Below are 57,671 nucleotides of genomic sequence, written 5' to 3'. Positions count from 1 at the left end.
GATAATGCTCCTGAAGAAAAAGAAAGAGGTATTACAATTAATACATCTCACGTTGAGTATGAAACTGCTAATCGTCATTACGCTCACGTTGACTGTCCAGGTCACGCGGATTACGTAAAAAACATGGTTACAGGTGCTGCTCAAATGGATGGTGCTATTCTTGTTGTAGCTGCTACTGATGGACCAATGCCACAAACACGTGAGCATATCCTTTTAGGACGTCAGGTAGGTATTCCTAGAATGGTTGTATTCATGAATAAAGTGGATATGGTTGATGATGAGGAATTACTTGAATTAGTTGAGATGGAAATCAGAGACTTGTTATCTTTCTACGAATATGATGGAGATAATGGTCCTGTTGTTCAAGGTTCAGCTTTAGGTGGATTGAATAATGATCCAGTTTGGGTACCAAAAATTCTTGAATTGATGGAAGCTGTTGATGCTTGGATCGAAGAGCCGGTAAGAGACGTTGCAAAACCTTTCTTGATGCCTGTTGAAGATGTGTTTTCAATCACTGGTCGTGGAACTGTTGCTACAGGTCGTATCGAAACAGGTGTTGCTAATACTGGGGATCCGGTTGAGATCATTGGTATGGGAGCTGAAAAATTAACTTCTACTATTACAGGAGTTGAGATGTTCCGTAAAATCCTTGATAGAGGAGAAGCTGGAGATAACGTGGGTATTCTTTTAAGAGGTATTCAAAAAGAAGACATCAAAAGAGGAATGGTTATTTGTAAGCCAGGTTCAGTTAAACCACATGCTACTTTCAAAGCTGAGGTTTATATCTTGAAAAAAGAAGAAGGTGGTCGTCACACACCATTCCATAATAACTACCGTCCACAGTTTTACGTACGTACAACTGACGTAACAGGTATCATTACTTTGCCAGCAGGTGTAGAGATGGTTATGCCTGGGGATAACTTAACTATTGATGTTGTATTGCTTAGTGCAATTGCATTAAATGTTGGTTTACGTTTTGCTATCCGTGAAGGTGGTAGAACAGTAGGTGCAGGTCAGGTAACTGAGATTGTAGCATAATCCTATAAATAAAATTATGAAGCCAGTAACTTCTTAGGTTGTTACTGGCTTTTATTAACAGACGGGCGTAGTTCAAGGGTAGAATAGCGGTCTCCAAAACCGTTGATGGGGGTTCGAATCCCTCCGCCCGTGCAAATAAACTAAATCATAATGACAAAAGTTGTTAATTACATATCAGAAGCATTTGAAGAATTAAAGTCAAATGTAACTTGGCCGGCTTGGGCTGAGGTGCAACGTCTAACGATTGTTGTTGCTGTTTTTTCAGTATTATTCGCTTTGGCAACTTGGGGAGTAGATGAAATTTTCGCAAAAGCTTTGGCTGGATTTTTTAACTGGATAAAAGCATAATTTTTTTGTTATGGCAGATAATAATATTAAAAAGTGGTATGTAGTTAGAGCAGTAAGCGGACAAGAAAATAAAGTGAAAGCGTATATCGAAACCGAAATCGCAAGATTAGGGATGGGTGACTATGTTTCGCAAGTTCTAGTTCCTACTGAAAAAGTAGTTACTGTAAAAGAAGGAAAGAAGATAATCAAAGATAAAGTTTATTTTCCTGGTTATGTTATGATTGAGGCGAATCTAATAGGTGAAATACCTCATATTATCAAGTCTATAACAAGTGTTATTGGTTTTTTAGGTGAAATTAAAGGTGGTGAGCCTGTGCCGTTAAGACTATCTGAAGTTAACAGAATGTTAGGTAAGGTAGATGAGTTGGCTGTGAATACAGATACTCGTGCTATTCCTTTTAATATTGGAGAAACTATTAAGGTTGTTGATGGTCCTTTCAATGGTTTCAACGGAACGGTTGAGAAAATCAATGAAGAAAAGCGTAAGCTAGAAGTGATGGTTAAGATTTTCGGAAGAAAAACACCATTGGAATTGAGTTTTATGCAAGTTGAAAAAGTATAATTTTTTGTTACATCTATAATATCCATTACAATCGCTTCCAATGATTGTAGTGTTAAATTTTTTAAAAAATGGCTAAAGAAATTAGTAAGGTAGTTAAACTACAAGTTAAGGGAGGTGCTGCGAACCCGTCGCCACCGGTTGGACCTGCTTTAGGAGCTGCTGGGGTAAACATCATGGAATTCTGTAAGCAATTTAATGCTAGAACTCAAGATAAACCCGGCAAAATATGCCCAGTACAAATTACTGTGTATAAAGACAAATCATTTGATTTTGTTGTAAAAACTCCTCCTGCTGCTGTCCAGTTATTGGAAGCTGCAAAGCTAAAGTCCGGATCAGGTGAACCAAATCGTAAAAAAGTAGCTAGCGTTACTTGGGATGTTATCAAAGCAATTGCTGAAGATAAAATGGTAGATTTAAATGCATTCACAATCGAATCTGCTATGAGCATGATCGCTGGAACAGCTAGATCTATGGGTATAACTGTATCAGGAGATTCTCCTTTTTAATTAAGAGAAAGACATGGCAAAATTGACAAAAAAGCAAAAAGAGGCTGCTTCAAAAATTGAAAAGAACAAACTATATTCTCTTAAAGATGCTGCGGCATTAATAAAAGTAGTTGCTTCTGCAAAATTTGATGAGTCTGTTGATATCGCAGTTCGTTTGGGCGTAGATCCAAGAAAAGCGAATCAAATGGTTAGAGGTGTGGTAACATTACCTCATGGAACTGGTAAAGATGTTAAAGTATTAGCATTAGTTACTCCAGATAAAGAAGCGGAAGCTTTAGCAGCTGGTGCGGACTATGTAGGTCTTGACGATTATTTACAAAAAATTAAGGACGGTTGGACAGATGTTGATGTAATCATCACTATGCCTTCTGTTATGGGTAAATTAGGTCCATTAGGTCGTATTTTAGGACCTAGAGGTTTAATGCCAAACCCTAAAACAGGTACGGTAACTATGGATGTTGCTAAAGCTGTTCAAGAGGTTAAAGCTGGTAAAATTGACTTTAAAGTTGATAAAACTGGTATTGTGCATGCAGGAATTGGTAAAATTTCTTTTGGTAGCGAACAAATCGTTGACAATGCACACGAAATTATTCAAACATTAATCAAACTTAAGCCAACTGCTGCTAAAGGAACTTACATCAAAAGTATTTACCTAACTAGCACTATGAGTCCTGCAATTGCTTTGGACCCTAAAGCAGTATAATTGGTAGTTAAAAATTTTTAGTATGACTAGAGAAGAAAAATCAATCGCGATTGAAGTTTTAACTGCACAGTTAGCTGGTACAAACATTGTTTATGTATCTGATATTTCTGGAATGAATGCAGAAACAACTTCAAACTTGAGAAGAGCTTGCTTTAAAGCAGGTATAAAATTAGAAGTGGTTAAAAATACTTTGCTTGCAAAAGCAATGGAAGCTTCAGCTAATGATTATGGAGATTTACCTTCAGTTTTGACTGGTAATAGTGCTATATTCATTTCTGAGATAGCAAACGCTCCTGGTAAAATTATCAAAGATTTCAGAAAAAAATCAGCTAAACCTGTATTAAAAGGAGCTTTTATTAACTCTGAAATTTATATTGGAGATGATCAATTAGATGCATTAGCAACTATTAAATCTAAAGAAGAGCTTATCGGCGAACTTATTGGATTATTGCAATCACCAGCACAAAGAGTTATTTCTGCTCTTCAAAACCAATTCGCAAAAAGCGAAGAGGCTACAGAAGAAGTGGAAGCATAATAAAAATAGAGTCTTACTCTAATTTTATTTAAAAAACGCGCACAATAAATAAATTATATTTTTACAAATCATTTTAAAACGATAGAAAAAATGGCAGATTTGAAACAATTCGCAGAACAATTAGTTAACCTAACAGTAAAAGAAGTTAACGAATTAGCAACAATATTAAAAGATGAGTACGGAATCGAACCAGCTGCTGCAGCTGTAGTAGTTTCAGGTGGTGGTGAAGCTGCTGCTGAAGATGTTCAAACAGAATTTACAGTTGTATTAAAAGCAGCAGGTGCTTCTAAATTAGCAGTTGTAAAATTAGTTAAAGAACTTACAGGTTTAGGTTTGAAAGAAGCTAAAGATGTAGTTGATAGCGCACCAAGTAATGTAAAAGAAGGTGTTTCTAAAGAAGAAGCTGAAGGGCTTAAAAAATCTTTAGAAGAAGCTGGAGCTGAGGTTGAACTTAAATAGTTAAACTCGGTTTAAAGAATTAGGTTTAGGTCTTGGGTTTAGTCGCCCAATGACCTAAACCATTTTTTCGTATAACAAAAGTCTAGTTGTATAATTACATAATAGCCTTTTTGAACAAATTCATTTTACCCATTACGAGGAAAAAAAATTAACAGATAATAAGAAAGTAGTTATCTTAAATTGGTTTTTAAAGATGTAATGGTTGTAAAAGGAAAGTATAAATAAATCAATATTTGTACAAAAAAAATTACTTTTTTAATCAAAATTTTGTCCATTGATGATAACAAATCAGACTGAAAGATTGAATTTTGCCTCAACAAAAAATATTCCTGATTATCCAGATTTTCTAGATGTTCAGGTTAAATCGTTTAAAGATTTTTTTCAATTAGAAACTAAATCTGACGAAAGAGGCGACGAAGGGCTTTACAATACCTTCATGGAAAATTTCCCAATTACTGATACAAGAAATAACTTTGTATTGGAATTCCTTGATTATTTTGTAGATCCACCACGTTACACAATTCAAGAATGTATAGAAAGAGGTCTTACTTATAGTGTGCCCTTAAAAGCAAGGTTAAAACTATATTGTACTGATCCAGAACATGAAGATTTTGAAACAATTGTTCAGGATGTATATCTTGGTACAATTCCTTATATGACACCAAGTGGTACCTTTGTTATTAATGGTGCTGAGCGTGTAGTTGTATCTCAATTACACAGATCGCCGGGTGTTTTCTTTGGTCAATCATTCCATGCAAATGGTACAAAATTGTATTCTGCCAGAGTAATTCCTTTTAAAGGTTCTTGGATAGAATTTTCTACAGATATTAATAGCGTAATGTATGCTTATATCGATAGAAAGAAAAAATTACCAGTTACCACTCTTTTTAGAGCAATTGGTTTTGAAAGAGATAAAGATATTCTAGAAATTTTTGACCTTGCTGAAGAAATTAAGGTTTCTAAAACTGGTCTTAAAAAATATGTTGGTAGAAAATTAGCTGCCCGTGTATTGAATACATGGCATGAGGATTTCGTAGATGAAGATACTGGTGAAGTAGTTTCTATCGAACGTAACGAAATAATCCTTGATAGAGATACAATTATCGACAAAGATAATGTGGAAGAAATCATTGATTCTAACGTTAAATCTATTTTGTTGCATAAAGAAGATGCTAATCAAGGTGATTATGCCATCATTCACAATACGCTTCAAAAAGATCCAACAAATTCTGAAAAAGAAGCTGTTGAACATATCTACAGACAATTGCGTAACGCAGAACCGCCTGATGAAGAAACTGCTCGTGGTATTATAGATAAATTATTCTTCTCTGATCAACGTTACAACTTAGGTGAGGTAGGTCGTTATAGAATGAATAAAAAACTTGGTTTAGATATCCCAATGGAAAAGCAAGTGCTTACCAAAGAAGATATCATTACCATTGTAAAATATTTGATCGAATTGATCAACTCTAAAGCAGAGATTGATGATATTGATCACTTATCAAACCGTCGTGTTAGAACAGTTGGTGAACAATTGTCTCAACAATTCGGTGTTGGTTTAGCTCGTATGGCTAGAACTATTAGAGAGCGTATGAACGTTAGAGATAACGAGGTGTTTACACCAATAGATTTGATTAATGCTAAAACATTATCATCTGTTATCAACTCTTTCTTTGGAACAAACCAGTTGTCTCAGTTTATGGATCAAACGAATCCACTTGCCGAGATTACACACAAAAGAAGATTATCTGCACTAGGACCAGGTGGACTTTCGAGAGAAAGAGCAGGTTTTGAGGTACGTGACGTTCACTATACGCATTACGGACGTTTATGTCCTATTGAAACTCCTGAGGGACCAAACATTGGTTTGATATCTTCTCTTGGTGTTTATGCTAAAGTAAACGGAATGGGTTTCATCGAAACACCGTACCGTAAAGTAACTAACGGAACTGTAGATTTAGAGTCTACTCCAGTTTACTTAAGCGCAGAAGAAGAAGAAGGAATGATGATTGCTCAGGCAAATATTCAAATGGATGCTACTGGAAAAATTACTGCCGAAGACGTAATTGCACGTCAAGAAGGTGATTTCCCGGTAATTGAACCAACAAGAGTAGATTATACCGATGTTGCGCCAAACCAAATTGCTTCTATTTCAGCTTCTTTGATTCCTTTCTTAGAACATGATGATGCGAATAGAGCCTTGATGGGATCTAACATGATGCGTCAGGCCGTACCATTAATTCGTCCTGAAGCCCCAATTGTTGGAACTGGTTTAGAGCGTCAAGTAGCTTCTGATTCTAGAGTTTTAATTAACGCTGAAGGAGATGGAGTTATTGAATATGTAGATGCTAATATTATCACTATCAAATACGATCGTTCTGAGGAAGAAAGAATGGTAAGTTTTGAGCCTGATGAAAAAACATACAATCTAATTAAATTTAGAAAAACCAATCAAGGAACAAGTATCAACTTGAAACCTATCGTAAGAAAAGGGGACAGAGTGATTCTTGGTCAAGTATTATCGGAAGGATATGCAACTCAAAATGGCGAATTAGCTTTAGGTCGTAACCTAAAAGTTGCATTTATGCCATGGAAAGGATATAACTTCGAGGATGCGATTGTAATTTCTGAAAAAGTAGTTCGTGACGATATTTTTACCTCTATTCATGTAGATGATTATTCATTAGAAGTTAGAGATACTAAATTAGGTAACGAAGAATTAACGAACGATATTCCAAATGTTTCTGAAGAAGCTACTAAAGATTTAGATGAAAATGGAATGATCAGAATTGGAGCCGAGGTTAAACCTGGCGACATTCTTATCGGAAAAATTACTCCAAAAGGAGAATCAGATCCTACTCCGGAAGAGAAATTGCTTCGTGCAATCTTTGGGGATAAAGCAGGTGATGTAAAAGATGCTTCATTAAAAGCGTCTCCTTCTTTACATGGTGTTGTTTTAGACAAAAAATTGTTTGCAAGAGCAGTAAAAGATAAACGTAAACGTACTCAGGATAAAGATGCTTTGGGCGCTTTAGAAATGGAATTCGAAACTAAATTTGTTGAATTAAAAGACAAATTAGTAGAGAAACTTTTCTTAATCGTTAACGGAAAAACATCTCAAGGTGTAATGAATGATTTGGGTGAAGAAGTTTTACCAAAAGGTAAAAAATATACTCAAAAAATGCTTTATGCTGTTGAAGATTTTGCTCACTTAAGTAAAGGTCAATGGGTTGCTGATGATGCAACTAATAAAATGGTTAATGATTTAATTCATAACTATAAAATTAAATTGAACGATTTACAAGGTGCATTACGTAGAGAGAAATTCACTATTACTGTTGGAGATGAATTGCCAGCAGGAATCTTGAAATTAGCGAAAGTATATATTGCCAAAAAACGTAAACTTAAAGTTGGGGATAAAATGGCTGGACGTCACGGTAACAAAGGTATTGTTGCTCGTATCGTTCGTCACGAAGACATGCCTTTCCTTGAAGACGGAACGCCAGTTGATATCGTGTTGAACCCACTTGGTGTACCTTCACGTATGAACATTGGTCAAATTTATGAAACTGTTCTTGGTTGGGCTGGTATGAACTTGGGTAGAAAATTTGCTACACCAATTTTTGACGGAGCAACTCTTGATCAAATCAATGAATTGACTGATGAAGCTGGAATACCACGTTTTGGACATACACATTTATATGATGGTGGTACAGGAGAACGTTTCCATCAAGCGGCAACAGTAGGAGTTATCTACATGTTGAAACTTGGACACATGGTTGACGATAAAATGCACGCACGTTCTATAGGTCCATACTCGTTGATTACACAACAACCACTTGGAGGTAAAGCTCAATTTGGAGGTCAACGTTTTGGAGAGATGGAGGTTTGGGCACTTGAAGCTTATGGAGCATCAAGTACACTTAGAGAAATCTTGACTGTGAAGTCTGATGATGTTATCGGTAGAGCAAAAACTTACGAAGCAATCGTAAAAGGTGAATCTATGCCAGAACCAGGATTACCGGAATCATTCAATGTATTAATGCATGAATTGAAAGGTCTTGGACTAGACATTCGTTTAGAAGAATAATATAATATTTGTCTCAGGTAGAGGCGTTGCATTGCAGCGTCTCTACTTTGGCATTTATAAAAGTTTTTAGGATTTAGACCCGTAACCCGTTCCGATTTTTTATAAAATTTCAAAAAATTTTATAACTAGCACTTCAAAAATTGTTTGAAGTTTAGAGAAGTAATCCGAGGTAATATGTAGAGAAGTAGTACCGCTACGTCTCCATAAAATCAATTTTTTAATTGCAAATAAATCAATAGTAAAAACTATGATGAATAATAGAAATAATAACAATAAAGATAAAAACCCTGTAAAAAGGTTTAATAAAATCTCAATAGGACTTGCTTCTCCTGAATCTATCTTGAAAGAATCAAGAGGTGAAGTATTGAAGCCGGAAACTATTAACTACAGAACGCACAAACCTGAACGTGATGGTCTTTTCTGTGAACGTATTTTCGGACCAGTTAAAGATTTTGAATGTGCTTGTGGTAAGTATAAAAGAATACGTTACAAAGGAATCATCTGTGATCGTTGTGGGGTAGAAGTTACGGAGAAAAAAGTACGTAGAGACAGAGTAGGTCACATCAATCTTGTTGTGCCAATTGCTCATATCTGGTATTTCCGTTCTCTTCCAAACAAAATTGGTTATATACTTGGTCTTCCGTCTAAGAAATTAGATATGATTATCTACTACGAAAGATACGTAGTTATCCAAGCAGGTATTGCTAAAAATGCAGATGGTGAATCTTTACAAAGATTAGACTTTTTGACAGAAGAGGAATATTTAAATATTTTAGATACACTTCCTGCTGACAATCAGTATCTTGATGATTTTGATCCTAATAAATTTGTTGCCAAAATGGGAGCAGAGTGTATTATGGATTTATTAGCAAGAATTGATCTTGATGCATTGTCTTATCAATTAAGACACAATGCTAACAATGAAACGTCTAAACAACGTAAAACGGAAGCGTTAAAAAGATTACAAGTAGTTGAATCTTTCCGTGAGTCTAACTTGAACCGTGAGAATCGTCCGGAATGGATGATTATGAAAGTGGTACCAGTTATACCACCAGAATTACGTCCACTTGTGCCACTTGATGGAGGTCGTTTTGCAACTTCAGATTTAAATGACTTATACCGTCGTGTAATCATCCGTAATAACCGTTTGAAAAGATTAATGGAGATTAAAGCTCCAGAAGTTATCTTAAGAAACGAAAAACGTATGTTGCAGGAATCTGTAGATTCACTTTTCGATAATACTCGTAAAGCTTCTGCAGTAAAAACGGAATCAAACAGACCATTAAAATCATTATCTGATTCCCTTAAAGGTAAACAAGGACGTTTCCGTCAAAATTTACTTGGAAAACGTGTGGATTATTCTGCTCGTTCGGTAATTGTTGTTGGACCAGAATTGAAATTATCTGAATGCGGTATCCCAAAAGATATGGCAGCAGAATTATACAAACCTTTCGTTATCCGTAAATTGATAGAAAGAGGAATTGTTAAAACGGTTAAATCAGCTAAAAAAATAATAGATAAGAAAGAGCCTGTAGTTTGGGATATCCTTGAAAATGTAATCAAAGGTCACCCAATATTACTGAATCGTGCTCCTACTTTGCACAGATTAGGTATTCAAGCATTCCAACCAAAATTAATTGAAGGAAAAGCAATCCAATTGCACCCTTTAGTTTGTACTGCATTTAATGCGGATTTTGATGGGGATCAAATGGCAGTTCACTTGCCTTTAGGACCAGAAGCTATTTTGGAAGCTCAATTATTAATGTTGGGTTCTCACAATATTCTGAATCCTGCAAATGGAGCGCCAATTACGGTACCTTCTCAGGATATGGTTTTGGGTCTATACTATATGACCAAAGAACGTTTATCTACTCCTGAGCTTAAAATTTTAGGAGAAGGAATCACTTTTTATTCTGCGGAAGAAGTAAATATTGCTTTGAATGAAGGAAGATTAGAATTGAATGCTCGTGTGAAAATTAGAGCTAAAGATTTTAATGATGCTGGAGAATTAGTGTATCAAATTATCCAAACAACTGCGGGTCGTGTATTATTTAATGAAGTAGTACCGGAAGCAGCTGGATATATCAATGATGTATTGACTAAGAAAAACCTTAGAGACATTATTGGGCACGTTTTAAGTTCTACTGATGTACCTACAACTGCGGCTTTCTTGGATAACATGAAAGACATGGGTTACAAATTTGCCTTCAAAGGTGGATTGTCATTCTCTCTTGGGGATATTAGAATTCCAGATCAAAAACCTAAATTAATTGCAGATGCCAGAGAACAAGTTCAAGGTATTTCTGCTAATTATAACATGGGTCTTATCACTAATAACGAACGTTACAACCAAGTTATTGATGTATGGACTTCAGCGAATGCTCAACTTACAGAGTTAGCAATGAAAAACATTAGAGAAGACCAACAAGGTTTCAACTCTGTGTATATGATGCTTGATTCTGGAGCGAGGGGTTCCAAAGAACAAATTCGTCAGTTAACCGGTATGCGTGGTTTGATGGCTAAGCCTAAAAAATCTACTGCTGGTGGTGGTGAAATTATTGAAAACCCGATTCTTTCTAACTTTAAAGAAGGTCTTTCTATCCTTGAGTACTTTATCTCTACCCACGGTGCGCGTAAAGGTCTTGCGGATACGGCTTTGAAAACGGCCGATGCAGGATATTTAACAAGAAGATTGCACGATGTATCTCAAGATGTTATTGTTAATATCGAAGATTGTGGTACATTAAGAGGTGTTGAAGTATCTGCATTGAAAAAGAATGAGGAAATAGTTGAATCCCTAGGAGAAAGAATTTTAGGACGTGTTGCATTGCAAGATTTGATCAATCCTTTAACTAGTGAGATTTTAGTTAAATCCGGTGAGCAAATTACAGAAGTTATAATGAAAGCAATTGACGCTTCTCCTATCGAGAAAGTGGAAGTTCGTTCACCATTAACTTGTGAAGCGTTGAAAGGTATTTGTGCAAAATGTTACGGTAGAAATTTAGCTACAGGTAAAATGACACAAAGAGGTGAAGCGGTTGGTGTGATTGCAGCACAATCTATTGGAGAACCTGGTACGCAGTTGACATTACGTACATTCCACGTTGGTGGGGTTGCGGGTGGTATATCTGAAGAGTCTAGTATTGTTACCAAATTTAATGGTAAACTGGAAATCGAAGATTTAAAAACGGTTAAAGGAGAAGATAGTGAAGGTAATGCAGTTGATATTGTAGTTTCTCGTTCAACTGAATTAAAATTAATCGATGAGAGAACAGGTATTTTATTAAGTACTAATAACATTCCTTACGGTTCTAGTATCTTCGTTAAAGACGGTCAATCTGTTGTTAAAGGAGATGTGATTTGTAAATGGGATCCATATAATGGAGTTATCGTTTCTGAGTTTACCGGTAAAATTGCTTACGAAGATTTAGAGCAAGGTCAATCATTCATGGTTGAAATTGATGAGCAAACTGGTTTCCAAGAAAAAGTAATTTCTGAATCTAGAGCTAAAAAATTAATTCCAACTTTATTGGTTTACGGTAAAGACAATGAATTAATTCGTTCTTATAACTTACCAGTTGGAGCCCACTTGATGGTTGAAAACGGAGAGAAAATTAAAGCAGGTAAAGTATTGGTGAAAATTCCACGTCGTTCTTCTAAATCAGGAGATATTACAGGAGGTTTACCAAGAATTACAGAGTTGTTAGAGGCTCGTAATCCTTCAAACCCAGCTGTTGTTTCTGAAATCGATGGTGTTGTTTCTTTTGGAAAAATCAAAAGAGGTAATCGTGAGATTGTTATCGAATCTAAATTTGGTGACGTTAGAAAATACTTGGTTAAATTATCAAGCCAAATTCTAGTTCAAGAAAATGACTTCGTAAGAGCAGGGGTGCCTTTATCAGATGGTGCAATCACTCCAGACGATATTTTAAGAATCCAAGGGCCAGCAGCTGTTCAACAGTATTTGGTAAATGAAATTCAAGAAGTATACCGTTTACAAGGGGTAAAAATCAACGATAAACACTTTGAAGTAGTAATACGTCAAATGATGCGTAAAGTAAGAGTACAAGATCCAGGAGATACTTTATTCTTAGAAGATCAATTGATTCATACTAAAGATTTTATCGTTCAAAATGATAAATTATATGGTATGAAAGTAGTTGAAGATGCTGGAGATTCCAGTGCTTTAAAAGAAGGACAAATTATTACGCCTCGTGAGTTGCGTGATGAAAACTCTCTTTTGAAACGTACAGATAAAAATCTTGTTGTAGCTCGTGATGTTGTTACTGCAACAGCAACACCAGTTTTACAAGGTATTACTAGAGCATCACTTCAAACGAAATCATTTATTTCTGCGGCATCTTTCCAAGAAACTACTAAAGTATTGAATGAAGCTGCCGTTGCAGGTAAAATCGATTACTTAGAAGGATTGAAAGAAAATGTAATTGTAGGACATAGAATCCCTGCCGGAACTGGTATGAGAGAATATGACAATACGATTGTAGGTTCAAAAGAAGATTACAATGATATGATGGCTAATAAAGAGGAGTACATTTACTAATAAAAAGGATATGAGCAATTCAAATCAACAACAAGAACAAATCAACATAGAGTTGGATGAAAAAACTGCCGAAGGAATTTATTCCAATTTGGCAATAATCAATCATTCTTCATCTGAGTTTGTTTTAGATTTTGTAAGTATCATGCCTGGTATTCCTAAAGCTAAGGTAAAATCAAGAATTGTCTTGACACCGCAACATGCCAAAAGATTGTTGAAAGCGATTGGAGAAAATATTCACCGATTTGAAGTCGCTCACGGCGAAATAAAAGATAGTGAACAACCTTCAATACCACTTAATTTTGGTCCTGCAGGACAAGCATAATTCTAAGTTATAGGTAAAAGGCTCCAGAAATGGAGCCTTTTTTTTTCATTTTTTTTTATTGTAATTCAATCTTTTTCTTTGTTTTTATTTAAAAAGTTAAAAATAAAAATGGTTGATTACCTCATGTTAATACAGTAAAATAAACAGAGTTTTTATTGGAATTTTGTCGCTTTGACGAGTATTAAGGCGATTCATCGAAAATATTTTTTATTAGAAATTTAATGGTATAGTTTCGTATCAGAATAAGAGAAACATCTTATTAATTTAAAAAAAAATATACAAATGAATCATTTTTCAAAACATATTAATAATAAAATAAACAACAAATTTTTTATGTTGCTAGTAATTATTTTATTGTCTAATGTTTCTGTTTTTGGTCAATCTACTGAAAATACTGTAGCCACTAATAATGCTACTGAAGTTTTGAATGCAGTAAAACAAGTGAATGTTTCAACAAATACTTCTTCTAATACTATGAATTTTGTACTTTGGTTTATGGGTTCAAAACAAGATCCTAATAGCTCTATTTCAAAAGAAGGAATAAATACAAAAAAACAAATTATGACTTCTGGATTGGCTCCGAATAGATTGTTAATCAAAGCCTTTTTAAAGAAAGCAGTAAGTTTAGAAAGTACAATTGCCTAAATTTAAATTGATTTTATAAAATATAAAAAAAACGCTAATTTTTAATTAGCGTTTTTTTTTATGTGATCCATCCAGAAATAACGACACACAATTTAATTTGTCTAGCCTGAATTATTGTTACAGTTAATAGGTAAATTATCATTAAATGTGATAATTTTAATTTGTCAGTATAATTTAAATGATTTATAAAATTTAAGTGTTAATTTTATCCATATCTAGTTTAAAAAGGGGGTGTTGTAATATGAAAAATTTTATTTTGTTTTGTTATTTAGTGTTGTTATCCATAGCTAGTTGGTCCCAAAAACCAATTGAAAAATATAGATTTGTTAATATAAAAGAAAACATTTCCCAACTTGGCGTACATACAATAATTCAAGACCACTACGGTTTTATTTGGCTAGGTACCAGTGGAGCTGGATTAAATAAATTTGACGGAAGTGATTACAAAACATATAAATTCAAACCAAACGATCCTACCTCATTAAGTAATAATATTATCAATTGTTCTTATCTTGACAATATGAACAGATTATGGTTTGGTACAGACGAAGGACTCAACTTATACGATTACAAGAATGATTGTTTTAAAAGAATTCTTTTATCTGAATTCAAAAAAAATAAAAGAAACATTTTGGTTAAAAGTTTGATAGGAGATAAGAAGGGGAACTTATTTATTGGTACTGTAGAACTAGGATTATTCAAGATGGATTTAAATAATTTTAAGGTTGAAAAAATATTATGTCAAGAATCTAACTTAACTTCAACTATTACGATAAATGCGCTTCAGGTAGATGTTAAGGGAAAGGTATATGCTGGAACTGATAGAGGTCTTAAAGAGTTTGACGCTAAAACAAATACACTTAAACGTTCTGTTTTTAAAAATAAAGAAGGGCTTAAGTCCATTAATGACCCTATTCAATGTTTATTAATAGAAAAAAATAATATATGGATTGGAACTGTGTCTACAGGCTTATTTAAAATTAAGAGCAATGATAATAGTAAAGATCATCTATTAGAGATAAATCATTTTCAAATTTCACAAAATCGTCTTTTATCAATTATTACTTTACCGGACAAAACCTTAATGTGTGGTACGGAGAATGAAGGGTTATTTCATATTGATTCCAATGGTGAAATTTTAAATCATTATTTATCAAGTAAATACGAAAGAAAAAATATTCTATCTAATTCTATTTGGTCTTTATTTTTGGATCGTAATGAACGTATATGGATGGGATATTACAATGCAGGAATTGGTGTTTACGACAAGTTATATGATAAGTTTGAAAATCTAGAAAGTATACCTGGCATTCCTAATTCATTACAAATAAATTCTGTTACTGCTATTGTAAAAGATCATTTTAATAAATTTTGGTTAGCTATGGATGGAGGAGGCATTGATGTTTTTGATCCTAAATCGAGTCAGTATACTCATATTGGCCCTACAGAAAACAAGGTGTTTTCGGGGCTGACCAATAATTACGTAGAAGCATTATTTATTGACAGTAAACAAAATATATGGGCTGGTACTTGGAATGGAGGGGTATATTTTTTAAAGAATGGCGATAAAAAATTCATTAATTTCACAGTAAATAATTCAGGTGGAGGTTTAACCTCCAATAATATCATCAGTATTACGGAAGATTTAGAAGGAACTATTTGGTTTGCTAGTTGGGACAAAGGTCTGCATTCGTTCAATCCGGAAACAGGAAAATTTACAAATTACAGGTCAGGGTTATTTTTAAAACACGGTATTTCAGATAGTTACGTGTCTAAAATATTAGTTGACAAAAAAGGTAATCTTTGGGTAGCGACAACAAGTTTAGGTTTGTTTATGATTAAAAAGTTAGCAGGGAATACGTTTTCTATTGTATCAATGGCTAATAGGATGTCTAAAGAACTTAAAAATTACGCAAAAACTGACGCCGTTTGGTCACTATATGAAGGAGAAGACGGTTCAATATGGATTGGAACAAGAGGTGGTGGTTTGTGTAAATACAACGGTAAAACTGATAGTTTTAAATGGTATAACAGACTAAATGGTTTAGAAGCCGATAATATAGTGGGTATTATTGGAGATTTAAAAGGAAATATTTGGCTTAGCTCAAATTCAGGAATTATAAGATTAGACGTTAAAACCAATAGGTTTACTAGTTATACAAAAAATGATGGACTTCTTTCTAATGATTTTAACCGAAATGCTACTTTTAGAGATGAACAAGGAATCATTTATTTTGGTAATTATTTTGGATTAGATTATTTCAACCCTTCAAATATTTTAGTTAATAATGTTTTACCATCGTTATATTTAACAGACTTTAAGTTATTTAATAAAACGGTTACGGCTAATCAGAAAGGGTCGCCTCTTCAAAGTGCTATTGGTGAAACGAAGAGTATTACTTTAAATAATACCCAATCTGTATTTACTATTGAATATACAGGCATTAACTATACAAGACCCGAAAAAAATCAATATGCTTATTATCTTGAAGGTTTAGAAAAATCATGGAATTATGTTGGTAGATTAAGAAGTGCCACTTATACAAATTTGGAACAGGGTAATTATATATTCAAATTAAAATCTGCCAATAGTGATGGTAAATGGAATAAAGAAATATTAGAACTAAAAATAACTGTTTTACCACCTTGGTGGAAGTCAAATATAGCTTTGTTCTCTTATGTTGTTTTCTTGCTTTTGGGGGGCTATTATTTTAATAAGATGATGGTTAGTAGGTTGAATAAAAATAAAGGAATCATTCTAGAACAAAATAAAAGAGTGCAAGAAAAGGCTTTAAATGAAAAAAAGTTTCAGTTTTTCACTAATATATCCCATGAATTAAGAACACCTCTTACGTTAATTATGAACTCTATTGACGATATTATTAGAGATGATACTTTAAATCTTGCAACACGAACAAAAGAAAAGCTTAATATTATTCATAAAAACACCAATAGACTTTATAGATTGATTAACGAGCTATTAGATTTTAAGAAACTTGAATCAAATAAATTAAAGGTTAAAGCTGTGAAATTAAATTTAGTGGATTTTATTAAAGAAGTTGTGATCCATTTTAGAGAAGAATTATCTATCAAAGGAATAGAATTTGATCTAGATTCAGATGTAGCAGATCTAACAATTTGGAGTGATGCAGATATGTTGGAAAAGATTATTTTCAATATTCTATCAAATGCTATTAAGGTTACACCAAATGGTGGGACGATCAATATCAATCTTCAATCAACGGATAAGTTATTCCATTTACCTTTAGTAAATAAAACTGAGGGGGTAAAAGCGGTAGAGATTATTATTTCTGATACGGGTCCGGGTATTGAAAAAGGAGAATTGGAAAAAATATTTGAGCGTTTTTATCAAGTTGAAAATTTAAATAAAAGTTATTACGGAGGTACAGGAATTGGTTTAGAATTGGTTCGAGATTTTGTTAGGTTACATAAAGGCGAAATTGAAGTTGACAGTAAAGTAGGAGAAGGAACAACTTTTACAATCATATTGCCAATAGGCAAGTCTCATTTTGATGATAATGAAATACTTTTAAATAGTATAGCGGTTCAAGTTAAAAAGGAACAGGCACTTACAAGTTTTGAAATAGAAAAGGAAAAGGGAATTGATATAGATGAAAATCTACATAAATATACATTGTTAATAGTAGAAGATAATTACGAACTTAGAGATTATTTAAAAAAAGAACTTGAAAATGAGTACAAGGTTTTAGTTGCTAATAATGGAAAAAATGGAATTGATTTAGCTAATGAGTTCCTTCCGGATATTATATTAACAGATGTCATGATGCCAGAAATGGATGGGTTCGATTTTTGTAAAAATATAAAGAGAGATTTAAGAACAAGTCATATTCCTGTATTAATGCTTACTGCCAAAACTGAAATCGAAGATAGAATAGAAGGTATTGAAGTGGGTGCAGATGCTTATATGGTTAAACCTTTTGATATGAGGCTATTAAGGTTGCGCTTGTCCCAGTTAATAACCAGCAGGCAGTTAATTTTTAATAAATATTTTAGTTTAATTAGTGAAGTGCCCGAGGGAATTAAAACATTATCCTTAGATAAAGAATTTATTGAGAAAGTGTTAAACTATATTAAAGAGAATATAAGTAATCCGGATCTAAATGTAGAATCACTTGCAACTCAATTAAAATTGAGTAGAAGCCAGTTTTATAGAAAAATTAAAGTGCTCACCAACCAGACCGCTAATGAGTTTTTAAGAAATGTTCGACTTCAAAAAGCAAAACAAATTTTGGAAATGGACAATGTAAGTATAAGCGAAGTATGTTATAAAACTGGATTTTCTTCCCCTTCTTATTTTACAAAATGCTTTAAGAGTTATTTTGGAATATTACCTACAGATGTTAAAATCAAAAAAAATGAGCTTTGATGATTGGTTCTGTCGATTAGAAAATCAGTGTAGAATCCTCATTTTTAAACCCACTAAGTGCAATATTCCAAAAAGGGTGTAAGTTGAAATGAATAGGTAATAAAAACGACACGCTCCCCAAAAGTTTGTAAGTTAAAAAGTTAGGCTTCGATTTTATAATCGGAGCCTTTTTTAATATGGGGATAAATTGGTTTAAAACAATTCTCCAATTTTGAATCAGCATGGATTATTTTTTGGTTACTTCTCTTAAAGCAAAAAAATACTGATTTTAGAATTGCCTCGTCTGTGGGTAATGACAATTTGTTTTTGGTGTATTTTCGGATTTTACCAGTAAGATTTTCAATTAAATTGTAGCATAAATGTTTTTTTGGATTACAATAGGAAAGTCAAAAAACACCGTGAGCTTCTCCCTGATATCGTGCCAGAATTTGAGAACATAAAAATATTTATTTTGCCATTTGTCGGTAAAATCTTTTAAAGCCTGCTCTGTAGCTTGTTTAGTTGTAGCATTGTGGTAGTTTCATATCGGCAGTAAATTGCTTACGGTTCTTCCAAGCATTTCTAATTTGATGAACCATGCAGATTTGTGTTTTGGATTTCGGAAAAATAATTCTGTCTTGAACAACACAAGTTTGTAAATCGGTTAAGACATTCATCCAAAAATTGCTGCTTTCGTATTTGCCTAGCCGCATCCCCAAATCTTCTTTTTATCCTTTTCTGTTGTGGCCTAAGGCTAAAAAGATGGTTTTGTTGATGACTTTTGAGCCATCTCTAACTTTAATAACAATGCTATTCATACAAACAATTAAATAAAGGCCTTCTGAGGGTCACTGGATATGTAAATAAATCAATTTTAGGATCGAAATTTCATTGTAGGTCATTTACAAAGAGATATTTCATAGTCAAATGGAATTTAAGACTATAAAAATTGTTGCATCTACTATAAAAATATCGCTTAAAGGCTTGTTAAATAGGTAATAGCTTTAAAAATTATAGTCATTGCTTTAAAATTGATATTTAAATTTTTGGATTTTCTTAACATTTGTCAAACTATGGAATTTAAATTTTCTTAATGGAATTAATTTGTTGAAATACTACTATTTAGATGCTCTTATTGCAATTTTATTATTCACATTGATCCTTTTTTAAATTAAATCTCATAGTACTAAAACTAACCAAAAAAAATTTTTTATGAAAAACAAACTGCTAAAAAAACTAATACTTCCAGTATTCTTATTATTTGGAAGTATTATTTATGCTCAATCAGTATCGGGTACTGTATCCGATAAAACAGGTCCAATTCCAGGTGTTAATGTATCGGTTAAAGGTACTGCTGCAGGAACACAAACAGATTTTAATGGGGCTTTTAAAATCAATGCTAAGAATGGAGATGTTTTAGTCTTCACTTTTGTAGGTTATAAATCCCAAGAGATTAATTACAAAGGGAATTCTCCAATTAATGTATTGTTGGAAGAGAATTCAAATGCTTTAGACGAAGTTGTGGTTGTAGGTTATGGGGCTAAGAAGAAAAGTTTAGTAACAGGGGCAATTTCTAGTATTAGTTCTGCTGATATTCAAAATTCTTCATCAGCACGTGTTGAGTCCGTGTTACAGGGTAAAACATCAGGTGTTACCGTTGTATCTTCTTCTGGGGCTCCAGGTTCTGGTTCTAAAGTTAGAATTAGAGGTGCTGGTTCTAATGGAAATTCAGATCCATTATATATTGTTGATGGAATGAAAGTAAGTTCTATAGATAATATTTCTCCAAATGACATTGCTAGCATGGAAGTTTTAAAAGATGCAGCATCTTCTGCAATTTATGGTACACAAGGAGCAAATGGAGTTATCATTATTACAACTAAACAAGGTAAGCCTGGAGAAACAATAGTTAGCTACAGTACGCAAATAGGTACTCAATCCGTTAGGTCTAATATGAAGTTGATGAATGCGTCTCAATTTGTAACCTATTTCCAAGAGGCAGGAAGAACTAATGTAGTTGATAACGGTATTAATACAAATTGGATCGATGAAACTTTTCGAAATGCCGCTACACAAAGACATGATTTAAGTATCTCTGGAGCGAACGAGAAAACGTCTTTCTATTTTTCAAGCTCCTATATGGATCAAGATGGAGTTGTTGGTAAAGATTCAAATTATAAAAGATTTACAGGAAGACTTAATCTTAAATCTCAAGTCAATGATTGGCTAGAAATAGGTACTAATATGACCTATTCAAATATAGGGTCTTCGCCTATTACTGAAGATAATTCAACAGCTGGAGTTGTAACTCAAGCTTTAGTTATGGATCCATTAACGCCCGTAATTTATACAGGAACTTTACCTGCAAGAGCTTTAGCTGGAGTAGCTGCAGGAACAGCTATGACAGATGGTAATGGGAATGTTTACGGATACCCAACTTATGCAACGGGTGAGGCTGTCAACCCTGTGGGATTAGCAAATTACACATTTAGAGGAGGTATTGATACGGATAAAATTTTAACATCGGTGTTTGCTAAATTGAATTTAGCGGAAGGTTTATCATTTACCTCTAGATTCGGATATGAAAGAACAAATACGTTTGATAATAGATGGAGTCCTATTTGGGTTGTATCGTCAGAAGCTCAAAATTCTACTGTAACATTAAACAATCAGATTTCAAGAAGTTCAAAATGGTTATGGGAAAATTTTGCGAGCTACACTAAAGAATTTGGTAATCATAATATAACAGGATTATTGGGGTATTCATCTGAGAAAACTAAGAGTCCATTTTATTCTTTACGCGGGGCGCAAATTCATGATCAAACGGACCAATTTGCATACTTTGACTTTGCAAACCGTAACAATGATGTAATTGGTGGTAGTATTGTTGAAAAAAGGGGAAGCTCAGTTTTTGGAAGAATTTCTTATGATTATATGGGTAAATATTTATTAGAAGGCTCGTTGCGTAACGATACTTCTAGTTATTTTCCGACTTCAAAAAAATCGGGGTATTTCCCTGCAGCTTCTGCTGGTTGGTTAGTATCTAAAGAAAATTTTTGGAAAGAAGGCTCGAAAATTGATTATCTAAAACTACGAGCTAGTTGGGGACAAAATGGTAGTGATAACAATTTAAGCACTTACATAAACAGCTTAATATTCCAAACTGTAGCAACAGAAACCGCTTTAACAGTTCCAGTTGTTTACGAAGGTCAAACTGGTATTACTCCAGGGAATTTACCAAATACCAATTTAGAATGGGAACGTTCTGAACAATTAGATTTAGGTTTTGATTTACGAGCATTAAATAATAGACTAAATTTTTCAGTTGACTATTATGTTAAAACAACTAGAAATTTACTTCTTGTAAATGGAAATATCATTGCACCTCCATCTTTAGGTGTAGGAGTTCCTTCTATTAATGCTGGAACAGTAGAAAATAAAGGGTTTGAATTTGAAACAGGTTACAGTGATAAAACAGCGGGTGGCTTTAGTTATGGTATAGACCTTAATTTGTCAACCTTGCATAATGAAGTTACCGATATTAATTATGTAGGTGACAATGGTTTTATAATAGGTGCACTGGCACCGCAAAACAATGATGGTGTAACTCGTTTCCAAAAAGGATTACCATTATGGTATTTCTATGGATATAAAACTGACGGTATAGATCCTGCAACAGGAAAAATAAAAATTGTAGATACCGATGGTGTTCCTGGAATTACATCAAACGATAAAACAAAAATCGGTTCTCCTCACCCTGATATTCTTTTTGGAGGAAATATTCAATTTGGATATAAAGGCATTGATTTAAACATTAGATTTCAAGGTACGCAAGGGAATGATATTTTTGAAGCTTTCCACCAGACTTCAAGACCGCTTACCAATCACCCAATTGAATTTTTTACGGGTAGATGGCAACAAGCAGGAGATATTGCATCTTATCCAGCTGCGCAATATGCAACATCTGCATACGATACTGATTTAGTTGTAAAAGATGGTTCTTATGTGAGAATTAAGCAAATTCAATTAGGTTATAATTTCTCTAAGGATGTTTCTAATAAAATGAAATTGAAAAAACTAAGAACTTATATTTCTTTAGATGACTATTTCACCTTTACTAAATATAATGGTTTGGATCCTGAAGCAGGAAGTTTTTCTGATAATAGTATAGGAGTAGATAGAGGATATTATCCAGTAGCTGCTAAAATATTACTTGGTTTGTCACTTGAATTTTAATAAAATAAAACATTAAATATGAAAAAAATAATATATAGTGTTGCGGTTATATTTTTAATAACTGTATCATGTAGTTCAGATTTTAACGAGGTAAAACCTGTTGGTGTACTGGAGAGCACAACTTTCTTTAATAGTGAAAGTAATACGGAAGAAGCTTTAATTGGATTGTATGACCTTGTACAATTTAATAATGATCAGGCCTGGAATTCAGCTTTTTTTATTAAAGTACTGCCGGGTGATGAGGCTAATGCCGGTGGTGGTACTGCAACAGATCAAAAACAATTACAAGAAATTGATGATTATTCAAATATATCTATTTCTAATCCCTCTTTGGAAGGTGTTTGGAATAAGGAATATAAAACAATTGCACTTGCAAACACTATTATAGAGAAGGTTGAAGCAGGAAGTTTAAGCACTAAGACTTTTGCAATTGCAGAAGCAAAGTTTATGAGAGCTTGGTGTTATTTTGAGCTAACAACTATGTGGGGAGATGTGCCTTTGCGTTTAGAAAATCCCACAACAATTAGCGCTGAAGCTTTTGCTAAACCAAAAAGTTCAAGAGCAGAAATTTATGCTCAAATAGAAGCTGATTTAGCTGTTGCTATTGCTGGTTTGCCGGATAAAAGCGTGGTTAAAAATAATTTTAGAGTTTCAAAAGGGGCTGCTCAAGCATTATTAGGGAAAGTTTTGGTTTTTCAAGGAAAAACTCTTGCTGCAATTCCTTATTTAAAAGCTGTAATAGATAATCCCGCTCATGGTTTAGAGTCAGACGTTAAAAAAGTTTGGTTAAAAGATTCAGAATTTGGAAAAGAGTCTTTATTCGAAGTAGGCTTTATTACTACAAAAGGTTACACTTTTACTACTGCAAATCTTGCTGGTCGTGAAGAAAGTAACATATTTATACAATTAATGGGTCCTCGTGGTGATGGTTACTTTAATTTGACGGGTACTGGATTGAGAAATGGATGGGGCTTTAACTTGCCAACAGCAAAAATATTAAGTGCGTTTGATGCTGCAGGAGATGTAAATCGTAAAGCAGCTACAGTAATGAGTGAAGCAGAACTTGTTTCATTTGGTGGAAGTAAAGCAGGAACCCCTTGGGACTATGAAGGAGGTATTAGAACAAAATATGCTCCACGTGCTTCAGAAACAAGCGCTGGAGGTGTTGTAGAAGCAAATTATGGTACAAACTTGAGATTATTTAGATTTGCTGAAGTATTGTTGCTTGCAGCCGAAGCTTATAATAAGGAAGGACAAGATGCCAATGCAAGAATAGAATTAAACAAAATTAGAAACAGAGCTGGATTAGCTGATGTGTCTTCGACCTTAACAGGTGCAAATTTGTTTAACGCTATTGTAAATGAAAAATTCTTGGAGTTAGCTTTTGAAGGACAGCGTTTTTGGGATTTAGTTAGATGGGGAAGAGCTAATACAGAGTTATCAAGTAAAGGATACACTGCTAAAAATGATTTATATCCAATTCCTGCATCAGAAATTGCTAAAAATAAAGCTCTGACGATTGCAGATCAAAATCCAGGTTATTAATATAATTTGTTAAGTTTGTTTGTTAATGGTGGCTGCCCGAAAAGTGATTTTCGGGCAGTTTTTTTATAAAATGGTTGGATTTTGTATTTTTTGGCATTATAAAAACGGAGAATGCAAGCTGTATTTAAATCCCATTCTATTCATCAATAAATATTTTTTTATTTAGATTTAAATGTTTCAATTCCAGAAAATCATTCGGCAAGACTAATAAACTCTGTAGTTGAAAAAATAGAGATTCCTGATGTTATTTCACAATACAAAGGCGGATACATATCGAGTTGTTTCCTAAAATGAAGATAAAAATACAATTTTAGAGTATCTGAATAGCACCTGTTTTTGTAGAAAAAAGTACACACATAAAAAAACGCTAACTTATTAAAGTTAGCGTTTTTTGTTTTTATACACAGAAATAAATTATTCAAATTCTGAAGTGAAAAATAATTTGACATTCGGATATTTATTTTGTGTCATCTGAATAGTAAAATCAGAATCAGCTAAAAAGACCAGTTGCCCGTATTTATCGTGTGCCAAGAATTTTTGTTTAATTCTTCTAAATTCTTTAAACTCATCGCTTTTTATATCATTTGGCTTCACCCAACATGCTTTATGAACTGGGAAATTTTCATAGGTACATTTGGCACCATATTCATGTTCTAAACGATATTGGATTACTTCATATTGAAGTGCACCTACAGTTCCAATGATTTTTCGGTTATTCATTTCCAAAGTAAATAACTGTGCAACCCCTTCGTCCATTAATTGATCGATTCCTTTGTCCAATTGTTTCGCTTTCATTGGATCGGCATTATTGATATATCTGAAATGCTCTGGTGAGAAACTTGGAATTCCCTTGAAACTCATGATTTCACCTTCGGTCAAAGTATCTCCAATTTTAAAATTTCCGGTATCATGCAATCCTACAATGTCGCCAGGATAGGAGATATCCACAATTTCTTTCTTCTCGGCAAAGAAAGCATTTGGACTGGAGAATTTTAAATTCTTTTTTTGACGAACGTGATAATACGGTTTGTTTCTTTCGAAGGTTCCGGAAACAATTTTTATAAAGGCTAAACGGTCTCTGTGTTTTGGATCCATATTGGCATGGATTTTAAAAACGAAACCAGTCATTTTTTCTTCTTTAGGATCAACTAGTCGAGTTTCTGAATCTTTTGGTCTTGGTGACGGAGCAATTTGAACAAAACAATCCAATAACTCTCTAACTCCGAAATTATTTAAAGCAGAACCGAAAAATACAGGTTGTAATTTTCCGTCTAAATAATCCTGACGATCAAATTTTGGATATACTTCGTCTATTAATTCTAATTCTTCACGTAATCTGTCAGCAGGTTTCTGTCCAATAATTTTTTCTAATTCTGGATTTTGAACATCTGAAAAAGCGATAGTTTCTTCGATGTTTTTACGGCTGTCACCACTAAATAAGTTGATGTTTTGTTCCCATAGATTATAAATCCCTTGAAAATCATATCCCATTCCTATTGGAAAACTTAATGGTGTAACGGTTAAACCCAATTTTTGCTCCACTTCATCCATTAAATCAAAAGCGTCTTTTCCTTCTCGGTCTAATTTGTTTATAAAAACAATGATGGGGATTTTTCGCATTCTACAAACAGCGACTAATTTCTCTGTTTGTTCCTCAACACCTTTGGCCACATCAATTACAACAATAACACTGTCAACTGCAGTTAATGTTCTAAAGGTATCTTCTGCAAAATCCTTGTGTCCCGGAGTATCGAGAATGTTTATTTTTTTGTCTTTATAATTAAATGCCAAAACTGAAGTAGAAACCGAAATTCCTCTTTGACGTTCAATTTCCATAAAGTCACTGGTAGCACCTTTCTTGATTTTGTTGTTTTTCACGGCACCTGCTTCTTGAATAGCACCACCAAAAAGGAGGAGTTTCTCAGTAAGTGTTGTTTTTCCGGCATCAGGATGTGAAATAATCCCGAAAGTTCTTCTGCGTTGTATTTCTTTTAAAAAGCTCATGTTTAATATAAATAGTTTGCAAAAGTACTATTTATAAATGCCAATTAAAAAAATAGTATAACCTAAATAGAGTATGTAAATTTTGAATATGTATTCTGGTAACTTTTGAATCAATTTTACTATTATTTACTATTTAATAATTAGTAAAAAAAAGAGGATGTCTTTTTGGACATCCTCTAAAATATAATATTTTACATATTAATGGACCAAACGGAATAACCATTTGGTGGACATTGAATTTTCACCCATTTATCCGCTTGGGTTGTAGGAAACCAAGTTGAATTACCTGTGAAATCTTTAATTTGTGCATTGACCCAATTAGTCTGAATCCATCTTTCTTGCCAAGTTGATGAGTTATTGATGTAAACCACTAATCCCGGATTTCCATTATATCCGTTTCTTCGAGCAATGTATTCATCATTATCTGCATATAAAATGGAAGTAGTACCGGTTGCTTTATTGTTATGAATCCAAATTAAATTATTCAATTTGGATTTGTCTAGCCATTCTTCATAATCTCTGTAGAAAATAGTTGGATATCCTTCATGAGTTAAAATATAAGCATATGCCAATTGTTTATTCCAAATTTCATCTGTATCATGATTAATAACGAAAGTAACCGCTTTGTAAGGGTTTCTTTTCCACATCATATCATCATTCAATAAAGCAAGGTTGTTGCCATCAAAAGCATCATTCATTTTGTAATAACAAGCAAAATCAAATACAGAACTATTGGCGTTGTTCGCCCAATCATTCAATGTGTTTACATTGGAATCCCATAATTCTCCAACAGAAAATCCGCCGACATTTGCATTCCAACTGTTAATAACCCATGAACCAAAACCTTTTACATAATCAAATCTCCATCCATCGAAATGCATGGTGTTTTTGTAATATTTACCTACACCATCCGTTCTCAACCACAACCAATTTTGAACATTTGGGGCGGCATGGCATAAATCAGGAAACCCTCCGAACGCACCCTCGTCGTTATTTCCGAATGAATTTTTATAAAAATCAGCACTGGTTCTAGGAAATTTTCCTGAGGCTACGCCGGTAAAATTGGTATAAGTTTGGGTTCCAGTGAAAGGATTGTTTTCTAATTGTCCACCGCTATTGTGATTAATTACGATATCAGCATATACTTGCATGTTTTCAGTATGTGCTTTTGTTATTAAACTTTCCAATTCAGTACGAGAACCAAATCTGGTTTCTATAGAACCATTTTGATTGTAATCTCCAAAATCAAAATAATCAGTAGGGTCATACCCCATAGAAAAAGCACCATTTTGAGCTTTTGATGCTGGCGGTAGCCATATAGAACTGATACCGGCATTAGACCACTCCGTCACTTTGGTATTAATCGTATTCCACCAGTTTCCACCTGAAGGCACATCCCAATAAAAAGCTTGCATCATAACACCACCTCCAGGATTAGCTACATATTTTCCTGTTAGTGAAGTAGTTGTTTTTCCGGTGCTAAATGGATGTCCATCATGATGCGTTACGTCAATTACTTTGAATTGTGAAGCAGCCGTAACGGAAACAGTAGCTGCATCTTCATTTGAACTACACGAGTAGAAACCAATTAATAATGCTGATAGTAGATAAATTTTAAAATTTGATTTTTTCATAAAAATGAATGGTTTAGGTTAGGTAATAGATTTGAGGTTGATTGAAATTTAAAATTTTATTTTATGAATTTTAATATTAATCACTGAAATAAATAGTATAAGTTTATTTTTTCATATTAATTATTGAATAAAATTTATATTTAAGGCTAATTTATATAAATTCTGATAGTTCCTGTGTAGGTGAAATTTTATTTAATCACGAAAACGTTGTAGTGTTAAGAACTTTCCATTATACTCTTGAAAATGATGATTTTAATTACTTTTTGAGTTGTTGTCTAGGTGCTTTTTATGGGTGTTTTTTTGAAACCTAAAACCAAGATGAAAATAAATACTGTAAAGGGATAGTAAACGAAAAATTTAAAATAATAATAAGTTTGAGTGATAGTTGTTTTATATAGATTAGCAAAGGTTATTTTTCATGTCGATTAATTAATCTAAAAAGTAAGTTTCTAAAAGAATTAAGAAGTTAATAAGTCAATAAAGAAATGCGTTAATAAATTTTTGTTAATACTAGTACGTAAACTTGTATTATGTAATTGAATTGTTATTTTTGTTGGTTATAAGTTAAAAGAATAGTAAGTAATTGTATTATAAAATCAATTCGTTTCTTGATTCTTAAAGTGTATATTTGGCCAAAATTAATGAGGCTTTTATAAAGAAGATTTAAAGACAAGAAAACAACGATACGTTACGATAAATAAATTTAAAAAATGCCATTAAAAAAAATACAAATGAAGTCTATAAATAATAAAATTGCGCTTGCCTTTTTTCTTTTACTTTTTTCATGTTCAATAGTAAGAGCGCAAGAGATTATAAAAGATAGTGCAGTTGTTTCCACAAAAAAAGTCCAATCCAATCAAAAACAAAAAATTGACGGTGTCATTGCTACAGTTGGAGATTATATTATATTAGATTCAGATATTGATAAAGGTTATTTAGAAATCTCAAGTCAAGGAGGTTCTATAAAAGATGTTACAAGATGTCAGATGCTAGGAAAATTGCTGGAAGACAAATTGTATGCGCACCAGGCAATTCAAGATAGTATTAAGGTTACGGATACGGAAGTAAAAGGAATGATGGATGATCGATTGAACTATATGGTAGAGCAATTGGGATCTTTGGAAAAGGTGGTGAAGTATTACAAGAAAAATAATGAAGAAGAGTTTAAAACCTATTTCTTTGATGTTTTGAAAGAACAGAAGTTAACTTCAGAAATGCAAAAAAAGATTGTCGATGCTGTAGAAATTACACCAGAGGAAGTTCGTAATTTTTTCAAAACAATACCTGCTGCAGATCTTCCTGTTTTTGGAGCCGAAATGGAAGTAGCGCAAATTGTAATTACTCCCAAGGTTACTGATGCAGAAAAGCAAAAAGTGATTGATAAATTAAATGCTTTCAAAAAAGAATGCATGGAAGGAGCTAGTTTTGCCACAAAAGCAGTTTTATATTCTCAAGATCCAGGTTCAAGCTCTAATGGAGGTTTTTATAAAATGAATCGTAAAACCCCATTTGTAAAAGAGTTTAAAGATGTTGCCTTTAGTCTTGCTGAGGGAGAGATATCAGCTCCATTTGAAACAGATTTTGGATTTCATATTATTTATGTAGAAAAAATAAAAGGACAAGAGGTTGAATTGCGTCACATATTATTGACGCCAAGTGTTTCTGAGGAGTCATTGAAAGATGCTAAAGAAAAAATCACTTTGATTAGAAAAAAAATAATGGATAAGGAAATTACTTTTGCAGAAGCGGCAAGAACTCAATCTGATGAGAAGGAAACCAGAGTAAATGGTGGAGCTTTAATCAATCCAAAAACACAAGACACTCGTTTTGAATTAACAAAGATGGATCCTAGCTTATATGGTCAAGTTTCAAATTTGAAAGAAGGAGAAATTACAGCGCCATTCATGGAAGATGTACAAGGAAAGAAAAAATACAAATTAATTACTGTAACCAATAGAATAAATGAGCATACGGCTGATTATGCTAAGGATTATGTTAAGATAAAAGATTTAGCATTAAAAGAAAAACAAATCAAAGCTATCGGGAAATGGTTTGATGACAAAATCAAAGAAACGTATATTAAAATCATTGGAGAGTACAGAGATTGTACCTTTACAAACAACTGGTTGAAAAAATAATTTTTATAAAATAAATAAAAAGAGTTAGCTTTATGAATTCATATCGCTAACTCTTTTTAATTTAAAATACATTCTAAAATGTCTGACGTAGCAGCAATACATAACTTAGTTCAAAAACGAAATGAGCTAAAAAACGAAATAGCTAAAATCATTGTAGGTCAGGATGCGGTGGTAGATCAAATTTTACTTTGTATTTTTTCTGGCGGGCATGCACTTTTAGTGGGAGTTCCCGGATTAGCAAAAACTTTGATGGTAAATACTTTGGCGCAAGCCTTAGGTCTTGATTTTAAAAGAATCCAGTTTACTCCTGATTTGATGCCATCAGATATTTTAGGAAGCGAAATATTAGATGAAAACAGAAAATTTAAATTTATAAAAGGGCCAATTTTTTCGAATATTATTCTGGCAGACGAAATCAATAGAACACCGCCAAAAACACAAGCTGCTTTATTGGAAGCAATGCAGGAGCGTTCTGTTACTATTGCAGGTGAGAATTATAAATTAGATTTGCCGTATTTTGTTTTGGCAACTCAAAATCCTATTGAGCAGGAGGGAACCTATCCTTTGCCTGAAGCACAATTAGACCGATTCATGTTTGCCATAAAACTGGAATATCCTTCTTTTGCGGAAGAAGTGCAAGTGGTAAAACGCACGACTTCCGATTTGAATAATACTATAAATCCATTGTTTACGGCACAAGAAATTATTGATTTTCAACAATTAATTCGTAGAATTCCTGTCGCTGATAATGTGATTGAATATGCAGTAACACTGGTCAGTAAAACACGTCCGGACAATCCGTTGTCGAATGAATTTGTGAAAAATTATTTGGATTGGGGAGCAGGACCTAGAGCTTCGCAAAATTTAATTTTGGCTGCCAAAGCTAATGCTGCTTTTAATGGGAAATTTTCACCGGATATTGAAGATGTAAAAGCGGTGGCTACAGGAATTTTGCGTCACAGAATAATCAAAAATTACAAAGCTGATGCCGAAGGGATTACTGAAGAAATGATTATTGATAAATTGATATAATCAGTATTTCGTTAATTTAGAAAGATAATGTGTTTAAAATAGTCATTTAGCATCGCATTGTTGTAACATTCAATTTCGACTTTGTTAGAAAAAAGAAGCTATATTATTGATTTTTTATTATTTTATATAAAAAACTATTGTTTTCTCAATTTAATGCAGTGTAATCTCTTTTTTTTGCAATAATAATTTTTCAAAAGGCTGTGTCTATTAAATTTTTTTTAATTCTCATCTTTAATTCTTAAATTTGCGCTACAAATAAAAAAAAACTAATATTATGGCTTTTTTATTTTGAAATAATCAAGGAAATCTGCCATATAACATTGAAAATACATCATTATGAACACTTATAACGATTACATCAAGGAGATCGAAGAACGAAAAATTCAGGGACTTCATCCCAAGCCAATTGATGGTGCCGAATTGTTAAGCGAAATCATTACGCAAATTAAAGATTTAGCTAACGCAAATAGAGTTGATTCTCTTAAATTCTTTATTTACAATGTTGTTCCAGGAACTACTCCTGCTGCTAATGTGAAAGCTAAGTTTTTAAAGGAAATCGTTTTAGGTCAATCAGTAGTTGCTGAAATCACGTCTGCTTTTGCTTTAGAGTTATTGTCGCATATGAAAGGTGGAACTTCTATAGAGGTATTACTTGATTTAGCTTTAGGTAATGATGTTGCTATTGCAAAAGATGCTGCGGAAGTTTTAAAGACACAAGTTTTTCTTTATGAAGCAGACACAGATCGTTTAGAAGCAGCTTTCAAAAGTGGTAACGGAATAGCAAAAGAAATTCTAGAGAGCTATGCTAAGGCTGAGTTCTTTACTAAATTACCAGAAATAGCAGAAGAAATTAAGGTAGTTACTTTTATTGCTGGTGAAGGAGATATTTCAACTGATTTACTTTCTCCGGGTAACCAAGCGCATTCAAGATCAGATCGTGAACTTCATGGTAAATGTTTGATTTCTCCTGAAGCACAAGATGAAATCAAAGCACTACAAGCACAGCATCTTGACAAAAGCGTGATGTTGATTGCTGAAAAAGGTACTATGGGTGTTGGTTCATCAAGAATGTCAGGTGTAAACAACGTGGCACTTTGGAGTGGAAAACAAGCAAGTCCATATGTTCCATTTATTAATATCGCTCCAATCGTGGCGGGAACAAACGGTATTTCTCCAATTTTCCTAACGACTGTTGATGTTACGGGTGGTATTGGACTTGACCTTAAAAACTGGGTAAAAAAATTAGATGAAAATGGTAACGTTCTTCGTAATGAAAGCGGTGACCCTATTCTTGAAGAGGTTTATTCTGTTGCTACTGGGACTGTTCTTACAATCAACACAAAAACAAAAAAACTTTATAACGGCGATAAAGAATTGATTGATATTTCTAAGGCATTCACGCCTCAGAAAATTGAATTTATAAAAGCTGGTGGATCTTACGCTATTGTGTTTGGAAAAAAACTTCAAACATTTGCATCAAAGACTCTTGGTATTGATATTGTGCCTGTATATGCTCCGTCAAAAGAGGTTTCTGTTGAAGGGCAAGGTCTTACAGCTGTAGAAAAAATATTTAATAAAAACGCGGTTGGTACAACTCCAGGTAAAGTTTTACACGCTGGTTCAGATGTTCGTGTAGAAGTGAATATTGTTGGTTCACAAGATACAACTGGTTTGATGACTTCTCAAGAATTGGAGTCTATGGCTGCTACTGTGATTTCGCCAATCGTTGATGGTGCATACCAATCAGGTTGTCACACTGCTTCGGTATGGGATAATAAATCTAAAGCAAATATTCCTAGATTGATGAAATTCATGAACGACTTCGGTTTGATCACGGCTCGTGACCCGAAAGGCGTTTATCACTCCATGACTGATGTGATTCATAAAGTGCTTAATGATATTACTGTAAACGAGTGGGCTATCATCATTGGTGGTGACTCTCATACAAGAATGTCTAAAGGTGTTGCTTTTGGTGCTGACTCAGGAACAGTTGCTCTTGCACTTGCTACTGGTGAAGCTTCAATGCCAATTCCTGAATCTGTGAAGGTAACATTCAAAGGAGATATGAAAGGTTACATGGATTTCCGAGATGTAGTTCATGCGACACAATCTCAGATGCTTAAGACGTTTGGTGGCGAGAATGTATTTCAAGGAAGAATCATTGAGGTTCACCTTGGAACTCTTAATGCGGATCAAGCATTTACGTTTACGGATTGGACTGCAGAAATGAAGGCAAAAGCTTCGATCTGTATTTCTGAGGATTATACCCTGATTGAATCTTTAGAGATTGCAAAAGGTAGAATTCAGATTATGATCGACAAAGGCATGGATAACAAAAATCAAGTTCTTAAAGGATTGATTGCTATAGCTGATAAGAGAATTGCCGAGATTATTTCAGGTGAGAAACCAGCGTTAAGACCGGATGCAAATGCGAAGTATTACGCTGAAGTTGTTGTTGATCTTGATCAGATTGCTGAGCCAATGATTGCAGATCCAGATGTTAATAATGCTGATGTTTCTAAAAGATATACTCACGACACGATTCGACCTCTATCTTTCTATGGAGGAGTTAAAAAAGTAGATCTTGGATTTATCGGTTCTTGTATGGTTCACAAGGGAGATATGAAAATTCTAGCGCATATGCTTAAGAATATTGATGAGCAAGAAGGTAAAGTAGAGTTCAAAGCGCCACTAGTTGTAGCTCCTCCTACTTATAATATTGTTGATGAATTAAAAGCAGAAGGGGATTGGGAAATTTTACAAAAATACTCTGGCTTCGAATTCGACGATAATGTTCCTAAAGCGGCAGCACGTACATCATACGAAAACATGCTATATCTAGAACGTCCGGGTTGTAACCTTTGTATGGGTAACCAGGAAAAAGCGGCAAAAGGAGATACTGTGATGGCAACATCTACTCGTCTTTTCCAAGGAAGAGTCGTAGAAGATACTGAAGGTAAAAAGGGAGAGTCATTACTTTCCTCCACACCGGTTGTGGTTTTGTCTACAATCCTTGGTAGAACTCCAACAATAGAAGAATATAAAACTGCTGTGGAAGGTATCAATCTAACTAAGTTTGCGCCTTCTCATAAGTTATTAGTTAAATAATTCACATAATTAGTTAATTATAATTTAAAAGCCTGAGTCTAATGATTCAGGCTTTTTTTATACTCTATTTTTTTGTATCTTGTATGTTTAAAATAGAATAGTAACAATTATATATAAATCTTATGGCTTTTGATATTGAAATGATTAAAAAAGTGTATGCGAACATGACTAGTCGTGTTGATGCAGCACGTGAGATAGTTGGTCGTCCACTTACTTTAACCGAGAAAATTTTATATAGTCACCTTTGGGATGGCGTTGCTAATCAAGCATACGGAAGAGGAGTTGATTATGTTGATTTTGCTCCGGATAGAGTAGCCTGTCAAGATGCAACAGCTCAAATGGCATTATTGCAATTTATGCATGCAGGAAAGAAAACGGTTGCAGTTCCTACAACGGTTCACTGTGATCATTTGATTTTGGCTAAAAATGGAGCTGAATTTGATTTAGCTGCAGCTAATAAACAATCAAAAGAAGTTTTTGATTTTCTTTCTTCAGTATCTGATAAATACGGAATTGGTTTTTGGAAACCAGGTTCAGGAATTATTCACCAAATCGTTTTGGAGAATTATGCATTCCCTGGAGGTTTGATGATTGGAACAGATTCACATACTGTAAATGCAGGTGGATTAGGGATGCTGGCAATTGGTGTTGGTGGAGCCGATGCAGTAGATGTAATGTCAGGAATGTCATGGGAATTAAAATTTCCAAAATTAATAGGTGTAAAATTAACTGGAAAACTTTCTGGTTGGACAGCACCAAAAGACGTTATCCTTAAAGTAGCTGATATTCTTACTGTAAAAGGTGGAACGGGAGCTATTGTTGAATATTTTGGAGAAGGAGCTACTTCAATGTCTTGTACTGGAAAAGGAACTATTTGTAATATGGGAGCCGAAATTGGGGCTACCACATCTACATTTGGCTATGATGAGTCAATGAGAAGATACCTTTCTGCAACAGGTCGTCAAGATGTAGTAGATGCTGCTGATAAAGTAGCTTCTTACTTAACTGCCGACCCAGAAGTATATGCTGATCCAGCAACTTATTTTGATCAAGTAATCGAAATTAACCTTTCTGAATTAGAGCCACACATTAATGGTCCTTTTACTCCGGACAGAGGTACGCCAGTTTCTAAAATGAAAGAAGAAGCTGCTGCTAATGGATGGCCAATTAAAGTAGAATGGGGATTAATCGGTTCTTGTACCAACTCTTCTTACGAAGATATGGCTCGTGCTGCGTCTATCGTAAATCAAGCAGTTGAATTAGGTATTAGCCCAAAAGCAGAATTTGGTATCAACCCAGGTTCGGAACAAATTAGATATACAATTGAAAGAGATGGAATCATCGCTACTTTCGAAAAAATGGGAACCAAAGTATTTACAAATGCTTGTGGACCATGTATCGGACAATGGGATAGAGCAGGAGCTGATAAAGGAGAGAAAAACACAATCGTTCACTCTTTCAACCGTAACTTCTCTAAACGTGCCGATGGTAACCCAAATACACACGCTTTCGTAACGTCTCCAGAAATGGTTGCTGCTTTAGCAATTTCAGGTCGTTTGGATTTCAATCCTATTACTGATACTTTAATCAATGATAACGGAGAAGAAGTAAAATTGAGCGCTCCTTATGGTGATGAATTGCCTAAAAAAGGATTTGCTGTTGAAGATGCAGGATTTCAAGCACCAGCTGCTGATGGATCAGGAGTTCAAATCGTAGTTAGTGAAACTTCAGATCGTTTGCAATTATTGGCGCCATTCCAACCTTGGGATGGTAAAAATATTTCAGGAGCTAAATTATTGATCAAAGCTTTTGGAAAATGTACTACTGACCACATCTCTATGGCTGGTCCATGGTTGCGTTTTCGTGGTCACTTAGATAACATTTCTAACAATATGTTGATTGGAGCAGTTAATGCTTTCAATGATAAAACCAATTCGGTTAAAAATCAATTGACAGGTGCATATGATGCCGTTCCAGCTGTAGCACGAGCTTACAAAGCAGCTGGAGTTCCTTCTATTGTTGTGGGAGATCACAATTATGGAGAAGGATCTTCTCGTGAGCATGCAGCTATGGAGCCTCGTTTCTTAGGTGTTCAAGCAGTATTGGTGAAATCATTTGCCCGTATCCACGAAACAAATCTTAAAAAACAAGGACTTTTAGGATTAACATTTGCTAATGAAGCAGATTACGATAAAATCCAAGAAGACGATACTATCAACTTCACAGATTTAGTAGATTTTGCTCCAGGAAAGCCATTAACATTAGAGTTCGTTCACGCGGATGGAACCAAAGATATTATCTTGGCAAACCATACCTACAACGAAGGGCAAATTGGTTGGTTCGTTGCAGGTTCAGCATTAAACTTAATTGCTGCAGCTAGTAATGCATAAGTAAATTAAAATATTTTATATTCAAAACTCTCAAGGCAACTTGGGAGTTTTTTTGTTTCATGGGTTTTCTTCGAAGAGCGGTATTTCTCATTTTAAAACATATTAATTGTAAGTTAAAATATTGATAATAAGTGTGTTGTAACTTAAAGTGATTGTGCTATTTTGTATCTTTAGTCACTATTAATTTTAAATCTAATTGCGATGAGAATGTTAGTTAATGTTATCTTCCCTATTGAGCCTTTCAACTCAATGGCTAGAAATGGTACAGCAGGTGAGATCATCAGTCGAGTGATTGAAGATATTAAACCAGAGAGTATTTATTTTTCTGAACAAGACGGTAATCGAGGTGCAGTTATGGTAGTTGAAGTTCCTGATGCTTCCGCTATTCCATCTATTGCTGAACCTTGGTTTTTAAATTTTGAAGCTAATTGCGAGTTTAGGATTGCAATGACTCCTGATGATTTAATGCGGGCTAACCTCAGTAAACTTGCAGAAAAATGGCATGATGTTCATGTAATGTAAAGAAAACGAAAGAACTAAAAGCACCACTTCATATAAAATGGGGTGGTTTTTTTTTTTGAGCTATTTCCTGCTGACCGCTTCAAGATTTTTCATAAAATTGCTTTTTTCCAAGATAAAAAAGGAGCTTCCGCCGGTCGCTCTTTTTTCTCAGGAAAAAAATGCAATTCCATTTCAAAAGGCTTTCCGCTTTCATCAGGGCTAGAAATCGAGGAAACGATTTCTTTTGGATTTTTACGATTTAAAAAAAGAAGTGAATAGTGTCATTTTAAATAAAATGGAATTTTTTGTTCTAAAAAGACCTAAAAAATGCTGAAAAATAGGCGTTTTCTTTTTTTTTACACGTTAAAATCAAAAAAAAATATTGTTTTTTAAACTTTATAACTTAAATTAGCTTTTTTGTAGATAAATTTTTCAGCGAAGCCTTTTTTGATTGTAAATACAAATCATCACTTCATTAGAATATTTATTTTTAGCGCAACAATACATTAGGATTGTACCGCGTTACTGTTTAAGTTGCTTTCGCAATTCGAACAAAAATTCAATTAGATTTTAAAATGAACTTATTCTTGCCCTCTTTTTTGAAAAGAGCTAAGAATTTTTACACATTTTTAAAAATTAAAAATAGTTGAAAACAGACCTAGCGAGATTTAATAATTATATCCCGAAATTGCTAAGGAGAATAAAATGGGGTAAGTAATTTGAAATAAATGAATATGAGTTTAAGATTAGTTGTAACATTGTTTTTATTGAATAGTATGGTGATTTTTTCTCAGGAAAGTACTAAGAAACATACCATCGTAAAAGGGGAAACCATTTCGAGCATTGCGGAGAAATATGATGTAAAACAAAGTGAAATCTATAAACTAAATCCAAAAGCCAAGAATCTATTAAAACTCAATTCAGTATTATTAATCCCTGTTACTGCTCCAAAAAATACCAATACCAAATCTAAGGTTGTAACAAATTATCAAGAGAAAGAACACGAAGTACTTGCCAAAGAAACACTTTACGGAATAGCAAAACAATACGGAGTTACAGTAAAAGAATTAAACGAAGTCAATCCTACATTAGAAACTTCAGGATTAAAAATAGGTCAAAAAATTGCAATTCCCGGCAATGCAACTTCAACTGAAATCGCAGTTGTTCCCCAAATAAAAAAATCTTCACAAAAAGCATCAATAACAGTAGAACCTCAGATTACTGAAACTGAAAATCCCATTACAGAAGTTACATCAATTGAAGTACTACCTAAAGAATCTAAATATTCTATTGCAAGAAAATACGGAATCACAATCAAGGAATTAGATAAAGCCAATCCAACAATAGGAGTTAAATCACTAAGAGTGGGGCAAAAAATAAATATTCCTGCAAACGCAATTTTAAAAACAGAAATAGCAGTTGTACCTCAAGAAGAGAAAGTATTGGCTCAAGAAGAGCCAAAAGTTATTCCACAACCGATAATTTTGCCAAAATCAGAATTAGTCGTTGCACCACAACAAATCGAAATTTCTAGTGCTACATCTGAAAATATTGAACGAGAAGTCATGCCTAAAGAAACTAAATACGGGATTGCTAAACAATATGGGATTACGGTTAAAGAACTAGAAAGACAAAATCCAGAAATTAAAAATAATTTCCCAGTTGGTTATAAATTAAGCATTCATCCAGCTAATTCTTCGGGTGAAAAGGCAGTAGTTTTTAACACGGAAAAAAAGAAAATAGAATTCAAAAATCCGGAGATTACTAATGAGGAAAATCAAACTGCGGATAACAATAATAGTGAATTTAAAAGTTTTATAAAACCAGCTTCTAATCCAGATTTTTTAGATCAATTGATAGAAACTGCTTCGGCTAATATTGGAACGCGATACCAATCAGGTGGAACTTCAAAATCGGGTTTTGACTGTTCCGGTTTGATGTGTACTACCTTTGGCGCTTTCGATATTAAATTACCTAGAACTTCCTTAGAGCAATCTCGTTTAGGAGTTGTAGTCAATACTGAAGATGCTCAAAAAGGCGATTTAATTTTCTTTAAAACTAATGGCAGAAGCCGTATCAATCATGTTGGGATGGTAGTTGAAGTTTGCGATGGGGAAATAAAATTCATTCACGCCTCAGTAGGTGGAGGAGTGGTAATTTCATCTGTTAAAGAGAAATATTATGAAAAAAAATTAACTCAAATCAATCGCGTTCTACAATAATCAAACTTTAGAAAAGATAATTACTTCTCATATAATGGAAACTCTTCAGGTAACTGAGGAGTTTTTTGTTTCTTATTATTCCTATGTTTATTCCCTTTATTATTACTTTATTTAGTTCAAAAGAAACTGAAATCTATGATACAAAGTTGCATAAGATACACGAAGAAAACATTATATAATTTAAATGAAAAGTATCATCTTTCACACATCTGATTAAAAGAGGTGTGTAGTTTTTGTGATTATCGTAGTGAAGTAACGATTTTTATAGCCTCTCTTGGTTATATTTACAACTAAGGAGAAAAGGTATAGAATTTACTGTTTACTCTTGTTTTACACTATTTACTTCAATCCAATAGCCATCAGGATCCTGGAAATAAACTTGTTTGATGCCATCAGCGCGAACCATGATTTTATGAAGCTCTCCGGGCCAGTCAGAATAAGTGATGTTTCTATTTTCCAACACCTTTACCAATGCGTCAAAGTTGACGGTTTTAAAAGCAAGATGCACTGCTTTATTTATAGTAACGGGTTCTTTAATAGTAGAGACTAAGTGTAGCTCTTTTCCATCTCCTAAAGAAATCCAACGAATGCCTTCTTTTCGGGTAAGATTAGTAATTTCTTGAAGCTTCAAAACGTTAGTGTAAAAATCTACAGAGCGATCCAAGTCTTTTACTGAAAGTGCCACGTGATCCATTTTCAAAGTAAAAGAATCCTGCGCCCAAATCGATCCGGTAAATATAAAGGCAAGTACTAATAATGTTAGTTTTTTCATTGGTTATTTAATTTTGGTTTTTCGTTAGATAAGTTTTTGACTTTGTGCCAGCAGCTAAAAGTACGTAATAAATTATTCCTGCTAAAATTTTAAAAAAATAAACCTGGCATTGAGTTTAGTCATTTGCTAGGTTTTAATAAAATAAATTAATCTTTTTAGTTTACGGTTTTTTGTACGTCGGAATAATATATCCGAACAATCCATGTTCTTCCTGCAGTGAAATATATTCAGTTGTGTGCTGTCATGTCTGTGCGATCTGAGTGTAATCGATTTGCTGTCAGATTTAATTTGTTTCAGTTGACGACTATTGTGTCCTAATTTACATTTTATATAATATAGAATTAATGTAAATTAGCATTTTGCAACATAAAAAAATCGCTATTTATAAACCGTCAGGATATATTTTACAATCTTTGAACTCAAAAAAATTAAAAAACTTTATGAGTAAGACTAAATTAATAATTAATCGCAATGGATCTATAAAAATAGAAGGTGATTTCGAAATAATGGACAGTGAAGGAAATGTTTATGGACTGGAAGGAAGAACCGCGTTAGGTCTTTGTCGTTGTGGATTGTCATCCAACAAGCCTTTTTGTGATGGTTCACACCGTAACAATTTTGAACATGAAGCAGAAGCATTTGACTTACCACCGATGAAAACTAAGTAGAGAATGTCGTTTTTTACCTTCAATCAATAAAAAAAGCTACTTCATTGTAGCTTTTTTTTATGTTTTTGTGATGTATCTTCATTGTGGGTACGGAAAATATTTTCGTGCTAACGGGGTTGCTTGATGATTTTTGGCAAAATATCTATTTCTAATATCTCAATTAATTTTAGAACATCTATATCCTCTTTTTTATATCCACCAGTGTTTTTTGATTTATCAAATGCTCCAACTAAATTTAGCTTTAATGTATTTGAATTTTTCCATAAAACTGTTTGTTGTTCGTAATTTAAATTATATTCATAATTTTGAATACTAGATTTTTTAAATAGAAGTGTAATATAGTATTTGTATCCATCCTCCTTGGAGCCTGTTGTGTCAGTTATTTGATATGTAATTCGTGAATCCGATAATCTTAAATTAAGCAATGATTTTTCTAAATTTAATTTTGAAATAGGATAATTATATTCTTGAAGTGGTTCAAATGTTGAGCTAATTTGAAGAATGGGATACCCCAAATAAAAGATTATCATTGAAAATAATATTCCTATTAAAATTAAAAATATTTTTAAATACTTCATGTTTTTGTTTTTCCTGTCTGTTTTGGTTTGCTACCAATGAATACTTAGTAAGAAATACCGTTTTCTGATTCAATCAATAAAAAGAGCTACTTCATTGTAGCTTTTTTATGTTTTTTGTGATGTCCCTCATTGTAGACACGGAAAAGATTTCCGCGCTATCGGGGTTTCCACCTAGTATTAAATTCTTTAGTTTCTTGTCCTATATTTCCAATATTAAGTGTGAAAATACTTCCGTTTGTTTTTGAACTAGCATTATCTAAAATTAGGCAGAAAGCTATAATCAATTCGTGTTCAGTATCATTATTAGCAAAGATTTTATAATTGTCACCTGCCAAAAAAGTAACTGCTTCTTCTAACCAATAAGCTATTTGTTTTTCGTTTTTGTATATTGAATATTTTCTACCGCTATGACCATAAATATCGTAAATATCATTTTTAGTTGTACATTGATAATGCAAATTCCATGTTGATTTTGTTCTAAATTCTAATCTTTGTCCATCTATCATTTCAATATCATATTTTGGTGAAATCCATGACCAACGTTTAATTATTTCTAGACGATCAATATAATTTTCTTTTAAACACAAGTTGATAATTGGAAATATCGTAAACAATTCCCTTTCTGCATAATAAGTTTCTTTACTATTTAGATAAATTATGTATTGACTTCCAATTGAAATTTTCTTCTGATTAATGTCTATTCGCATTACTTGATTTTTATAAATGGCTTATAATGTTCCTTTGCTACAATTGGTTTGAGATTAAATTAAGTCCTATTTTTGGATTTGCCTAAACATCCCAAATACAAACTATTTCCCCCATCAATCAAATTGGCTACATCACTTGTAGCAGCTGTTAGCATTAGCTTTTTTATTTTTTTCGTTTATAATAATCTTTTTCATTACAATTTTTTTCTGCCTGTTCTATAATGTCTTTAAAGATGTCTCCTTTTGCGTAAATTGTCATCCATTCTAGTCCATTTGATGCAGGTAAACAAATTGCAATATTTCCCTTTTCCGCCTCTTCTCTGCATTTTTTTGTCGCTGATGCGTTGTTCCCTGAATTTGGTGTTGCTGATTTACCAGGTCTGTATGTGTTTTTAAACAATTCTGAAAAATTTATTTGTCCATCTTTAAGTATGAATATTATTGAGCCACGTTTCCAAGTTGTCGCATTCCATAAATACTCATTTCCTAAAATGCACTCTTTTTTCTTATCAAATTTAAACTTCCCTCTATCTTTAATTAAAATGTCAATTTCTTCGAGCTTTATAGGAACTTGCATTTTGCCATAAAGAAAATATTCATCCTTTGTCCCACGATAAACGAAAGCATCTGTTGATTTTTCCAAAAGTGGTCTAATTACTAATTCGTGAGCTGGCAAAACATTTTTTTCGTCGTAATGGTGTCTAATGTCTCCAGTTAGGTTAACGTCTAAAGGTTGAAAATAATCATCTTTCATAGTTTCGTGTCTTATTGAGTAGTGGTCTCCTAAAGTTACTGCTAACTCGTATATACCCGAAACAAACTTTCGAAAAGCATACCCTATTTGGGGGGATTGGCGAAAGTTTCTTTTCGTTTTATATTGTCTCAAATATATTAAAATTTTATTACAAATTTTTAATGAAATAAATGATATCATTGTTGTTTGCAGTCTGCGTGAGTGATGGAAGCGGCATCCTTTATTTTCTTTCTTTAAGAAAATAAAGATATAGCATACAGCACGACCCGGAGTTTTTCTCGGAGTGTCACGCCCAAATAAATAGTTTTTTGTTCTCAATCATCTATTTATCATCTCTTCGGCTATTTTTTTAAATTTCCAAAAAAAGTATATCTTTAGCAAACTAAAACCAAAACCCCAAAACCAAAAAATATGGAAGACGAAAAACCAGAAGATTTTAAAAGAGAATTAGGATTGCTTGATGGAACCATGCTTGTGGTGGGTTCTATGATAGGTTCGGGGATATTTATTGTAAGCTCGGATATGGTGCGCCAAGTTGGTTCTGCCGGTTGGCTCATTGCCATTTGGGTGCTTACCGCTTTGCTTACCATTGTTGCTGCAGTTAGTTATGGCGAGTTGAGTGCGATGTTTCCCAAAGCGGGTGGACAATATGTTTATATCAAAGAAGCCTACGGAAAATTGATAGGATTTTTATATGGTTGGAGTTTCTTTGCCGTGATACAAACGGGTACAATTGCAGCTGTGGGTGTGGCTTTTTCAAAATTTGCCGCCTATATTTATGCACCTTTGAGCGATGAAAATATTCTTTTTGAAATGGGTTATTTCAAGCTCAATGCGGCGCAAATTGTTTCCATCATTACTATTATTTTGCTTACTTATATCAATAGTCGAGGGGTGAAAAACAGTAAAATTTTGCAAACTGTTTTGACGGTTATCAAAATTTCATCACTATTGGGATTAATTATTTTTGGCTTTATTCTAGGTGCCAAAGCTGAGATTTGGAATGCCAATTGGACTCATGCTTGGGAATCAAAAGCGCTTGATGTATCCAATGGTTCTTGGCTTCCAATTAGTGGTACGGCATTATTATCTGGATTTGTGGCTGCTTTTGTGGGCTCCCAATTTTCAAGTGTGGCTTGGGAAGGTGTTACTTTTATCGCTGAAGAAATTAAAAATCCCAAACGAAATGTAGGTTTAAGTCTTTTTCTGGGAACGTTAATCGTTGGGTTTATTTATACCATGGCTAACGTGATGTATATTGCTGTTCTTCCTTTGCAAGATATTGCAACGGCAAAATCTGATAGGGTTGCCGTTGTGGCATCACAGGTAATTTTTGGAGGTATGGGTACTTTAATCATTGCTGTGATGATTATGATTTCGACTTTTGCCTGCAACAATGGATTGATTATGGCTGGAGCAAGAGTTTATTATACGATGGCAAAAGACGGCGTTTTTTTTAAAAAAGCAGCAAATCTTAATAGTGCAAGTGTTCCGGAATGGGCATTATGGGCTCAGTGTATTTGGGCTTCGACTTTGTGTTTAACCGGAAAATATGGAGCGTTATTAGACTTTGTAGTTATTATTGTTTTGATATTTTACATACTTACTATCTACGGAATTTTTATCCTGCGCAAAAAAATGCCTAATGCAGAGAGACCTTACAAAGCTTTTGGTTATCCATTTCTGCCAATGTTTTTTATTGTAATTTCTAGTATAATCTCGATTACATTATTGATTACAAAAACAAGTACTTGTGGTTGGGGCGTTTTTATAATGTTAATTGGAATTCCAGTGTATTATTTGACTAAACCGAAGGAGTAGTGTTGAGTGAACAGTATTGAGTATTCAGTTTGCAGGTTTCATTTTAAGCTGAGTTCAGTGAACTTGTTTGCAGCGAATAGCCCGACCCGAAGTTTTTACGGAGGGTCACGCCCAAAATACTTTAATTTATACTATAAAAACAGAAAACCCGCCTTGAGACCAAGACGGGTTTTTCTAGTGTAGTAAGCACTTGTTTAATGTTAGTTAACTGCGTTCTCTAACACTAACTCTTCATGAAAAGGGATATTCCAAGCTTCGGCAACTCCTTTGTAAAGGATTTTTCCGTTAGCAATGTTCAATCCTTTTTTCAATTCTTCATTTTCGGCACAAGCTTTTTGCCATCCTTTGTTTGCTAATTGCAACGCGTAAGGTAAAGTAGCATTTGTAAGCGCCAATGTTGAAGTATAAGGTACTGCGCCTGGCATATTAGCCACACAGTAATGTACGATATCGTCTATGATAAAAGTTGGGTTTTCGTGTGTTGTAGGTGTACATGTTTCGATGCAACCTCCTTGATCAACAGCTACGTCAACTACTACCGTTCCCGGGCTCATTAATTTCAACATGTCACGAGTGATTAAGTGCGGTGCTTTGGCTCCTGGAATTAAAACAGCTCCAATAACTAAATCAGCAGTTGCAATTGCTTCACGAATATTGTAATGATTGGAGATAATTGTGGTAACATTAGCTGGCATCACATCTGATAAATAACGTAAACGCGCTAAGCTTACATCCATAATGGTTACTTGCGCACCAAAACCTGCCGCCATTTTTGCTGCTTGTGTTCCTACGATTCCACCGCCTAAAACTAATACTTTAGCAGGAGGAACTCCCGGAACGCCACCTAAAAGGATTCCTTTTCCTTTCAATGGTTTCTCTAAATATTTTGCACCTTCCTGAATTGACATACGTCCTGCCACTTCTGACATTGGTACCAATAAAGGCAAACTGCGGTCTGCTTTTTCAACAGTTTCATACGCTAAACATACTGCGCCACGTTCAATCATAGCATGCGTCAATGGCTCAGATGAAGCGAAGTGGAAATAGGTAAATAATAATTGGTCTTTTTTGATCAAAGGATATTCAGAAGCGATAGGCTCTTTTACTTTGATTATCATTTCAGCAATGCTGTAAACGTCTTCAATTGTTGGCAATAATTCTGCTCCAGCCTCAGCATATGCTTTGTCGCTAAAACCACTATTTTCACCAGCACTTGCTTGTACATAAACGATATGACCTTGTTTTTTGAATTCGGCAACACCTGCAGGAGTAAGTGCTACACGGTTTTCGTTATTTTTGATTTCTTTAGGAATTCCGATTATCATAGTGTTGTGTTTAAATGTTTGAATTTAATTGCATTACAAATTTAGATATAAAGAAAATATTATTGCTATATGGTGTTTAATTAAGAAAATATTAATTTTATTTAGTAATTTAGCATGAAATATTTCTGAATATGAGTTTTTTTATATTTCTAAAAAGAAAAAAAAACTGCTTTTATACCTAAAAAAAGAATCAATAAATTATGATACTGGACGAAACTGACAAAAAAATCTTACGCCTTCTTCAGGAAGATGCGCATTTGACCTTGAAAGATATTGCCAATCAAATCAACCTTTCGCTGACACCGGTTCATGACAGGGTAAAACGTTTGGAAAAAGAAGGTATTATTGAAAAGTATGTTTCGATTTTGAATAAAAAGAAACTAGGTAAAAACCTGACGGTATATTGCCAGGTGACACTTGTAAAACAGACCTATGATATCTCAGAAGGATTCAATCAAGCGATACTGAATTTACCCGAAGTGGTGGAATGTAATTTTGTTTCGGGAAGTTTTGATTATATGTTGAAAATTGTATTGCCGGATATGGAAAGTTACCATCATTTTCATCAGAAAAAATTGTCGATTTTGCCGGAGGTTTCTTTGATTAACAGTTTTTTTATTATTTCGGAAGTAAAGAGTACCACTGTTTTGCCGATTTAAATTATAGGTTTGTTCTGAGTGTGTTCCAAAAAGCTAAAAAAGATGTAAGACGGTTGATTTAGTTTAATACAAAAAAATCCGTCCCGATTTATTGGGACGGATTTTCTATTTAATTCAGGTTGGGTTGCTATTATCTAAAACTAAAAAAAAAACAAAAAACTAAAAAAGGCAACGCACAACCTGTAATCTAAATGCTAGTAATACGTAAAACGTCTTACTTTAGCAATGTATTTTGCTAATCGGATTACTTGGTGGCTGTAACCGTATTCGTTGTCATACCAAATGTATAAGACGATATTTTTTCCATCATTAGAAACAATCGTTGCGTTACTGTCATAAATCGAAGGAGCCGAAGTACCTACAATATCCGATGAAACCAATTCGTTATTCAAGGAGTATTTGATTTGTTCTACCAATTCACCTTCTAAAGCATATTTTTTCATGATGGCATTAATTTCCTGAATTGAAGTTGTTCTTGAAACTTCAAGATTTAGAACTACTAATGAACCATTAGGAACCGGCACTCTGATGGCATTAGAAGTCAGTTTTCCTTCAAGTGATGGTAATGCTTTTGCAACAGCACTGCCTGCGCCAGTTTCGGTGATTACCATGTTTAGAGCAGCTGCTCTTCCGCGACGGTATTTTTTATGCATATTATCAACCAAATTTTGGTCGTTTGTATACGCATGAATAGTTTCTAAATGTCCTTTTACAACACCTAAAGTGTCTTCAACGGCTTTCAAGATTGGAGTTATCGCATTCGTTGTACAGGATGCGGCCGAAAAAATGTTTATTTCATCTGGATTGTATTCGTTTTGGTTTACGCCATGAACGATATTTGGAACTCCTTTTCCAGGAGCGGTAAGCAAAACTTTATCTACACCTTTTGAAACTAAATGTCTGCTTAAAGCCTCGTGATTTGTAAAAGCACCTGTATTATCAATTACCAAAGCATTGTTGATTCCGTAAAGTGTATAATCAATTTCTTCGGGCGCATTTGCAGTGATAATATGAACGGTTGTACCATTAATTATCAAAGCATTATTTTTTGTATCAGCAACAACCGATCCTTGAAAATCGCCATGAATAGAATCATAACGCAATAGTGAAGCTCTTTTTTCTAGAGAAGTCGCATCGTTTTTATCACGGGTTACAATGGCTCTCAATCGCAATTGATTTCCTTTTCCTGTTTTCGAAAGTAACTCACGGGCCAGTAATCGTCCAATTCTGCCAAAACCATATAACACTACATCTTTAGGTTGAATTTCCTCAGAGTTTTTAGCGTCTTTTAATTTGTCAATTACAAAATGCCTAGTGTCAGGATATTTTTCATCTTCCAAACGATATTCATAAGTAAGTTTACCAATATCCAGTTTTGAAGGCGGTAAATCCAATTCTAAAACAGCTCTGGCTATTTCTACTGAATCAAATACAGAAATTGGTTTTCCCACAAATTCACCCGCATAGTCATGCAAGTTGATGATTTCGCTTACGTTTCTGTCAATTAATTGATTTCTAAATAAAACCATTTCAATTGATTTGTCATACCATAAATCACTGATGATTTTGATCAATTCTACTCCTGCACGTCGTCTGTCTGCTTGAAAAGAAACTTCTTTTTCGTATGTAATGCTCATGTGAAAATTTGTAAAATAAATTAATGATTTTTTTAAATTTTGCGCAAAATTACCTATTTCAATCGATTTCGTAACCTATTTTATGATTTATTTTTAAAATAAAAAAGCCATCTTGGTTTCTCAAGATGGCTTTTGGTTTTAAGATTAGAAGTGCTAGATGATAATTCGGATAGTTTCTCCGTTTTTATTTATCATTTCAATTCGGATGCTTTGACTTTCTTCTTTTTTGTCCAAAAGTTTAGAAACTGTTTCTATATCTGTTGCTTTTATGTTATCAATGCTCAAAATAATATTTCCTTTGAGTTCTTCTTCATATTGTTTCAGATTATCATTGGTAATGGATCTTATTCTTACCCCATAGTCCAGATGGAATTTCTTTTTGTCAGCTGCATCTATGTTTTCCAATTCCAATCCTTTGAATTCAGTACTGAAAAATTCATTTTTGCTCAAAATCACGGGTATCATTCTATTTTTTCCATCTCTGATAATAGTTACCTGAACTTTATCATTAGGTCTTTTGGTATTTATATAGCCAGAAAGATCGGCATAAGTAGCTACATTTTGGTCGTCTAATTTTACGATAATATCTCCTTTTTCAAGCCCAGATTTTTCGGCACCGGAATTTTTAGTTACCTTACTGATATAAAAACCTTGTGTTTGGGAAATTTTCAATTCTTTGGAAGCGATATCGTTTAATTCTCCCCCTTCAACTCCAAGAATTCCTCGTTGAACATTACCAAACTCCATAAGGTCTTCGATTATTTTTCGGGCAATATTTGATGGAACCGCAAAAGAATAACCAACATAAGAACCAGTCATAGAGGAAATCATCGTGTTGATTCCAATTAATTCCCCGCGAGTGTTTACTAATGCGCCACCACTATTTCCAGGGTTCACCGCAGCATCTGTTTGTATGAAAGATTGAATACCGCTAGTGCCCAAATCTCTTGCTTTTGCAGAAACAATTCCTGCAGTTACCGTAGAGGTTAAGTTATACGGATTTCCTACTGCCAAAACCCATTCGCCAATTTTCACCGAATCAGAATTGGCAAAAACAGTATACGGTAACTTTTCGTCAGCATCGATTTTTAATAAAGCAATGTCCATTTTAGAATCGGTTCCAATGAGTTTTGCTTTATAGGATTTTTTATTGTTCAAAGTGATTTCAATTTCAGAAGCATCTTTTATCACATGATTGTTAGTCACGATATAGCCATCTTCAGAAATAATTACACCAGAACCCGTTCCCACTTGTTCTTGTTGCTGTTGTCCACCGTAGCCATAAAAGTATTCAAGCATTGGATTAATAACAGTTTTGCGAGAAACATTTTTTACGTGAACCACGGTATGAATGGTCTTTTCGGCAGCTTCGGTAAAATCAACATTCTCAGCTGATAATCCAACGCGTTTTCCATACGAATCAGAGGCGACGGTTGTGATTGAGTTTTTGTTATTCGAAAAATAGCCATCATTGTCAAATAATAATTTGTAAGCCCCTAATGTTACGGCTCCACTCAGCAATGATATTAAAAACAGTGTTGAAAATCGTTTCATATTAGAATTCATTTTTAAATTATTTTAAAGTAAAAATAGCGTTAATTTATTTTTTTGAAAAACAGTTTAACGCTCTTTAACAATGATTAACATTTCATTAATAGTTCGTACTTTTGTATCTCTCAATTCAAAGAAAATGCAAATAGAATTTTATAAATACCAAGGAACAGGAAATGATTTCGTGATGGTTGATAACCGTCAGGGGATTTTTCCAAAAGACAATATTGAACTCATTGCCCACTTATGCGACAGACGTTTTGGGATAGGTGGAGATGGACTTATTTTATTAGAAAATGACCCTGAGACCGATTTCAAAATGGTCTATTACAACTCAGATGGGAATCAAAGTTCCATGTGTGGAAACGGTGGAAGATGTTTAGTGGCTTTCGCCAAAAAGCTAAACGTTATTGACGATAATACTACTTTTATAGCGACAGATGGTTTGCATCATGCCTCAGTTGCTGACAATGGAATAGTTTCATTACAAATGATAGATGTCGAAGACGTGAAAATCACACCGGAATATGTGTTTATGAATACGGGTTCTCCACATCACATACAATTAGTGGAAGATTTAGAACATTATAATGTCAAAGAAAACGGAGCGAGCATTCGATACGGTGAATTGTATGGAAAACAAGGAAGTAACATCAATTTTGTAAAAAAAATAGATGAGACTACCTTTTCATTAAGAACATACGAAAGAGGGGTTGAAGATGAAACATTAGCTTGCGGAACAGGAGCAACTGCAGTAGCAATCGCGATGAATGCATTGGGCGAAACAAAAGCGAACTCAATAGATTTGAATGTCGAAGGAGGAAAATTAGTTGTTTCTTTTGATAAAAAGGATGGGCAGTTTACCAATGTTTTCTTGAAAGGACCGGCTGAATTTGTGTTTAAGGGGACTATTGAGATATAATTAAAACCCAAAATCAAGAACCTGATATCTAAATGATAACATTAAAAGGAGATAACATATACATCCGCGCACTTGAACCCAATGATTTGGAGTTTGTTTACGCTATTGAAAATGACCAAAGTATTTGGGAAGTGAGCAATACACATACGCCTTACAGTCGGTTTTTGGTAAAGCAATATTTGGAGAATGCGCATCAGGATATTTATGAAGCTAAGCAATTGCGATTAGCTATTTGTCAGGATCAGGATTTTCCGGCTTTAGGATTAATCGATTTATTTGATTTTGATCCAAAGAATAATAGGGCAGGAGTTGGGATTGTAATTCAAGGCAGTGAAAACCGCAAACAGAATATTGGTTCAGAAGCATTAGGACTATTGATTCGGTATGCTTTTCATCATCTTAATCTGCATCAATTATATGCAAATATTGGCACAGAAAATGTAGCAAGTACAGCTCTTTTTACTAAATTTGGTTTCCAAAATATAGGAGTAAAAAAGGATTGGAATTTAGTTAACGGCGTTTATAAAGACGAAGCTATTTTTCAATTAATTAATCACACGAGCGTCAGCGAACTGGCGTAGCAATTTTAAAAAATAATTATTTTGAACTTAAAGAAAATCATAACAATCATATCAGTTGCATTAATATCAGTATTAATGGTTTACGGATTTATTTTGTTGCGCCAAATTTTTTCAGCAAATACAAAGTTTGCCGAAAAAGAACTCTATGTGTACATTCCAACAGATTCTAAATACGAAGATGTCAAAAAAATAATTGCTCCTTATATCGAAAATATGGATCGTTTTGAAACGGTTGCCAGCAAAAGAGATTATCCTGAAAATGTAAAACCAGGTCGCTTTTTATTCACCAAAGGAATGAATAGCTATGAATTGGTAAAAACGTTGCGATTGAATGTACCCGTAAATTTAGCTTTTAATAATCAGGAACGATTAGAAAATTTAGCAGGACGCGTAGGTTCTCAAATTGAAGCGGACAGTTTATCATTGCTGACTACATTTAGAGATTCTGTTTTTTTGAAAGAAAATGGATTTACCGAAGAAAATGTCTTGGCGATGTTTATTCCTAATACCTATGAAACGTATTGGAATACTTCGGCTGAAAAGTTCCGAGATAAAATGATTAAAGAATATAAAAATTTTTGGAATAAGGAACGTGTTGCCAAAGCCGCTAAACAAGGATTAACTCCAATTGAAGCAACTATTCTAGCTTCGATAGTGCACAAAGAATCTGTAAAAAAAGACGAAAGACCCAGAATTGCAGGAGTTTATTTGAATCGTTTAAGAGCTCAAATGCCACTTCAGGCCGATCCAACGGTTATTTACGCGATAAAAAAGAAGTCAAATGATTTTAATCAGGTTATTAAAAGAGTTTTTTATAATGACCTAACAATGAGTTCTCCTTATAATACGTATGTAAATATTGGACTTCCTCCAGGACCTATCGCGATGCCTGATATTACCGCGTTGGAAGCCGTTTTAAATCCGGAAAAAAATAACTTTATCTATTTCTGTGCCAGTGTGGAACGTTTTGGATACCATGAATTTGCCGCAACTTTAGAAGAACACAATAAAAACGCCAAAAAATATTCAGATTGGATAAACAGTCAAGGTGTAAAAAGATAGTTTTGAGATTTAAAAAACTACTTTTTTTATTTTTTATTTTGAATGGACATCAAACCTGTTTTTCGCAAAATACAATTGATACTTTCCTTACACCATCGGACTCTTTAAATAAAAAAAGACAAAATACCGTTGTGATTTCTGAAGCGGCATTGGCTTCAGGAATTTTGGTAGGCTTAAACCAACTTTGGTATGCCGATTACCCTAAGTCTGATTTTCATTTTATAAATGATAATTCCGAATGGCTTCAAATGGATAAATTGGGACATTCTTTTTCTTCGTATCATTTAGGCAGGCTTAGTGCCGAAATGTTACAATGGAGCGGAGCCAGTAAAAAGAACCAACTTATTTACGGAGCAGGTTTAGGATTTGCTTTTTTGACGGCTGTTGAGGTTATGGATGGATATTCTTCTGAATGGGGTGCTTCATCAGGGGACATAATTGCAAATGCTTCTGGAACGGCTTTATATGTTTCACAAGAATTAATTTGGAAAGAACAACGTATAACTCCCAAATTTTCTTTTCATACCACACAATATGCAAATCAAAGACCAGAAGTTTTAGGGAGTTCATTTACGGAACAAATTCTAAAAGATTATAACGGACAAACCTATTGGCTTTCGGTCAATTTGTATTCCTTTGCTAAAGACTCTAAAATGCCAAAATGGTTGAATCTGGCATTAGGTTATGGAGCCGAAGGAATGATTACCGGAAATAGGGAAAATAACATGTCTTTTTTAAGTCAAAATCCGCAAAGATTCAGACAATTTTACCTCAGTTTTGACGTCGATTTGACTAAAATTAATACCAAATCACACTTTTTAAAGACTCTTTTTTCAGTTTTAAATACAGTAAAAATACCCGCTCCAACGATTGAAATGGCGCACTTCAACGATGTTAAATTACACTTAATCTATTTTTAGTAAACTTTAACTTGTTGATTATCAGTATAATTATTTTTTACGTATATTTGCACGTAGAAATTTCTTAACGGGACAGCGTTTTGAAGAAAAACAATTTATGATAAAGAAATGGTATTTTTATACAGGTTTGACGATTATTATTGCCTTTTTAAGCTCGGGTTTTAAACCCTTTAATTTAGACACCAACTCTTGGTTTCTAATTCATGAAGAAGATGGATCACACTACTTATTCCCATCTGAAAAACAAGAAGATTACACCAATTTGAATATCCCTTTTACTGGAAATTTCTTTATTGGATTCAAAGAAGCGATTGGATACAGAGAATCTGAAAGTAAATACAAAAAAATTAATTCACTCGGATATTTAGGTAAATACCAATTTGGTATTGAAACACTAAAAACAATAGGTATCCATGATCGTTCCGCTTTTTTGAATAGCCCTGAAATGCAAGAAAAAGCTTTTATAGCTCTTTTGGCAAAAAACAAATGGGAATTAAAAAGAGAAATCGAAAAATATGAAGGGACCGTAATGAACGGAATTCATATAACGGAATCTGGAATATTGGCAGCAGCACATCTAGGTGGTGCAGGTTCAGTAAGAAAATATTTAAAAAATAAAGGTAAAAGATATTTCCGGGATGCCTATGGAACTTCAATACGAAGCTACATGAAAGCCTTTGGAGGGTATGATACTTCGTTTATTGTTGCGGATAGTAATGCAAACATAAAAAACATATAAGAGCAGTTATTGCAAAAAAAAATAGAGGTTTTCTAAATTATTTTTAGATGGCCTCTTTTTTTGTGTTTTAAAATTGATTTATTTCATTTTTATAATTTCACCATCGGGACGAACTACTAATTTAACAGTTTCGTTGTCTTTTTTAATCTTAACGTTATACTGTTTTTTAGTCACATCACCTTCCCTTTGTGTATAGAGAAATTGATCATTTACAATTGCCCATCCGGGATAAGTTCTGTAAATAGAATAAATGACTTCACTAGGTAGTTTTACATTTTTATACTCTTCAACTACACGTATTAATTTACCTTTGTCATTATAGGTTGCTGACAAGGTTCCTTTTTTTGTACTCATAACCAAAAGATACTCTTCAGATCCTTCATAGTCTTTCCCGAGGTCATAGGCAATGAATTTTTCTTCAATTGTTCTAACAGTTTGATCAGGATTGTTGTCAGGAAGATATACTGAGAAATCTTTTCCTACTCTTTTAATTACAACTGGTGGTAATTCTATAACTTTTATCTTTCCTTGTTCAGCATCTTTTTTCTGGTCTTGAGAATAAGAGGGTGCACATAAACCTAAAAATAACAAAATAATAATTAATGATTTCATGATATTTGGTTTTAAATTAATATTAAATAAGTTAAATTTTAATGAACAAATAAATGCTAAGCTTTACTATTTTATTTCTTTTTTAATTATCATAATTAATTATATATCAATATTTTAAATAAAAAAATATTTATTTTTCTATCTGTTAAAATAAGTTGTATAATGTAAAATTAGTTCATTTATTTAGCTCTTTAGGTTAATTTTTTCCATATGTTATGTTAAAATAAAGTCTGGTACAAAGCTTTTTTTTAGTAGGAATCTTTATTACTAATTTGAATTAATAAATTGCACAAAAAAAACCTAACATATTGATGTTAGGGTTTTTACTTTGGTAGCGAGACCGAGATTTGAACTCGGGACCTCAGGGTTATGAATATTGCTTTATTTTTTTATAATCACCCTTATTTGTCGTTTTATGGAACTTTATCGAATCTTGAATGCTTCGATATTTGTCTTTTTTTTGAGTTTTCCTCACTCTTTTTCCTCACTCTTTTTTGTATCAAAATTTAGAGAATATTATTCGTAGTAGTTTTAATAAGTAGCGGTTAATCTTTGAAAAATATAATAAATTTCTGGATGATAATTATAAAATTACTGGTGGTAATCATGATTTTTAAAATAAGTTAATTTTTAAATGTAAATTCCTCGATTTGAGATTGTGATTTGAATATCTTATTTTCACATTTTACTAATGAAATGATGACTTCGTCGAAAATTCATTTACAGAAATTCATTTAAATATAAAATTATTGATTTTAAATTAACATTGGTTCGAATCCCATTATGGTCTCAATTTAGTCAAACCTTATTTAGACCCTGTCGGGACAATTTTCGAACCTTTTTTTAAAAGATCTGAAGCTTTTGACTGGACTATCATATATTTAATAAAATCAATGAAAACATTAAGTTTATTCTTAACTACATATCCACTTTAACTCAGTATATCCAATACTTAAAATTTCACGAAGTAGTTGACTTAAAAGACAAAGATGTTTTAGTGGCGAAAGCAAAGAAATATATTAGCTACCTAAATTTGATTTTTAAATTGAAATGATAGAATTATTTTAGCAGTAATTTTCTGTAATAATTCGTGTAAATTGATTAATATTGTGTTTAGTTATATAATTAAACAACCGCAAAATTTAAAGGATAAAGTTAAGTAGATTTAAAGAGTTTGTGTAAAATAAAAACCCTATATTTCTTTATACGGCATTTGTTAGATTTTAATTAAATAAAAAAAATGTCTAGGAATCAGCTACATATAAAAAGGAAATATTACACTCCTATGCTTAGCCCAAGAGCTGTAAAAGGAGAATATTTTACCACTAAAATGAACTTGAATGTTTCAAAAAAAGAAAGTATTTACAACTTAAAAAATAATTGTTCTTTTAATGAAATATGTGAAATTACTGATGAGGTCAATCCAAAATCAAATATTATAAATTATATTTTCGGAAACCCACTACCCAAATCATACGAAGATTTAGGGTTTCTTAAGAAAAATAGTTATATCGGAAGTTCCGAAAATATTTTAATAGAAATTAATTGGACATTAAATTCAATTCGTAAATTCAAAAACGAAATATTGCTATTTTTAGAGTATAGAAAAATTTATGAAAAAGCTTTCCTTTTAGGGCATTATGGAATAGCCGATGAATATTTAACAAAAATAGAAACCGAAATTTGTAATTCGTTATGGAGTTTAGAAAATAGATTTATGCTTTTGGAAGTATCACAATCTCCAGAAGCACATAAAACATTTTTAAGTACATTCAATTTGATAAATAAAGGTTTTTTTACACCAAGTTTTGCTTACTTTTTAAGTATTAGAAGTGAAAAAAATTTCTCAGTATTAAAATTTAATAATGATATACAAATCCAATTTTCTAGATTTAGAGGATATTATGCCGAGGCAAATAGGCAATTTTATTATTTAAAGTTAAACTGTTTTGAAAACTTTAATTATTCTGAGTATTCTGAAATTCTGGCTTTTGATTCGTATCATTCAATAATTGATAGATATTTAACTTTAAATAAGGTATTAAAACTAATTTCAACAGACGTTAATAAAAAGGAATATTTTCCTTTTATCATTTCTAGAATTAATTACCTAATTGGCAAATTTGATGATGATTATCTTAAATCAATATTTATAGTTTCATTTCCAGACAAATTAAAAGATTTTAATGATGAATCATTTGATTTAAAAACAATTGACTATTATTCATCTGGACTTTACAGTGAAGCAATAGATGAATTGAAATTAAAATTGCAATTGTATCCAAGCAGATTTGAATATTATCTGCTTTATGCAAAATCTTTTGTGTATCTAAAAAAAGAGCTTGTTTTACCGACACAAAAGGAATGCTTTCAAAATTTAATTATAACTGAAGTATATAAACAAATAGGTAAAAATACTAATCCTCAAAATTCAGCTACGAATATTTCACGAATATCAAAAAATTTAGAATCTTTGAATATTTCAGATGGATTACATTCTTTTTATGATACGGAGTTTAGAAAAAATAATTTTTGGACAAATTATAATTTATTATCGCTTTCCTTTGAAAATCCTCTTTTATCAACAATATATGATGATGTCGAACAAAGCAAACAATTAATAGATGTATTGGCGTTAAAATCGCAAAATTCGATTACAATTGAATACTTTATTAAAAAAAATAATGATGATATAAACAAAACGTTCGATGATTTAAACATCCCTGAGCATGCTAAAAAAGTAGAATTGGCAAAGTTTTATCAATCAAAAGAATTATTTGAAAAAGCTTGTGTTATTTGGGAAGAACTTATTAAGGAAAGCAATGAAATTATGCCAGTTTTAGAAACTGCTATAAGAAACCTTTTTGATTGTTATCTTAAATTAAATGAAATTGACAAAGCAATCTCATTATTTGTAAACAACTACTTAATAAATCAGTTTATTATTCAAAAAATAGATTGTGCCGAAATTCAAAATGTAATAAGAAAAAATAAATTCAGAAATGTTAGCCCCTCAATAGATTTGCCTATTTTTTATTCTATAAGTAATGCAGATGAAAATGAAATTCATAGAACTTATGAATTATTTAATGATTATCTCGGATTAGAAAAATCTTCAGAAATAGATATTATTAATTCACAAATTGATAAAAATAAATTCATAATCTTTTTTTATCACACTTGTAATCCTGAAGTTTTCAAACATTCCGATTATATTAATGGTACAAAAGAAGGCTTAATGGAAAGAATTTCAATTTGCAGAATATTACAATCTATAGATTGGAAAAACCGGTCAAATTGACCACCACTTTCCAGTGTAAATTGACCACCAGTTCCGGAGCAAATTGACCACCACTTTCCAATCCAAATTGACCACCTAATTTCGGGGTAAATTGAT

Annotated in this window: 39 protein-coding genes, 1 tRNA gene and 1 pseudogene (1 of these 41 running past the window's edge); 30 read left to right on the top strand and 11 right to left on the bottom strand. The window is 33.2% G+C overall.

Going from position 1 to position 57,671, the window contains the following annotated elements; genetic code table 11:
• The 13 genes from tuf to ACM55H_RS08535 all read left to right on the top strand — a co-directional run.
• On the top strand, positions 1 to 1,038 hold the 3' portion of the coding sequence (gene tuf / locus ACM55H_RS08595; protein WP_039109058.1) for an elongation factor Tu. 150 nt of this gene lie to the left of the window's left edge; only the last 1,038 of its 1,188 coding nucleotides appear in the window; its start codon lies beyond the left edge, outside the window; it ends in the stop codon at positions 1,036 to 1,038.
• Positions 1,039 to 1,099: 61 nt separating this feature from the next.
• Positions 1,100 to 1,170, top strand: a tRNA-Trp gene (locus ACM55H_RS08590).
• A gap of 18 nt (positions 1,171 to 1,188) precedes the next feature.
• Entirely contained in the window at positions 1,189 to 1,386 is a 198-nt protein-coding gene (gene secE, locus ACM55H_RS08585; RefSeq protein WP_039109059.1) for a preprotein translocase subunit SecE, read from the top strand.
• Positions 1,387 to 1,396: 10 nt separating this feature from the next.
• A complete protein-coding gene (nusG, locus tag ACM55H_RS08580) occupies positions 1,397 to 1,948 on the top strand; it encodes a transcription termination/antitermination protein NusG (protein WP_416836117.1) in 552 nt (183 codons plus the stop codon).
• 68 nt (positions 1,949 to 2,016) lie between these two features.
• Complete coding sequence (gene rplK / locus ACM55H_RS08575; protein WP_035639405.1) at positions 2,017 to 2,454, top strand: 50S ribosomal protein L11; 438 nt, start codon at positions 2,017 to 2,019, stop codon at positions 2,452 to 2,454.
• A 13-nt stretch (positions 2,455 to 2,467) separates the two neighbouring features.
• Positions 2,468 to 3,157: a 50S ribosomal protein L1 gene (rplA, locus tag ACM55H_RS08570; protein WP_039109061.1), complete on the top strand. Its 690-nt coding sequence runs from the start codon at positions 2,468 to 2,470 to the stop codon at positions 3,155 to 3,157.
• 22 nt (positions 3,158 to 3,179) lie between these two features.
• A complete protein-coding gene (gene rplJ / locus ACM55H_RS08565; protein WP_039109062.1) occupies positions 3,180 to 3,692 on the top strand; it encodes a 50S ribosomal protein L10 in 513 nt (170 codons plus the stop codon).
• Positions 3,693 to 3,782: 90 nt separating this feature from the next.
• Complete coding sequence (rplL, locus tag ACM55H_RS08560; RefSeq protein WP_039109063.1) at positions 3,783 to 4,151, top strand: 50S ribosomal protein L7/L12; 369 nt, start codon at positions 3,783 to 3,785, stop codon at positions 4,149 to 4,151.
• Between the two features lie 277 nt (positions 4,152 to 4,428).
• Positions 4,429 to 8,241 (top strand): DNA-directed RNA polymerase subunit beta, encoded by a 3,813-nt coding sequence (gene rpoB / locus ACM55H_RS08555; protein ID WP_416836116.1) that lies wholly within the window; start codon positions 4,429 to 4,431, stop codon positions 8,239 to 8,241.
• Positions 8,242 to 8,488: 247 nt separating this feature from the next.
• Positions 8,489 to 12,802, top strand: coding sequence for a DNA-directed RNA polymerase subunit beta' (rpoC, locus tag ACM55H_RS08550; protein WP_416836115.1), 4,314 nt, complete (start codon positions 8,489 to 8,491; stop codon positions 12,800 to 12,802).
• Positions 12,803 to 12,812: 10 nt separating this feature from the next.
• Positions 12,813 to 13,124, top strand: coding sequence for a DUF3467 domain-containing protein (locus ACM55H_RS08545; protein WP_035670440.1), 312 nt, complete (start codon positions 12,813 to 12,815; stop codon positions 13,122 to 13,124).
• Positions 13,125 to 13,457: 333 nt separating this feature from the next.
• Positions 13,458 to 13,769 (top strand): hypothetical protein, encoded by a 312-nt coding sequence (locus ACM55H_RS08540; protein ID WP_416836114.1) that lies wholly within the window; start codon positions 13,458 to 13,460, stop codon positions 13,767 to 13,769.
• A gap of 241 nt (positions 13,770 to 14,010) precedes the next feature.
• Entirely contained in the window at positions 14,011 to 18,177 is a 4,167-nt protein-coding gene (locus tag ACM55H_RS08535; RefSeq protein ID WP_416836113.1) for a hybrid sensor histidine kinase/response regulator transcription factor, read from the top strand.
• A 229-nt stretch (positions 18,178 to 18,406) separates the two neighbouring features.
• Here the strand turns inward: ACM55H_RS08535 and ACM55H_RS08530 are convergent.
• A pseudogene (locus ACM55H_RS08530) lies at positions 18,407 to 19,004 on the bottom strand (transposase); the annotation flags it as partial.
• A 364-nt stretch (positions 19,005 to 19,368) separates the two neighbouring features.
• Here ACM55H_RS08530 and ACM55H_RS08525 point away from each other — a divergent pair.
• Both ACM55H_RS08525 and ACM55H_RS08520 read left to right on the top strand, forming a co-directional pair.
• The gene (locus tag ACM55H_RS08525; RefSeq protein WP_416836112.1) at positions 19,369 to 22,392 is read left to right on the top strand and encodes a SusC/RagA family TonB-linked outer membrane protein; all 3,024 of its coding nucleotides are present in this window, start codon (positions 19,369 to 19,371) and stop codon (positions 22,390 to 22,392) included.
• Between the two features lie 18 nt (positions 22,393 to 22,410).
• A complete protein-coding gene (locus tag ACM55H_RS08520; protein WP_416836111.1) occupies positions 22,411 to 23,937 on the top strand; it encodes a RagB/SusD family nutrient uptake outer membrane protein in 1,527 nt (508 codons plus the stop codon).
• Positions 23,938 to 24,351: 414 nt separating this feature from the next.
• Here ACM55H_RS08520 and ACM55H_RS08515 read toward each other — a convergent pair whose 3' ends face one another.
• Together ACM55H_RS08515 and ACM55H_RS08510 are read right to left on the bottom strand one after the other, a co-directional pair.
• A complete protein-coding gene (locus ACM55H_RS08515; RefSeq protein ID WP_039109071.1) occupies positions 24,352 to 25,941 on the bottom strand; it encodes a peptide chain release factor 3 in 1,590 nt (529 codons plus the stop codon).
• Positions 25,942 to 26,132: 191 nt separating this feature from the next.
• The gene (locus tag ACM55H_RS08510; protein WP_416836110.1) at positions 26,133 to 27,575 is read right to left on the bottom strand and encodes an alpha-amylase; all 1,443 of its coding nucleotides are present in this window, start codon (positions 27,573 to 27,575) and stop codon (positions 26,133 to 26,135) included.
• Positions 27,576 to 28,285: 710 nt separating this feature from the next.
• Between ACM55H_RS08510 and ACM55H_RS08505 the strand changes: the two genes are divergently transcribed.
• From ACM55H_RS08505 to ACM55H_RS08480, 6 genes are all read left to right on the top strand, one after another.
• Entirely contained in the window at positions 28,286 to 29,713 is a 1,428-nt protein-coding gene (locus ACM55H_RS08505; RefSeq protein WP_416836109.1) for a peptidylprolyl isomerase, read from the top strand.
• 78 nt (positions 29,714 to 29,791) lie between these two features.
• Entirely contained in the window at positions 29,792 to 30,745 is a 954-nt protein-coding gene (locus ACM55H_RS08500) for an AAA family ATPase (RefSeq protein WP_416836108.1), read from the top strand.
• A 336-nt stretch (positions 30,746 to 31,081) separates the two neighbouring features.
• Complete coding sequence (locus tag ACM55H_RS08495) at positions 31,082 to 33,853, top strand: bifunctional aconitate hydratase 2/2-methylisocitrate dehydratase (protein WP_416836107.1); 2,772 nt, start codon at positions 31,082 to 31,084, stop codon at positions 33,851 to 33,853.
• 122 nt (positions 33,854 to 33,975) lie between these two features.
• Positions 33,976 to 36,243: an aconitate hydratase gene (locus ACM55H_RS08490; protein WP_416836106.1), complete on the top strand. Its 2,268-nt coding sequence runs from the start codon at positions 33,976 to 33,978 to the stop codon at positions 36,241 to 36,243.
• Positions 36,244 to 36,444: 201 nt separating this feature from the next.
• On the top strand, positions 36,445 to 36,765 hold the full coding sequence (locus tag ACM55H_RS08485) for a hypothetical protein (protein ID WP_039109077.1): 321 nt from the start codon (positions 36,445 to 36,447) through the stop codon (positions 36,763 to 36,765).
• 713 nt (positions 36,766 to 37,478) lie between these two features.
• Positions 37,479 to 38,966 (top strand): LysM peptidoglycan-binding domain-containing protein, encoded by a 1,488-nt coding sequence (locus ACM55H_RS08480; protein ID WP_416836105.1) that lies wholly within the window; start codon positions 37,479 to 37,481, stop codon positions 38,964 to 38,966.
• Between the two features lie 319 nt (positions 38,967 to 39,285).
• Here the strand turns inward: ACM55H_RS08480 and ACM55H_RS08475 are convergent, their stop codons facing one another.
• The gene (locus tag ACM55H_RS08475; RefSeq protein ID WP_416836103.1) at positions 39,286 to 39,738 is read right to left on the bottom strand and encodes a VOC family protein; all 453 of its coding nucleotides are present in this window, start codon (positions 39,736 to 39,738) and stop codon (positions 39,286 to 39,288) included.
• 440 nt (positions 39,739 to 40,178) lie between these two features.
• On the opposite strand from ACM55H_RS08475, the gene ACM55H_RS08470 reads away from it, so the two are divergent.
• On the top strand, positions 40,179 to 40,406 hold the full coding sequence (locus ACM55H_RS08470; protein ID WP_416836102.1) for a CDGSH iron-sulfur domain-containing protein: 228 nt from the start codon (positions 40,179 to 40,181) through the stop codon (positions 40,404 to 40,406).
• Between the two features lie 107 nt (positions 40,407 to 40,513).
• On the opposite strand, the gene ACM55H_RS08465 is transcribed toward ACM55H_RS08470, so the two are convergent.
• The 3 genes from ACM55H_RS08465 to ACM55H_RS08455 form a co-directional block, all read right to left on the bottom strand.
• Entirely contained in the window at positions 40,514 to 40,984 is a 471-nt protein-coding gene (locus ACM55H_RS08465) for a hypothetical protein (protein WP_416836101.1), read from the bottom strand.
• A 155-nt stretch (positions 40,985 to 41,139) separates the two neighbouring features.
• Positions 41,140 to 41,691 (bottom strand): LURP-one-related family protein, encoded by a 552-nt coding sequence (locus tag ACM55H_RS08460; RefSeq protein ID WP_416836100.1) that lies wholly within the window; start codon positions 41,689 to 41,691, stop codon positions 41,140 to 41,142.
• A 163-nt stretch (positions 41,692 to 41,854) separates the two neighbouring features.
• The gene (locus tag ACM55H_RS08455) at positions 41,855 to 42,763 is read right to left on the bottom strand and encodes a hypothetical protein (RefSeq protein ID WP_416836099.1); all 909 of its coding nucleotides are present in this window, start codon (positions 42,761 to 42,763) and stop codon (positions 41,855 to 41,857) included.
• Positions 42,764 to 42,856: 93 nt separating this feature from the next.
• Between ACM55H_RS08455 and ACM55H_RS08450 the strand changes: the two genes are divergently transcribed.
• Positions 42,857 to 44,266, top strand: a complete 1,410-nt coding sequence (locus tag ACM55H_RS08450; RefSeq protein ID WP_416836098.1) for an APC family permease — start codon at positions 42,857 to 42,859, stop codon at positions 44,264 to 44,266.
• 200 nt (positions 44,267 to 44,466) lie between these two features.
• On the opposite strand, the gene ald is transcribed toward ACM55H_RS08450, so the two are convergent.
• Positions 44,467 to 45,591, bottom strand: coding sequence for an alanine dehydrogenase (gene ald / locus ACM55H_RS08445; RefSeq protein WP_416836097.1), 1,125 nt, complete (start codon positions 45,589 to 45,591; stop codon positions 44,467 to 44,469).
• A gap of 200 nt (positions 45,592 to 45,791) precedes the next feature.
• Between ald and ACM55H_RS08440 the strand changes: the two genes are divergently transcribed.
• Entirely contained in the window at positions 45,792 to 46,250 is a 459-nt protein-coding gene (locus ACM55H_RS08440) for an Lrp/AsnC family transcriptional regulator (RefSeq protein WP_039109085.1), read from the top strand.
• Between the two features lie 194 nt (positions 46,251 to 46,444).
• Here ACM55H_RS08440 and ACM55H_RS08435 read toward each other — a convergent pair whose 3' ends face one another.
• Positions 46,445 to 47,887 (bottom strand): glyceraldehyde-3-phosphate dehydrogenase, encoded by a 1,443-nt coding sequence (locus ACM55H_RS08435; RefSeq protein WP_416836096.1) that lies wholly within the window; start codon positions 47,885 to 47,887, stop codon positions 46,445 to 46,447.
• Positions 47,888 to 48,040: 153 nt separating this feature from the next.
• A complete protein-coding gene (locus ACM55H_RS08430; protein WP_416836298.1) occupies positions 48,041 to 49,441 on the bottom strand; it encodes a trypsin-like peptidase domain-containing protein in 1,401 nt (466 codons plus the stop codon).
• Positions 49,442 to 49,577: 136 nt separating this feature from the next.
• Here ACM55H_RS08430 and dapF point away from each other — a divergent pair, with 136 nt between their 5' ends.
• The 5 genes from dapF (at position 49,578) to ACM55H_RS08405 (ending at position 53,662) form a co-directional block, all read left to right on the top strand.
• A complete protein-coding gene (gene dapF, locus ACM55H_RS08425) occupies positions 49,578 to 50,360 on the top strand; it encodes a diaminopimelate epimerase (protein WP_416836095.1) in 783 nt (260 codons plus the stop codon).
• Positions 50,361 to 50,392: 32 nt separating this feature from the next.
• Positions 50,393 to 50,941: a GNAT family N-acetyltransferase gene (locus tag ACM55H_RS08420; RefSeq protein WP_416836094.1), complete on the top strand. Its 549-nt coding sequence runs from the start codon at positions 50,393 to 50,395 to the stop codon at positions 50,939 to 50,941.
• A gap of 21 nt (positions 50,942 to 50,962) precedes the next feature.
• Complete coding sequence (gene mltG, locus ACM55H_RS08415) at positions 50,963 to 52,003, top strand: endolytic transglycosylase MltG (RefSeq protein WP_416836093.1); 1,041 nt, start codon at positions 50,963 to 50,965, stop codon at positions 52,001 to 52,003.
• A gap of 2 nt (positions 52,004 to 52,005) precedes the next feature.
• A complete protein-coding gene (locus ACM55H_RS08410) occupies positions 52,006 to 52,923 on the top strand; it encodes a DUF2279 domain-containing protein (RefSeq protein ID WP_416836092.1) in 918 nt (305 codons plus the stop codon).
• A gap of 97 nt (positions 52,924 to 53,020) precedes the next feature.
• Entirely contained in the window at positions 53,021 to 53,662 is a 642-nt protein-coding gene (locus tag ACM55H_RS08405; RefSeq protein WP_416836091.1) for a peptidoglycan-binding protein LysM, read from the top strand.
• 78 nt (positions 53,663 to 53,740) lie between these two features.
• Here ACM55H_RS08405 and ACM55H_RS08400 read toward each other — a convergent pair whose 3' ends face one another.
• Complete coding sequence (locus ACM55H_RS08400) at positions 53,741 to 54,274, bottom strand: hypothetical protein (protein WP_416836090.1); 534 nt, start codon at positions 54,272 to 54,274, stop codon at positions 53,741 to 53,743.
• A gap of 1,336 nt (positions 54,275 to 55,610) precedes the next feature.
• On the opposite strand from ACM55H_RS08400, the gene ACM55H_RS08395 reads away from it, so the two are divergent.
• A complete protein-coding gene (locus ACM55H_RS08395) occupies positions 55,611 to 57,575 on the top strand; it encodes a tetratricopeptide repeat protein (RefSeq protein ID WP_416836089.1) in 1,965 nt (654 codons plus the stop codon).
• The last annotated feature ends 96 nt before the right edge of the window (positions 57,576 to 57,671 follow it).

Origin of the sequence: Flavobacterium cryoconiti (assembly GCF_048158645.1) — a bacterium.
GTDB classification, from domain to species: domain Bacteria; phylum Bacteroidota; class Bacteroidia; order Flavobacteriales; family Flavobacteriaceae; genus Flavobacterium; species Flavobacterium cryoconiti.
This window is presented reverse-complemented; position numbering and strand designations above follow the sequence as displayed.

What these genes read in the sequence shown, in the direction of transcription:
- secE (WP_039109059.1), top strand. Translation starts at nt 1,189, where the DNA reads ATGACAAAAGTTGTTAATTACATATCAGAAGCATTTGAAGAATTAAAG.
- nusG (WP_416836117.1), top strand. Translation starts at nt 1,397, where the DNA reads ATGGCAGATAATAATATTAAAAAGTGGTATGTAGTTAGAGCAGTAAGC.
- rplK (WP_035639405.1), top strand. Translation starts at nt 2,017, where the DNA reads ATGGCTAAAGAAATTAGTAAGGTAGTTAAACTACAAGTTAAGGGAGGT.
- rplA (WP_039109061.1), top strand. Translation starts at nt 2,468, where the DNA reads ATGGCAAAATTGACAAAAAAGCAAAAAGAGGCTGCTTCAAAAATTGAA.
- rplJ (WP_039109062.1), top strand. Translation starts at nt 3,180, where the DNA reads ATGACTAGAGAAGAAAAATCAATCGCGATTGAAGTTTTAACTGCACAG.
- rplL (WP_039109063.1), top strand. Translation starts at nt 3,783, where the DNA reads ATGGCAGATTTGAAACAATTCGCAGAACAATTAGTTAACCTAACAGTA.
- rpoB (WP_416836116.1), top strand. Translation starts at nt 4,429, where the DNA reads ATGATAACAAATCAGACTGAAAGATTGAATTTTGCCTCAACAAAAAAT.
- rpoC (WP_416836115.1), top strand. Translation starts at nt 8,489, where the DNA reads ATGATGAATAATAGAAATAATAACAATAAAGATAAAAACCCTGTAAAA.
- ACM55H_RS08545 (WP_035670440.1), top strand. Translation starts at nt 12,813, where the DNA reads ATGAGCAATTCAAATCAACAACAAGAACAAATCAACATAGAGTTGGAT.
- ACM55H_RS08540 (WP_416836114.1), top strand. Translation starts at nt 13,458, where the DNA reads ATGTTGCTAGTAATTATTTTATTGTCTAATGTTTCTGTTTTTGGTCAA.
- ACM55H_RS08535 (WP_416836113.1), top strand. Translation starts at nt 14,011, where the DNA reads ATGAAAAATTTTATTTTGTTTTGTTATTTAGTGTTGTTATCCATAGCT.
- ACM55H_RS08525 (WP_416836112.1), top strand. Translation starts at nt 19,369, where the DNA reads ATGAAAAACAAACTGCTAAAAAAACTAATACTTCCAGTATTCTTATTA.
- ACM55H_RS08520 (WP_416836111.1), top strand. Translation starts at nt 22,411, where the DNA reads ATGAAAAAAATAATATATAGTGTTGCGGTTATATTTTTAATAACTGTA.
- ACM55H_RS08515 (WP_039109071.1), bottom strand. Translation starts at nt 25,941, where the DNA reads ATGAGCTTTTTAAAAGAAATACAACGCAGAAGAACTTTCGGGATTATT.
- ACM55H_RS08510 (WP_416836110.1), bottom strand. Translation starts at nt 27,575, where the DNA reads ATGAAAAAATCAAATTTTAAAATTTATCTACTATCAGCATTATTAATT.
- ACM55H_RS08505 (WP_416836109.1), top strand. Translation starts at nt 28,286, where the DNA reads ATGCCATTAAAAAAAATACAAATGAAGTCTATAAATAATAAAATTGCG.
- ACM55H_RS08500 (WP_416836108.1), top strand. Translation starts at nt 29,792, where the DNA reads ATGTCTGACGTAGCAGCAATACATAACTTAGTTCAAAAACGAAATGAG.
- ACM55H_RS08495 (WP_416836107.1), top strand. Translation starts at nt 31,082, where the DNA reads ATGAACACTTATAACGATTACATCAAGGAGATCGAAGAACGAAAAATT.
- ACM55H_RS08490 (WP_416836106.1), top strand. Translation starts at nt 33,976, where the DNA reads ATGGCTTTTGATATTGAAATGATTAAAAAAGTGTATGCGAACATGACT.
- ACM55H_RS08485 (WP_039109077.1), top strand. Translation starts at nt 36,445, where the DNA reads ATGAGAATGTTAGTTAATGTTATCTTCCCTATTGAGCCTTTCAACTCA.
- ACM55H_RS08480 (WP_416836105.1), top strand. Translation starts at nt 37,479, where the DNA reads ATGAGTTTAAGATTAGTTGTAACATTGTTTTTATTGAATAGTATGGTG.
- ACM55H_RS08475 (WP_416836103.1), bottom strand. Translation starts at nt 39,738, where the DNA reads ATGAAAAAACTAACATTATTAGTACTTGCCTTTATATTTACCGGATCG.
- ACM55H_RS08470 (WP_416836102.1), top strand. Translation starts at nt 40,179, where the DNA reads ATGAGTAAGACTAAATTAATAATTAATCGCAATGGATCTATAAAAATA.
- ACM55H_RS08465 (WP_416836101.1), bottom strand. Translation starts at nt 40,984, where the DNA reads ATGAAGTATTTAAAAATATTTTTAATTTTAATAGGAATATTATTTTCA.
- ACM55H_RS08460 (WP_416836100.1), bottom strand. Translation starts at nt 41,691, where the DNA reads ATGCGAATAGACATTAATCAGAAGAAAATTTCAATTGGAAGTCAATAC.
- ACM55H_RS08450 (WP_416836098.1), top strand. Translation starts at nt 42,857, where the DNA reads ATGGAAGACGAAAAACCAGAAGATTTTAAAAGAGAATTAGGATTGCTT.
- ald (WP_416836097.1), bottom strand. Translation starts at nt 45,591, where the DNA reads ATGATAATCGGAATTCCTAAAGAAATCAAAAATAACGAAAACCGTGTA.
- ACM55H_RS08440 (WP_039109085.1), top strand. Translation starts at nt 45,792, where the DNA reads ATGATACTGGACGAAACTGACAAAAAAATCTTACGCCTTCTTCAGGAA.
- ACM55H_RS08435 (WP_416836096.1), bottom strand. Translation starts at nt 47,887, where the DNA reads ATGAGCATTACATACGAAAAAGAAGTTTCTTTTCAAGCAGACAGACGA.
- ACM55H_RS08430 (WP_416836298.1), bottom strand. Translation starts at nt 49,441, where the DNA reads ATGAAACGATTTTCAACACTGTTTTTAATATCATTGCTGAGTGGAGCC.
- dapF (WP_416836095.1), top strand. Translation starts at nt 49,578, where the DNA reads ATGCAAATAGAATTTTATAAATACCAAGGAACAGGAAATGATTTCGTG.
- ACM55H_RS08420 (WP_416836094.1), top strand. Translation starts at nt 50,393, where the DNA reads ATGATAACATTAAAAGGAGATAACATATACATCCGCGCACTTGAACCC.
- ACM55H_RS08405 (WP_416836091.1), top strand. Translation starts at nt 53,021, where the DNA reads ATGATAAAGAAATGGTATTTTTATACAGGTTTGACGATTATTATTGCC.
- ACM55H_RS08400 (WP_416836090.1), bottom strand. Translation starts at nt 54,274, where the DNA reads ATGAAATCATTAATTATTATTTTGTTATTTTTAGGTTTATGTGCACCC.